56 protein-coding genes and 2 tRNA genes (1 of these 58 running past the window's edge) are annotated in these 53,768 nt (G+C 66.7%); 25 read left to right on the top strand and 33 right to left on the bottom strand.

Annotated features, from left to right (window positions below):
- The 5 genes in view from ACHZD8_RS15915 to ACHZD8_RS15895 are tightly spaced (at most 31 nt apart) and all read right to left on the bottom strand, a layout consistent with a single transcriptional unit that may run on beyond the window.
- Positions 1-2,027: the 5' portion of an alpha-galactosidase gene (locus tag ACHZD8_RS15915; RefSeq protein ID WP_394771401.1), read on the bottom strand. The gene continues 79 nt to the left of window position 1, outside the view; 2,027 of the gene's 2,106 nt are visible here — the first part of the coding sequence; the start codon lies at positions 2,025-2,027; the stop codon falls past the left edge of the window.
- Complete coding sequence (locus ACHZD8_RS15910; protein ID WP_394771400.1) at positions 2,024-4,045, bottom strand: beta-galactosidase; 2,022 nt, start codon at positions 4,043-4,045, stop codon at positions 2,024-2,026. The genes ACHZD8_RS15915 and ACHZD8_RS15910 overlap by 4 nt, the downstream gene beginning before the upstream one ends.
- A 2-nt stretch (positions 4,046-4,047) precedes the next feature.
- Complete coding sequence (locus ACHZD8_RS15905) at positions 4,048-4,971, bottom strand: carbohydrate ABC transporter permease (RefSeq protein WP_394771399.1); 924 nt, start codon at positions 4,969-4,971, stop codon at positions 4,048-4,050.
- Positions 4,972-5,925, bottom strand: coding sequence for a carbohydrate ABC transporter permease (locus ACHZD8_RS15900; RefSeq protein ID WP_394771398.1), 954 nt, complete (start codon positions 5,923-5,925; stop codon positions 4,972-4,974).
- Between the two features lie 31 nt (positions 5,926-5,956).
- Positions 5,957-7,261, bottom strand: coding sequence for an ABC transporter substrate-binding protein (locus ACHZD8_RS15895; RefSeq protein WP_394771397.1), 1,305 nt, complete (start codon positions 7,259-7,261; stop codon positions 5,957-5,959).
- A 273-nt stretch (positions 7,262-7,534) separates the two neighbouring features.
- Here ACHZD8_RS15895 and ACHZD8_RS15890 point away from each other — a divergent pair, with 273 nt between their 5' ends.
- The gene (locus ACHZD8_RS15890; protein WP_394771396.1) at positions 7,535-7,876 is read left to right on the top strand and encodes a Sec-independent protein translocase TatB; all 342 of its coding nucleotides are present in this window, start codon (positions 7,535-7,537) and stop codon (positions 7,874-7,876) included.
- Here the strand turns inward: ACHZD8_RS15890 and ACHZD8_RS15885 are convergent.
- The 3 genes from ACHZD8_RS15885 to ACHZD8_RS15875 form a co-directional block, all read right to left on the bottom strand.
- Positions 7,873-8,916, bottom strand: a complete 1,044-nt coding sequence (locus ACHZD8_RS15885; protein ID WP_394771395.1) for a LacI family DNA-binding transcriptional regulator — start codon at positions 8,914-8,916, stop codon at positions 7,873-7,875. The genes ACHZD8_RS15890 and ACHZD8_RS15885 overlap by 4 nt on opposite strands.
- Before the next feature lie 235 nt (positions 8,917-9,151).
- On the bottom strand, positions 9,152-9,760 hold the full coding sequence (locus tag ACHZD8_RS15880; protein ID WP_394771394.1) for an NADPH-dependent F420 reductase: 609 nt from the start codon (positions 9,758-9,760) through the stop codon (positions 9,152-9,154).
- The gene (locus tag ACHZD8_RS15875) at positions 9,757-10,857 is read right to left on the bottom strand and encodes an alkene reductase (RefSeq protein WP_394771393.1); all 1,101 of its coding nucleotides are present in this window, start codon (positions 10,855-10,857) and stop codon (positions 9,757-9,759) included. Before ACHZD8_RS15875 ends, ACHZD8_RS15880 begins: the two co-directional genes overlap by 4 nt.
- Before the next feature lie 150 nt (positions 10,858-11,007).
- Between ACHZD8_RS15875 and ACHZD8_RS15870 the strand changes: the two genes are divergently transcribed.
- On the top strand, positions 11,008-11,475 hold the full coding sequence (locus ACHZD8_RS15870) for a MarR family winged helix-turn-helix transcriptional regulator (protein ID WP_394771392.1): 468 nt from the start codon (positions 11,008-11,010) through the stop codon (positions 11,473-11,475).
- A gap of 318 nt (positions 11,476-11,793) precedes the next feature.
- Here the strand turns inward: ACHZD8_RS15870 and ACHZD8_RS15865 are convergent, their stop codons facing one another.
- Positions 11,794-12,549 (bottom strand): DNA alkylation repair protein, encoded by a 756-nt coding sequence (locus ACHZD8_RS15865; RefSeq protein WP_394771391.1) that lies wholly within the window; start codon positions 12,547-12,549, stop codon positions 11,794-11,796.
- Positions 12,550-12,594: 45 nt separating this feature from the next.
- On the bottom strand, positions 12,595-13,422 hold the full coding sequence (locus ACHZD8_RS15860) for a helix-turn-helix transcriptional regulator (RefSeq protein WP_394771390.1): 828 nt from the start codon (positions 13,420-13,422) through the stop codon (positions 12,595-12,597).
- Positions 13,423-13,507: 85 nt separating this feature from the next.
- Between ACHZD8_RS15860 and ACHZD8_RS15855 the strand changes: the two genes are divergently transcribed.
- Entirely contained in the window at positions 13,508-14,188 is a 681-nt protein-coding gene (locus ACHZD8_RS15855) for an SDR family NAD(P)-dependent oxidoreductase (protein WP_394771389.1), read from the top strand.
- 19 nt (positions 14,189-14,207) lie between these two features.
- Here ACHZD8_RS15855 and ACHZD8_RS15850 read toward each other — a convergent pair whose 3' ends face one another.
- Positions 14,208-14,849 (bottom strand): NAD(P)-dependent oxidoreductase, encoded by a 642-nt coding sequence (locus ACHZD8_RS15850; protein WP_394771388.1) that lies wholly within the window; start codon positions 14,847-14,849, stop codon positions 14,208-14,210.
- Positions 14,850-14,950: 101 nt separating this feature from the next.
- Between ACHZD8_RS15850 and ACHZD8_RS15845 the strand changes: the two genes are divergently transcribed.
- Positions 14,951-15,331, top strand: coding sequence for a winged helix-turn-helix transcriptional regulator (locus ACHZD8_RS15845; protein WP_394771387.1), 381 nt, complete (start codon positions 14,951-14,953; stop codon positions 15,329-15,331).
- On the opposite strand, the gene ACHZD8_RS15840 is transcribed toward ACHZD8_RS15845, so the two are convergent.
- Positions 15,328-16,143 (bottom strand): alpha/beta fold hydrolase, encoded by an 816-nt coding sequence (locus ACHZD8_RS15840; RefSeq protein WP_394771386.1) that lies wholly within the window; start codon positions 16,141-16,143, stop codon positions 15,328-15,330. The genes ACHZD8_RS15845 and ACHZD8_RS15840 overlap by 4 nt on opposite strands.
- 49 nt (positions 16,144-16,192) lie before the next feature.
- Here ACHZD8_RS15840 and ACHZD8_RS15835 point away from each other — a divergent pair, with 49 nt between their 5' ends.
- From ACHZD8_RS15835 to ACHZD8_RS15825, 3 genes are all read left to right on the top strand, one after another.
- Entirely contained in the window at positions 16,193-16,603 is a 411-nt protein-coding gene (locus ACHZD8_RS15835; protein ID WP_394771385.1) for a MarR family winged helix-turn-helix transcriptional regulator, read from the top strand.
- A 124-nt stretch (positions 16,604-16,727) separates the two neighbouring features.
- A complete protein-coding gene (locus ACHZD8_RS15830) occupies positions 16,728-17,297 on the top strand; it encodes a PadR family transcriptional regulator (protein WP_394771384.1) in 570 nt (189 codons plus the stop codon).
- A gap of 54 nt (positions 17,298-17,351) precedes the next feature.
- Positions 17,352-19,028 (top strand): ABC1 kinase family protein, encoded by a 1,677-nt coding sequence (locus ACHZD8_RS15825; protein WP_394771422.1) that lies wholly within the window; start codon positions 17,352-17,354, stop codon positions 19,026-19,028.
- A 15-nt stretch (positions 19,029-19,043) separates the two neighbouring features.
- Here ACHZD8_RS15825 and ACHZD8_RS15820 read toward each other — a convergent pair whose 3' ends face one another.
- The 3 genes from ACHZD8_RS15820 to ACHZD8_RS15810 all read right to left on the bottom strand — a co-directional run bounded on the left by ACHZD8_RS15820 (position 19,044) and on the right by ACHZD8_RS15810 (position 20,589).
- Positions 19,044-19,685 carry a winged helix-turn-helix transcriptional regulator gene (locus ACHZD8_RS15820; RefSeq protein WP_394771383.1) on the bottom strand — a complete coding sequence of 214 codons (642 nt, stop codon included), beginning with the start codon at positions 19,683-19,685 and terminating at the stop codon, positions 19,044-19,046.
- 18 nt (positions 19,686-19,703) lie between these two features.
- On the bottom strand, positions 19,704-20,138 hold the full coding sequence (locus tag ACHZD8_RS15815; RefSeq protein ID WP_394771421.1) for a VOC family protein: 435 nt from the start codon (positions 20,136-20,138) through the stop codon (positions 19,704-19,706).
- Positions 20,139-20,265: 127 nt separating this feature from the next.
- Positions 20,266-20,589, bottom strand: a complete 324-nt coding sequence (locus tag ACHZD8_RS15810; protein WP_394771382.1) for a VOC family protein — start codon at positions 20,587-20,589, stop codon at positions 20,266-20,268.
- Positions 20,590-20,915: 326 nt separating this feature from the next.
- Here ACHZD8_RS15810 and ACHZD8_RS15805 point away from each other — a divergent pair, with 326 nt between their 5' ends.
- Together ACHZD8_RS15805 and ACHZD8_RS15800 are read left to right on the top strand one after the other, a co-directional pair.
- On the top strand, positions 20,916-21,689 hold the full coding sequence (locus ACHZD8_RS15805; protein WP_394771381.1) for an SDR family oxidoreductase: 774 nt from the start codon (positions 20,916-20,918) through the stop codon (positions 21,687-21,689).
- Positions 21,689-22,336, top strand: a complete 648-nt coding sequence (locus ACHZD8_RS15800) for a TetR/AcrR family transcriptional regulator (RefSeq protein ID WP_394771380.1) — start codon at positions 21,689-21,691, stop codon at positions 22,334-22,336. Before ACHZD8_RS15805 ends, ACHZD8_RS15800 begins: the two co-directional genes overlap by 1 nt.
- A gap of 17 nt (positions 22,337-22,353) precedes the next feature.
- Here the strand turns inward: ACHZD8_RS15800 and ACHZD8_RS15795 are convergent, their stop codons facing one another.
- From ACHZD8_RS15795 to ACHZD8_RS15785, 3 genes are read right to left on the bottom strand one after another with little or no spacing between them, the layout of a single operon-like run.
- The gene (locus ACHZD8_RS15795) at positions 22,354-23,958 is read right to left on the bottom strand and encodes a long-chain fatty acid--CoA ligase (RefSeq protein WP_394771420.1); all 1,605 of its coding nucleotides are present in this window, start codon (positions 23,956-23,958) and stop codon (positions 22,354-22,356) included.
- Between the two features lie 28 nt (positions 23,959-23,986).
- Positions 23,987-25,210 (bottom strand): acyl-CoA dehydrogenase family protein, encoded by a 1,224-nt coding sequence (locus ACHZD8_RS15790; RefSeq protein ID WP_394771419.1) that lies wholly within the window; start codon positions 25,208-25,210, stop codon positions 23,987-23,989.
- On the bottom strand, positions 25,210-26,247 hold the full coding sequence (locus ACHZD8_RS15785) for a phosphotransferase family protein (protein ID WP_394771379.1): 1,038 nt from the start codon (positions 26,245-26,247) through the stop codon (positions 25,210-25,212). The genes ACHZD8_RS15790 and ACHZD8_RS15785 overlap by 1 nt, the downstream gene beginning before the upstream one ends.
- A gap of 79 nt (positions 26,248-26,326) precedes the next feature.
- Between ACHZD8_RS15785 and ACHZD8_RS15780 the strand changes: the two genes are divergently transcribed.
- Together ACHZD8_RS15780 and ACHZD8_RS15775 are read left to right on the top strand one after the other, a co-directional pair.
- A complete protein-coding gene (locus tag ACHZD8_RS15780) occupies positions 26,327-27,352 on the top strand; it encodes an NADP-dependent oxidoreductase (RefSeq protein ID WP_394771418.1) in 1,026 nt (341 codons plus the stop codon).
- 2 nt (positions 27,353-27,354) lie between these two features.
- On the top strand, positions 27,355-28,212 hold the full coding sequence (locus ACHZD8_RS15775; RefSeq protein WP_394771417.1) for a 3-hydroxyacyl-CoA dehydrogenase: 858 nt from the start codon (positions 27,355-27,357) through the stop codon (positions 28,210-28,212).
- Between the two features lie 39 nt (positions 28,213-28,251).
- Here the strand turns inward: ACHZD8_RS15775 and ACHZD8_RS15770 are convergent, their stop codons facing one another.
- Positions 28,252-29,538 (bottom strand): DJ-1/PfpI family protein, encoded by a 1,287-nt coding sequence (locus ACHZD8_RS15770; RefSeq protein ID WP_394771378.1) that lies wholly within the window; start codon positions 29,536-29,538, stop codon positions 28,252-28,254.
- A 113-nt stretch (positions 29,539-29,651) separates the two neighbouring features.
- Here ACHZD8_RS15770 and ACHZD8_RS15765 point away from each other — a divergent pair, with 113 nt between their 5' ends.
- Positions 29,652-30,611: a GlxA family transcriptional regulator gene (locus tag ACHZD8_RS15765; RefSeq protein WP_394771377.1), complete on the top strand. Its 960-nt coding sequence runs from the start codon at positions 29,652-29,654 to the stop codon at positions 30,609-30,611.
- A gap of 63 nt (positions 30,612-30,674) precedes the next feature.
- Here the strand turns inward: ACHZD8_RS15765 and ACHZD8_RS15760 are convergent, their stop codons facing one another.
- Positions 30,675-31,196 (bottom strand): MarR family winged helix-turn-helix transcriptional regulator, encoded by a 522-nt coding sequence (locus ACHZD8_RS15760; RefSeq protein WP_394771376.1) that lies wholly within the window; start codon positions 31,194-31,196, stop codon positions 30,675-30,677.
- 63 nt (positions 31,197-31,259) lie between these two features.
- Here ACHZD8_RS15760 and ACHZD8_RS15755 point away from each other — a divergent pair, with 63 nt between their 5' ends.
- Positions 31,260-31,625 carry a VOC family protein gene (locus ACHZD8_RS15755; RefSeq protein WP_394771375.1) on the top strand — a complete coding sequence of 122 codons (366 nt, stop codon included), beginning with the start codon at positions 31,260-31,262 and terminating at the stop codon, positions 31,623-31,625.
- Positions 31,626-31,686: 61 nt separating this feature from the next.
- Positions 31,687-32,280 carry a GNAT family N-acetyltransferase gene (locus ACHZD8_RS15750; RefSeq protein WP_394771374.1) on the top strand — a complete coding sequence of 198 codons (594 nt, stop codon included), beginning with the start codon at positions 31,687-31,689 and terminating at the stop codon, positions 32,278-32,280.
- 16 nt (positions 32,281-32,296) lie between these two features.
- Here ACHZD8_RS15750 and ACHZD8_RS15745 read toward each other — a convergent pair whose 3' ends face one another.
- On the bottom strand, positions 32,297-33,058 hold the full coding sequence (locus ACHZD8_RS15745; RefSeq protein WP_394771373.1) for an SDR family NAD(P)-dependent oxidoreductase: 762 nt from the start codon (positions 33,056-33,058) through the stop codon (positions 32,297-32,299).
- A gap of 94 nt (positions 33,059-33,152) precedes the next feature.
- On the opposite strand from ACHZD8_RS15745, the gene ACHZD8_RS15740 reads away from it, so the two are divergent.
- Positions 33,153-33,752, top strand: a complete 600-nt coding sequence (locus ACHZD8_RS15740; RefSeq protein ID WP_394771372.1) for a TetR/AcrR family transcriptional regulator — start codon at positions 33,153-33,155, stop codon at positions 33,750-33,752.
- An 84-nt stretch (positions 33,753-33,836) separates the two neighbouring features.
- Entirely contained in the window at positions 33,837-34,196 is a 360-nt protein-coding gene (locus tag ACHZD8_RS15735; RefSeq protein WP_394771371.1) for a DUF2200 domain-containing protein, read from the top strand.
- Between the two features lie 136 nt (positions 34,197-34,332).
- On the opposite strand, the gene ACHZD8_RS15730 is transcribed toward ACHZD8_RS15735, so the two are convergent.
- The 6 genes from ACHZD8_RS15730 to ACHZD8_RS15705 all read right to left on the bottom strand — a co-directional run bounded on the left by ACHZD8_RS15730 (position 34,333) and on the right by ACHZD8_RS15705 (position 38,676).
- On the bottom strand, positions 34,333-34,596 hold the full coding sequence (locus tag ACHZD8_RS15730; RefSeq protein WP_394771370.1) for a hypothetical protein: 264 nt from the start codon (positions 34,594-34,596) through the stop codon (positions 34,333-34,335).
- Positions 34,597-34,642: 46 nt separating this feature from the next.
- Positions 34,643-35,245: a DUF305 domain-containing protein gene (locus ACHZD8_RS15725; protein WP_394771369.1), complete on the bottom strand. Its 603-nt coding sequence runs from the start codon at positions 35,243-35,245 to the stop codon at positions 34,643-34,645.
- Between the two features lie 67 nt (positions 35,246-35,312).
- Positions 35,313-35,756: a DUF6153 family protein gene (locus ACHZD8_RS15720; protein WP_394771368.1), complete on the bottom strand. Its 444-nt coding sequence runs from the start codon at positions 35,754-35,756 to the stop codon at positions 35,313-35,315.
- Complete coding sequence (locus ACHZD8_RS15715) at positions 35,753-38,005, bottom strand: heavy metal translocating P-type ATPase (RefSeq protein ID WP_394771367.1); 2,253 nt, start codon at positions 38,003-38,005, stop codon at positions 35,753-35,755. Before ACHZD8_RS15715 ends, ACHZD8_RS15720 begins: the two co-directional genes overlap by 4 nt.
- A 2-nt stretch (positions 38,006-38,007) precedes the next feature.
- The gene (locus ACHZD8_RS15710; protein WP_394771366.1) at positions 38,008-38,331 is read right to left on the bottom strand and encodes a heavy-metal-associated domain-containing protein; all 324 of its coding nucleotides are present in this window, start codon (positions 38,329-38,331) and stop codon (positions 38,008-38,010) included.
- Between the two features lie 63 nt (positions 38,332-38,394).
- Positions 38,395-38,676, bottom strand: coding sequence for a metal-sensitive transcriptional regulator (locus ACHZD8_RS15705; protein WP_394771365.1), 282 nt, complete (start codon positions 38,674-38,676; stop codon positions 38,395-38,397).
- 637 nt (positions 38,677-39,313) lie between these two features.
- Here ACHZD8_RS15705 and ACHZD8_RS15700 point away from each other — a divergent pair.
- Genes ACHZD8_RS15700 through ACHZD8_RS15665 form a run of 8 tightly spaced genes read left to right on the top strand, consistent with a single transcriptional unit; the run spans position 39,314 to position 48,014 of the window.
- A complete protein-coding gene (locus ACHZD8_RS15700; protein WP_394771364.1) occupies positions 39,314-40,474 on the top strand; it encodes a mandelate racemase/muconate lactonizing enzyme family protein in 1,161 nt (386 codons plus the stop codon).
- Positions 40,474-41,433 (top strand): MBL fold metallo-hydrolase, encoded by a 960-nt coding sequence (locus ACHZD8_RS15695; protein WP_394771363.1) that lies wholly within the window; start codon positions 40,474-40,476, stop codon positions 41,431-41,433. Before ACHZD8_RS15700 ends, ACHZD8_RS15695 begins: the two co-directional genes overlap by 1 nt.
- On the top strand, positions 41,430-42,482 hold the full coding sequence (locus ACHZD8_RS15690) for a Gfo/Idh/MocA family protein (RefSeq protein WP_394771362.1): 1,053 nt from the start codon (positions 41,430-41,432) through the stop codon (positions 42,480-42,482). Before ACHZD8_RS15695 ends, ACHZD8_RS15690 begins: the two co-directional genes overlap by 4 nt.
- Positions 42,483-42,531: 49 nt before the next feature.
- Positions 42,532-43,731: a CaiB/BaiF CoA transferase family protein gene (locus ACHZD8_RS15685; RefSeq protein WP_394771361.1), complete on the top strand. Its 1,200-nt coding sequence runs from the start codon at positions 42,532-42,534 to the stop codon at positions 43,729-43,731.
- On the top strand, positions 43,728-44,516 hold the full coding sequence (locus ACHZD8_RS15680; protein ID WP_394771360.1) for an enoyl-CoA hydratase/isomerase family protein: 789 nt from the start codon (positions 43,728-43,730) through the stop codon (positions 44,514-44,516). The genes ACHZD8_RS15685 and ACHZD8_RS15680 overlap by 4 nt, the downstream gene beginning before the upstream one ends.
- A gap of 26 nt (positions 44,517-44,542) precedes the next feature.
- Positions 44,543-45,739 carry a fumarylacetoacetate hydrolase family protein gene (locus ACHZD8_RS15675; protein WP_394771359.1) on the top strand — a complete coding sequence of 399 codons (1,197 nt, stop codon included), beginning with the start codon at positions 44,543-44,545 and terminating at the stop codon, positions 45,737-45,739.
- A complete protein-coding gene (locus ACHZD8_RS15670; protein ID WP_394771358.1) occupies positions 45,736-47,250 on the top strand; it encodes an aldehyde dehydrogenase family protein in 1,515 nt (504 codons plus the stop codon). The genes ACHZD8_RS15675 and ACHZD8_RS15670 overlap by 4 nt, the downstream gene beginning before the upstream one ends.
- Positions 47,247-48,014 (top strand): FadR/GntR family transcriptional regulator, encoded by a 768-nt coding sequence (locus ACHZD8_RS15665; RefSeq protein ID WP_394771357.1) that lies wholly within the window; start codon positions 47,247-47,249, stop codon positions 48,012-48,014. The genes ACHZD8_RS15670 and ACHZD8_RS15665 overlap by 4 nt, the downstream gene beginning before the upstream one ends.
- Before the next feature lie 110 nt (positions 48,015-48,124).
- Here the strand turns inward: ACHZD8_RS15665 and ACHZD8_RS15660 are convergent.
- Positions 48,125-48,197, bottom strand: a tRNA-Arg gene (locus ACHZD8_RS15660).
- An 88-nt stretch (positions 48,198-48,285) separates the two neighbouring features.
- Positions 48,286-48,750, bottom strand: coding sequence for a hypothetical protein (locus ACHZD8_RS15655; RefSeq protein WP_394771356.1), 465 nt, complete (start codon positions 48,748-48,750; stop codon positions 48,286-48,288).
- 127 nt (positions 48,751-48,877) lie between these two features.
- Between ACHZD8_RS15655 and ACHZD8_RS15650 the strand changes: the two genes are divergently transcribed.
- Positions 48,878-49,294 (top strand): ACT domain-containing protein, encoded by a 417-nt coding sequence (locus tag ACHZD8_RS15650; RefSeq protein ID WP_394771355.1) that lies wholly within the window; start codon positions 48,878-48,880, stop codon positions 49,292-49,294.
- A gap of 99 nt (positions 49,295-49,393) precedes the next feature.
- On the opposite strand, the gene ACHZD8_RS15645 is transcribed toward ACHZD8_RS15650, so the two are convergent.
- From ACHZD8_RS15645 to ACHZD8_RS15630, 4 genes are all read right to left on the bottom strand, one after another.
- Positions 49,394-49,505: transfer RNA gene (locus tag ACHZD8_RS15645), tRNA-OTHER, on the bottom strand.
- Between the two features lie 103 nt (positions 49,506-49,608).
- Positions 49,609-50,514, bottom strand: a complete 906-nt coding sequence (locus ACHZD8_RS15640; RefSeq protein WP_394771354.1) for a nucleotidyl transferase AbiEii/AbiGii toxin family protein — start codon at positions 50,512-50,514, stop codon at positions 49,609-49,611.
- On the bottom strand, positions 50,511-51,395 hold the full coding sequence (locus ACHZD8_RS15635; RefSeq protein WP_394771353.1) for a type IV toxin-antitoxin system AbiEi family antitoxin domain-containing protein: 885 nt from the start codon (positions 51,393-51,395) through the stop codon (positions 50,511-50,513). The genes ACHZD8_RS15640 and ACHZD8_RS15635 overlap by 4 nt, the downstream gene beginning before the upstream one ends.
- Before the next feature lie 110 nt (positions 51,396-51,505).
- Positions 51,506-53,768 (bottom strand): ATP-dependent RecD-like DNA helicase (locus ACHZD8_RS15630; protein WP_394771352.1); only part of this gene is annotated, 2,263 nt, incomplete at its 5' end.

Below are 53,768 nucleotides of genomic sequence, written 5' to 3'. Positions count from 1 at the left end.
CGGCCGGAGGCGGTGATCCCCTCCGGAATCCAGCCCACGTTGATGATCGCCCCGTACGGCGAGGTCAGCGTGGGGAAGATCACGGTCACGTCGTAGTCCGCCTGCGGGTCGAGACCCGGGAAGCCCACCTGGCCGGGGATCTCGTCGAACGAGGTCGCGACACTCACGAAGGCGAAGAGCGCCTCCGTGCCGTCCGACGCCACGACGCCGCTGAGCGAGTGGGCCGGGTCCGCGAGGTCGGCGTGGACCGCCGTTCCCGAGTGGATGAGGGCTCGGTGGGTCTTGTAGAGGCCGACGGCCTGGCTCAGCTCCGAGAACTCCGACTCGTTCAGGCCGCGCACGTCCCATTCGATTCCGAAGTGCCCGAACATCGCCGTGACGGCGCGGAATGAGAGCGAATGGGTGCGGTGGGTCGTGTGGGCCGTCGTCGGCCCCACGTGCGTCCCCACGAGCTCCGGCGGCAGGATCGCCTCCGTCCAGCGCTGGATGGTCTGCCGCTCGAGCGCGTCGTTGCAGTCAGACGCCCAGACCCGGTCCGTGCGTTCGAGCACCCCCAGGTCGACCCGCGCTCCGCCCGAGGAGCAGCTCTCGATCTCCACGGCGGGATGCGCGAGCCTCAGCGCGTCCATGAGGCGGTAGGCGGCGAGCGTCTGTTCGTGGGTCGATGCCGCTCCGGAATGCCCCATCTCGGTGAGGTCCCGGTTCTGGTCCCACTTGAGGTAGGAGATCGCGTTCTCGGAGAGGAGCGCGTCGAGCCGGGAGAACACGTAGTCCCACGCGTCGGGGTTCACGAGGTCGATCACCTGCTGGTGCCGCCACTCCACCGGGGTGCGGCCGAGGCCGGGCCCGCTCAGCCAGTCCGGATGCGCCCGGATCACATCCGAGTCCTCGTTCACCATCTCCGGCTCGACCCAGAGCCCGAAGTCCATGCCCCGCGAGCGCACGTCGTCGATGAGCGCGGTCAGGCCGTTCGGCCAGACGTCCTCGTCCACGAACCAGTCGCCGAGCCCGGCCTTGTCGTTGCGGCGGTGCCTGAACCAGCCGTCGTCGAGCACGAAGCGTTCGACGCCGATCCTCTGCGCCGCGTCGGCGAGTTCGAGCAGGTTGTCGATGTCGTGGTGGAAGTACACCGCCTCCCAGGTGTTGAGCACGACCGGGCGCGGGGATGCCGGGTGGGTCGGCCTCGACCGCAGCCACCGGTGGAAGGTCTCTGTGATCCCGTCGAGCCCTCGCGCGGAGTGGGAGGCGTAGGTCCACGGCGTCGTGTGCGACTCGCCGGGCGCGAGCACGACCTCGCCCGGCGCGAAGAGCTCGGAGTTGCCGATCAGGGCGGGCCCGGACGGCGTCTTCTCCACGGTTGTCGCCCGGTTGCCGCTGAAGCCGAAGTGGGTGGCCCAGACCGCGCCGGACCGGTTGCCGAAGCCGGCGGTGCCGACGGCGGTGAAGAGCGAGGAGTCGTGCCCGGTTCGACCGTGGCGGTACTCGCGCAGCCAGGTGCCCTGCCGCAGCGACTGGCGCTGCGGATGCTGTTCCCGGCACCACCGGCCAGACAGGTCGAGGATCTCGGCTGCTCCGAGTCCGGTGGGCACCGAGTTGGTCAGCGACAGCAGCGAATAGCCCGTGTCGCCGAGGTTCCGCAGCGTGCTCCGCAGGCGCAGCATCCCCTCGTCGGTGAGATGGATCTCCACGACGAGTTCGATCGCGGCGGCGGAATCCGACATCGTGATCTCGTGTCCGTGCGCGCCGAGGGCCCGAGACCCGGTGGTCACGAGCGACGGGGAGAACGCCCGGCCATCCGGCCGGTGGCCCTCGACGGCCGGGCGGCCGCGCCATCCGCTCGAGGCCTGCGGCACGAGCTCCCGACGGTATGGGTTGCCCACCGACGAGGGGGGCACCGGATGGCTCGAGACGGCGAGGTGCACCGGCTCCCCCAGATCGGAACCCCAGTGCACCACCTCGGGCGTCGCACGGGACAGGTCGATGATGAACGCGGAGTCTCCTCCGCGCAGGGTGACGAGGTCGTTCATCGCGCGGACTCCCGCACGACGGCGACGGCCCCGGCGGCGAGGGTGAGCCGCCCGTCGGTGATGGTGTCGGTGAGCAGGTCGACGCCGTCGACGTGCACGACGGCGACGGAATCCGAGTGGTTGATGGCGAAGGTCCAGGTGCGGTCGCCGTCCGAGCGGCGCACGACCTCGACCTCCCCTGTCACGGCGTGGGCCGCCGAGACTCCCGCCTCGCCGGCGATGTCGGAGGCGAGCTGCAGAACTCCCGCCTCGGTGAGCGATGTTCCCACGTAGTAGGCCGAGCCGCTGCCGAGGCGGTTGCGGCTGATCGCCGGGGAGCCGGCCGTCGGTCCACTCGCGTACTCCGCAAGCACCTCCGCGCCGGTGGCGCGGCCGAGCTCGCTGAACCGCAGACCGGAGCCGTACCGGCTGAGCGGCACCTGCTCCTCCGCCCGAAGCGGGAAGAACTCCTCGATGCGGATGCCGACCAGGTCGACGAAGGCCCCGGGGTAGCCGCCGAGGCGGATGTGGTCGTCCTCGTCCACGATGCCCGAGAGGTAGGTCACCACGACAGTGCCGCCGGACTCCGCGAAGGCGTGCAGGTTGCGTGCGCCGTCATCCGTCATGAGGTACTGCATCGGCACGACCACCAGGCGATAGCCGGCGAGGCCGTCGGTGGAGCGGCGGAAGTCGGTGGTGACGCCCAGGCGGTAGAACGCGTCGTGCCAGAGGCGCGTCTCCGCCATCGCGGTGGTGTCGACGCTCGGATGGGCATCGAGCTCGCTCGCCCAGCGCGCGTCGGTGTCGTGGATGATCGCGACATCGGCGCCGGAGACTCGCGAGCCCACCACCTCGGAGATCTTCTTCAGCGCCGAGCCGAGCTCGACCACCTCGCGCCAGACCTTCGAGTCCGTGCCGGCGTGCGGCAGCATCGCCGAGTGGAACTTCTCCGAGCCGGCCCTCGCGGCGCGCCACTGGAAGAACAGGGCAGCGTCGGCCCCGCGGGCCACGTGCTGCAGCGAGTTGCGCAGCATCTCGCCTGGGGCCTTCGCGATGTTGCGGGGTTGCCAGTTCACGGCGGACGTGGAGTGCTCCATGAGCAGCCACGGCGCCCCGGACGCCAGGCTCCGGATGAAGTCGGCGGTCATCGCCAGCTCCTGGAAGTTGCGGGGGTCTTCGGCGACGAGGTAGTGATCGTTCGACACCACGTCGAGGTGGTCGGCCCACTTCCAGTAGTCGATGGGCTTGTCGAGTCCCATCATGAATCCCATGAAGTTGGTCGTGACCGGATGCGGTGAATGCTCCCGCAGGATGCGAGCCTCCGCGTCGTAGCACTCGAGGAGCTCGTCGGACGAGAACCGGGCGAAGTCCAGAACCTGGGTGGGGTTGATGAAGGTGCCGGACTGGCGGGGCGGGGTGATCTCGTCGAAGTGGTAGTAGTGCTGCGACCAGAACGCCGTGCCCCAGGCCTCGTTGAGAACGTCGACGGAGACGTACTTGCTCTCCAGCCAGCGCTGGAAGGCGGCACCGGAGACATCGCAGTAGCAGGGCTGGTTGTGGCAGCCGTACTCGTTGTGCACGTGCCACATGATCACAGCGGGGTGGTCGGCGTACCGCCGGGCGATCTCGGTGGTGAGGGCCGCGGCCGCCGCCCGGTATTCGGGGCTGGACGCGCAGAACGCCTGGCGCGACCCGTAACCGAGACGCACCCCCGAGGCGGTCACCGGCAGCGATTGGGGGTACTTGTGCGAAAACCACGGGGGCGGCGAGGCGCTCGCATTCGCCAGGTCAACCCGGATGCCGGACTCGTGCAGCAGATCCAGCACCGAATCGAGCCAACCGAACTCGTATCGGCCCTCTGACGGCTCCAGCAGTGCCCAGCTGAAGATCCCGATGCTCACCAGGTTCACCCCGGCCACCTTCATCAGGGCGACGTCTTCCTGCCACACCGACGGATCCCACTGCTCAGGGTTGTAGTCGCCACCGAATCCGAAAGCGGGAATGCCGTCGTCGGAAAGCCGTGACGAGATGGGGTGCATTGTCATCCTTTGCTGGCGCCGAGGGTGAGTCCGGCGACGAACTGGCGCTGAAGCGCGAGGTAAATGATCAGCGTGGGGATCACCGTGATGATCGCCCCGGCCGCGAGCAGGTTGTAGTTGGAGAGGAACTGGCCCTGCAGGTTGTTGAGGCCTGTGGTGACGGGCAGCATGCTGCCGCTCTGGATGAAGAGCAGCGGCCAGAAGAAGTCGTTGTAGATCCAGATCACCTCCAGGGTGCCGAGGGCGGCGAGCGCCGGCCGGGTCAGCGGCATGATGATGTTCCAGTACTGCCGCCAGACCCCGGCGCCGTCCACGAAGGCGGCCTCGGTGAGGTCCTGCGGTAGGGCCTTCATGTAGTTGGACAGCACGAAGGTGCAGAAACCGACCTGGAACGCCGTGTCCACCGCGATCACCGCCGTGTAGGTGTTCAAGAGGTTGCCCGACCCGCTGAGGCTGTACGGCAGGGTGAAGTGCTTGAACATCTCGAACAGCGGAGCGGCAAGCACCTGCGGTGGCAGCAGGTTGCCGGCGGTGAACATGATCAGCAGCGTGATGTTGAACTTCCACGAGAACCGGCTCACCGCGAACGCCATCATCGAGGCGAAGAACAGGGTGAGAATCACGCTGGGCAGCACGATGATCAACGAGTTCGTGAACAGCCGCGCGAATCCGCCCTGGTTCCAGGCGGTCACGAAGTTGTTGAAGTTGAACGCTCCGCCGAAGCTGAAGTAGCCGAACTTGTCAGTGTCCGCCTTCGAACGCAGGGCGGTGAAGACCGCCCAGCCCAGTGGGATCAGCCAGAGGATCGACATCAGGATCAGGAAGAGATGGAGGCCGTAACGCGGCCGCTGCATCGAGCCGACCTTCGCGGCGCGGACCGTGGGGGCGCCGGCGGCCGCCTTCGTTGGGGTGCTGAGCGAGGACATTCAGGCCTCCTTCTTGAAGGTGCGGCTGAGGTAGATGATGATCGGCACGAGCGAGACCACGAGCAGAATGGTGGCGAGAGCCGAGCCGACGCCGATCACCTGCCCCTCGCCGACCAGGTTCTGGATCACCAGGGCGCTGATGAGTTCGAGTCCGTTGGTACCGCGGTTGATGATGTAAACGATGTCGAATGCCCTCAGCGACTCGATGATCGTGATGACGACGATCACGATGTTGATCGGCCGCATCACGGGAAAGACCACCCGGAAGAAGGTCTGCACCGCGTTGGCTCCGTCGAGTGACGCCGCCTCCCGAAGAGACGGGTCAACACCCTTCAGGCCCGCCAGGTAGAGGATCATCACGTAGCCCGCGTGGCGCCAGGTCGCGGCGACCATGGCCGCCCAGATGTTGACGTGAGGATCCCCGAACCAGTCCACCGCCTGGGGGGTGCCCGAGGTGCCGAGCAGGAAGTTGAGCAGGCCGTTGTTCTGCGAGTAGAACAGCTGCCAGATCACGCCGATGAGCACCAGCGACAACATCACCGGGGCGAAGAAGATGCTCTGGTAGATGCGGGTTCCCCGGATGTTCTGGTCGAGCAGGATGGCCAGCAGCAGCCCGAGCGGGGTCGCGATCACCGCGAGGAAGACGAGCCAGAGGATGTTGTGCTGAAGGGCGGGCCAGAACGGCGGGTAGTCCCGGAAGACGTAGGCGTAATTGGCGAACCCGCCCGGGCGGATGTCGGAGAACGCGAGTCCGTTCCAGCGCACGAAGGAGAGGAACACCGACAGCACCGTCGGGATCCAGATCAGCACGAGCTGGATCAGGGTGGGCACCAGAACCATCGCCCCCAGGATGACCTTGTCGCGGCGTGAGAGCAGGCTGTAGCGCCGGCGGCGCCGGCCAGGGGTCGCGATGCCCCTGGCCGCCGTCGTCACGCCGAGGGTGGTGTCGGCCATGATTTTCTCTAGTTTCTATTGCGTGTTCTTGTTACTGGGCCGCGTACAGCGCCTTGGCCTGCGCCTCGAGGTTCGCCGTGTCGATCGTGCCGTCCTTCAGGAAGCCCTGGAGAGCCGGGATCATCACGTTGTTCGCCATCGCGGGCAGGGCGTCGCGGTCGAAGAACTGGCTGATCGACTTGGCGTTGGCGATGACATCGGCGAGCTTCTTGTTGAATTCGCTGTACCCGGAGGTGTCGGCCCCCTTCGCGGTCATCAGGTTTGACTTGTCCACCGAGAAGTACGCCTCCTGGCCGGCCGGGGTGCCCATGAACGCGAGGAAGTCGCGGGCGGCCTTGTTCTCGCCGCCCTTCTTCGAGAGCATGAGCCCGTCGATCGGCGCCTCGACGGCATCCATGCCCTCCGTGGCGATCTCGGGGAACGGGAAGAAGTCGACGTCAGCCAGCACGGCCGGGTCGGTGAACTGCTGGGTCACGAACGAGCCGAGCAGGTACATGCCGGCCTTGCCCGCGCCGAGCAGCTGCGCACCCTCCTGCCAGGTGAGCCCGAGGGCGTTCGTCGACTGGTATGGCAGCAGCTGCTTCCAGTTGTCGAACACGTCCTTGACCTTCTTCTGGTCCCAGGACTCCTTGTGTGCCGTGAGATCCATGTGGAACTTGTAGCCGTTGGTGCGCATGTTGATGTAGTCGAACGTGCCCATGGCCGGCCAGCCGTCCTTGTCCGCGAAGGCGATGGGAACCAGGCCGTCCGCCTGCATCTGCTTGGCGAGGGACACGAGGTCGTCGAACTTGGTTGGAACGGTGTAGCCCTTGGCCGCCCACACGCTCTTGCGATAGAAGAAGCCCCACGGGTAGTTGTAGTTGGGCACGAAGTACTTCTTGCCGTCGTCCCCGGTGGACGCCTTGGTCAGACCGGCGCTGAAGTTCTTTCCGATCTTGTCCCACACGTCATCGATCGGGGCGACGAGATCCTTGCCGGCGTAGTAGCGCATGCGGTAACCCGCGAACCACGTGAACGAGTCGTCTGGGCTGCCCTGCAGGTAGGTGTTGATGTTGTTCTGGAAGTCGTTGTGGGCCACGGTGTTGGTGGTGACCTTGTCACCCGACGACTTCTGGAAGGCCGCAACCACCGCCGCGTAGGCCCGCTTCGGAACGTCGTCGGATGATCCGGAACCGAAGGTGACGGTCTTCGAGCCGGTCGACGAGGTGGTGCCGCCCGGTGAGCACGCGGCAAGAACCGAAATCGCCGCTGCGCCTACCGCCCCGCTCAGGATCACCCGCCGGTTCACCTGGGTCTTCGCTATCGCACCAAAGGCGCTGAGTTTCTCAGTTGTCACGGTAATTACTCCCTTGTAATCGTTCCCACAGAGGACTGGCCGCGATCCCGGCCACTCCGGATGCAATGAAATCGGTACCTGGAGCGCTCGAGGACAAGACGAGCAATGCCGACCTCAGTAGCAAGGTACACGAGCACTGCGCGTTTGAATATACTCCAGTAGATTTTCCCCTCGATCACTCCTAGGGTGTGCTTAAAGTCGGTTTCGGCGGCCGTAGTTTCTGCCCACGCCGTACCGGAATGAGTTCACATCTGCCGAGGGCCAGGAAGCGATATGTTCGGTCTCACGTTCGAGAAGCTGCTGCTGATCGGGGTGATCGCGGTGATCCTGATCGGGCCGGCGAACCTGCCCCGCTACGCCTCCGGCCTGGCCACGATGGTGCGCGGCCTTCGTCGACTTCTCGACACCGCCAAGGAGCGAGTGCGCGACGAGATGGGCCCCGAGTTCGACGAGATGGATTGGAAGAGCCTCGACCCACGTCAGTACGACCCCCGGTCGATCATCCGCCAGGCCCTGCTCAACGACGACCCCGAGGAAGCAGCTCCTCGCACGCCGGTAGGCACCTCCCCGTCGGCTCCCCGAGCCGACGAAGAAGATGACGGGATGTACCGCTAGCCGGATGCCTCAGTGGCGGGCGCATCGCAGCCGCAGGACCGGCGCACGACCAGCTCGGCGCGGAACGTCTGGTGATTGGTGACTCCCGTCACTCCGTGGCTTAGCGCCTCGATCGCGGCCCTCGCCATGTCCGCGACCGGCTGCCGCATGGCGGTGAGCGGCGGCCAGCTGTACTCGGACTCCGCCGACCCGTCGAAGGAGATCACCGCGAGGTCCTCCGGCACCCGGACGCCGGCCTCGTGCACCGACCGGAGCAGGCCGACCGCCTGCATGTCGGAGAGGGAATAGACAGCCGTCGGCCGGTCCGGCAACGCCAGGAGCCGCCTGCCCGCCTCGTAGCCTCCGATGCGACCGAAGTCGGCTCGCACCATCGGCCCCTCTGGCAGGCCGGCCGCGGCCAGCGCGTCGGCCCAGCCGAGTTCGCGGTCCCTCGTGGTCGTGCCCCCGGTCAGTCCCGAGATGATGCCGATGTTGCGATGGCCGTGCGCGATGAGATGCTCGACGGCGAGGCGCGAGGCCTCCCGAAAATTCACGCCCACGCTGGAGAAGCCCTCCTCGGGCCCCGCACGATCGAGGAGCACCACCGGGATGTGCGCCTCTTTTGCGCTCTCGAGGTCCGGGTCGTCATCCGTGCTCGCCAGGAGCAGGCCGTCGACCTGCCGCGAGACCAGCTTCTGCACCAGCTGGTGTTCGAGAGTGGCCGAGAGGGCCGAGTTGGTGAGGATCACGGAGAGGTCGATGACCGCCGCCTCGCTCTCCACCGCACGCGCGTAGTCGGCGAAGAAGGGATTCGTGTTGTCGGAGACGACCAGCCCGATGATCCCGCTCACGCCGAGCTTCAGGGCGCGGGCCGCGGCGTTCGGGCGATAGCCCAGATCCCGGATGGCGTCCAGCACGCGCTCACGGGTTGCCGGCGCCACGTTGCGGGGACCCGCGTTCACCACGTAGCTCACCACCGCCGTGCTGACACCGGCGTGCAGCGCGACATCCCCGCGAGTGACCGGGCGCCTGCGCTCTGGTGTCGGCTTCACGGCGTGCATCCTTCGGTTGGGTCGCGTGCCTCTCAGAATAATGTCCTCTCCCCGCCACCGTGGAGGTTTCGACGATGCCGTGCGCCCGGAGCGGCCCGACCTCAACCTCACGTTTCTCCGGAGGTGTGCGGCTCAGCCGGCCGAAATTGGGCATTTCGGCGGCAATTCTGGCCGCAATGAGACAACCCTCCGGAGAAACGCGCGCTGACACGCGACTAGGCGGGCGGCCGACGGGCGGCACCGCTCACGAGACGACGCGGATGTTGAACAGCGGCGTCTTCTTCACTTGCATGAGGGACGCGAAGAAGAGGAAGTAGTGCTCAACGCCCCGGGCCGTCCGGATTCCACCCAGGTCGATTATGGACTCGGCCGACCAGCCGAGATCGAGAAGAAGGGACGCGGCCTGCGCCTTGGCTGCGTCGTCATCCCCGGAGACGAAGACGCTGCTCGCTTCGGGAAGCGACGTCGGTGACGTCATCACCGGCATGGCGGCCGTATTCATCGTCTTGACGATTCGGGCCTCGGGAAGCGCCTCCTGCAGCTTCTCGCCAAGGCTCGAGTTCGGGTAAATGAGGTCGAATGCCTCCGTGTTCGCATTGGCGACGTCGATCACCGTCTTGCTGCCGAAGGCTTCGGCTCCGATGGCGGTGAGCAACTCGAGCGAGCCGGCGCCCTGAGTGGCGTTGATGACCAGATCGGCCCGCTCGACCGCCTCCCGCGACGAGAAGACCGGCACGTCATTCGACACTCCCCGGCGGGTGCGTGAGCCGAGGATCACGACGTGTCCGGCGCCGGTGAGCGCCGCGGCGAGGGTGAATGCGACACGCCCGGTGCCGAGGATAGAGATGTTCATGGTCGTATTCCTTCTGTTGTTGTTGCTGTTGCCGTCGCTGATGCGAGGGTGGGGTAGTCGTTGAAGCCTTCCGCTCCGCCGCCGTAGAACGTCGCCCGGTCCGGTTCGTTGAACTCGGCTCCGACCCTGAGGCGCTCCACCACATCGGGATTCGCCAGCGCCCACCGTCCGAGGGGCGCCACGTCGGCCAGGCCGGCTTCGACGTCGTTCTGCACGACCCCGCGATCGCGACCGGCGCGAAGCACCAGGAGCGTGTTCGGCCAGGCCGCCCGCAGGTCTCGCAGAAGTCCCTCGTCACCGGTGTGCAGCAGGTGAACGTAGGCGAGGTCGAGCTTCGCCAACTCCGCGACCAGGTACCGGTACAGGTCATTGGTCTCGACACCCTCATCCAGCCCGCCCGCTCCCGAGCCCGGGGAGAGACGGATGCCGGTGCGATCGGCACCGATCTCCTGGGCGACCGCGGCGGCCACCTCGAGGGTGAAACGAGTGCGGTTCTCAATCGATCCGCCGTAGCGGTCGGTGCGCTCATTCGCGTTCGGGGAGAGGAACTGGTGCAGGATGTAGCCGTTGGCGGCGTGGATCTCGACACCGTCTGCGCCGGCGCGGATGGCTGCGGCGGCGGCCGTTCGGAAGTCGTCGATAGTTGCCACTACCTCGTCGGTGCCGAGCGCACGGGGGGCGGGTACCGGCTGCATCCCGGCCGCGGTGAACAGCTGCACTCCGGCCGCGATGGCGGACGGGCCAACCGACTGGCGGTGGTGCGGCGTGTTGTCTGGGTGCGACATCCGGCCCGCGTGCATGAGCTGCAGGAAGATGGCGGCGCCGGCTTCGTGCACTGCAGTGGTGATCGGGCGCCACGCCTCGACGTGGTCGTCGCGATAGATGCCCGGCGTGTTGAGGTAGCCCTGCCCGTCGTCGGAGGGCTGGACCCCTTCGGTGATGAGCAGGCCGAGCGAGGCTCGCTGGGTGTAATAGTCCACGGCGAGCGCGCTCGGCGTGCCGTCGGGGTGTGCTCGGCTGCGGGTCATCGGCGCCAAGGCGAGACGATGCTTGAGTCGAAGGCGTCCGAGAGTGAGGGGATCCCACAGGGTGGTCATGATTGCTCCTTTCGGCCATTTTGGGTGGCCAGCCACATAAACCTAACACAGTATGTGGCCGACCACCCAATTGGTGTACCGTGGGGTGAGCGTCGCCGACACGCACCGACAACCCGGCGGCCGCAACCAAAGAGAAGCGAGGAGCACGCCGTGGGCAGCCCACCAGATCTACTGCCGGGAACGACGGCGGATGCGAGCATGGCATCCGCCTATCCGATCAGCTTCGCGGTGTTCGCCCTCGCCCGCGCGCACAAGTCTGTCGCCGCGGGGCTGCTCTCCGAGCTTGGGCTCTACCCCAACCAGGAGATCCTGCTGATGCGCCTGTGGGAGCAGGACGGTCAATCCCAGAAGGACCTCGTCGACTCCCTCGGGCTCGATCACTCCACGGTGGTGAGGTCGGTGCAGAGGATGGAGTCGGCCGGGTTGCTCACGCGCAGCAAGAGCACCGAGGACGGTCGAGTGACCCTGGTGCACCTCTCCGACCGAGGACGGGAGCTGCGCGCGGGCGCCCTGGCCGCGTGGGCCGAGTTGGAGTCACGCTCCGCTCGAGCGCTCACGCCAGCTCAGCAAGCGGAGTTCATCGCCCTCGCCGGCACTATCGCTTCCCATCTGGGCTGACGTCTGGCGGTGCCGATGCGCGGGCCATCCGGCACTGGACACGGCCGACGCGCGTTGCCAGAGTGAAAATAAACGATCCGCTCTCGGAAAGGTACGGCCACGAACATGCTTCACACGGACATCCCCACCGCCGGTTCGATCCGCCAACTCGCCAGCGCGCGAGCGCCATTCAGTGTCTCGATCTACCCCTCCCCACATCTCCCGCGTCTCTCCGCGTTTCTCCGGAGGGGTGCGGCTTAACGGGCCGAAATCCCGAGTTTCGGCGGCGATTCGGGCCGAAATGAGCCGACACTCCGGAGAAACGCGCGCCAGGCGCGACTACGCGGGCGGATGCCGGGAATGCGGCGCCGACTTCAGGGCGAGATAGTGGGCGCGGTCGGCCGGAGTGAACTTCTCGATCGCGTAGCGCAGGGCTGTGCGCGGCATGGTCGCCGCGTGGGCGTCGAGGAAGTTGACCAGCCGCGCGCGGTCCATCTCACCGGCGGAGCGCAGCATCCATCCGGTCGCCTTGTGGATGAGGTCGTGCTTGTCGTCGAGCAGCAGCTCGGCGATCGCGAAGGCATCATCGAGATCGCCGGCGCGGATGAAGTACCAGGTGGCCACCATCGCGGTTCGACGCTCCCACAGCACGGGCGACCGGGCGAGCTCGTAGAGGATGTCGCGCCGCCGGTGCTCGAGGTACCCGCCCACGACGTACGGCGCCGCGCTGTCCACGAGGTCCCAATTGTTGATGCCGTCGTGACGCCTCAGGTAGAGCTCGAACAGCTCTCGACGACGCTCGGGGGAGGTGCGCTTCTTGCGTCCCTCCTCGGACATGATCGTGAGGGCGGCGGCGCGAGCCTCGTGGATCTCGCTGCGCAGTAGCAACTCGAGTTCGCCCACCGGCATCCCGAGACACTCCTTCGCCAGCGCGGTGAGCGGACCGCGGCGCACCCCGATGAAGGTGTCGCCCTCGCCGTATTCGCCGGGCGCGGTCTTGAAGAACCGGCTGAGTCCCGGCACGTCGTCTGGATTGGCGAGCGCGCTCAGCCTCTGGAGAACGGATGCCGCAGTCAGTCGCTCCGCGTCGGTCACGCGTCCACGTTACTGTGCCCACCCGCAGAGGCCCGTGGGCCGTACCTACGCGAACGCCCGGACCGCGCTGACCCGGAGCAGGTCGAGCTTCGCGGCATCCGCCGACCCCGGCACCACGGTGTAGACCACGATCTTCAGGTCGCTGCCCGGAGCCGAGAGCACATCGCAGTCGAACGTGATGGGCCCGACGACGGCGTTGTTCACGGTCTTGCGCGATTCCCGGTGCTCGCTGAACTCGGCGGTAGCCCACAGCCGCTCGAAGTCCTCCGAGGATGCCCGGAGCCGGGCGATGAGGGACGCGAGGGCGGCGTCGTCCGGGTAGCGCGACGATGCCACGTGCACGTCCGCGACCAGGTCGCGACGAAACTGGGCGAGATGCTCGGCGGTGTGCTCGACGACCGTTGGCGCGCCCATGAACTGGTGCCACAGAAGGTTCGTTCCGCGGTCGAGCTTAGCCGCCTCCCCGAACAGCGTGACCCAGAGGTCATTGACGAGCAGAGTGTCCCATCCCGCTGAGAAGACCGCCACGGGCACTTCGCCGAGCCTGTCGACGATGTGCTGCACCCCGGGCGTGACGTGCCGAGGGACCATCGTCTTGGTCGGCACCGCGACGCCCCCCATTCGGAAGAGGTGGTCTCGCTCCTCGTCGGTGAGCCGAAGTGCGCGGGCGAGCGCTCCCAGAACCTGGGCGGACGGATGCTTCGCACGCCCCTGCTCGAGTCGGACGATGTAGTCCACGCTCAGGCTCGAGAGCATGGCGAGCTCCTCGCGGCGGAGCCCCGGTGAGCGACGATCCCCTCCGGCGGGGAGTCCCGCCTCGACGGGCGAAACCCGGTCGCGCCACCCGCGGAGCAGCCATCCAAGATCTGACATGTTCCCATCCTGCTCCCGCAGCCTGATCGCAGGGTGGTATCGGGAGTGCCAGTCACCGGCACGGGCGAGGCCGCAGGCTCGATTCATGACAACAACACTGATCACCGGGGCCAACAAGGGCCTCGGACTCGAGACCGCCCGCCGACTCATCGAAGCCGGCCACACCGTCTACGCCGGCATGCGCGACACCTCTAAGGGAGCCGACGCTGCGGCCCTCGGCGCCAAGGTAGTGCAGCTCGATGTGACAGACGAGAAATCGGTGGCGGCGGCCCTCGCCGGGCTTCCCGCCGTCGACGTACTGATCAACAACGCCGGAATCGTCGGCTCGCACGCCGGAGCCGACGAGTTCGGCGCCGATGACCTGGCCGAGGTCTTCGACGCCAACGTCTATTCGATCGTGCGCATGACCAAGGCGGCGCTGCCGCTGCTCCGGGAGTCGATCAATCCGGTAATCGTGAACGTCGCGAGTGGACTCGGCTTCCCGCGTTTCGTGACCGACCCCAACCGCGTCGAGTCGACCATCAGCGGCCTGGGCTACATGACGTCGAAGGCCGCGGTGATCATGCTCACGCTGCAATATTCGAAAATGCTCCCCGGCATTCGCGTGAACACGATCGACCCCGGCTACACCGCCACCGATCTCAACGGCCACAACGGGCACCAGACCGTGACGGAGGGAACGGATGCGATCGTCGCCATGGCGACGATCGCAGCGGACGGTCCCACCGGCACCTTCAGCGATCGAGACGGAGTCATCGAGTTTTGAGGCCTCCGGCGATGGTCGGCTAGTAGGCGACTCCGAATTGCGCGCCGGAGTGGGCCGGGGTCTCGATCTCGTCGATGATGGCCGTGGCGAAGTCCGCGCCGGAGATGGCGGATGCCCCGCTCTCGTCGAAGATCGCGACCTCGCCGCCGGTGCGATAGGTGCCCGTCGCCTCGCCGGGTGCGTACGACCCGTACGTGGCGGCCGGGCTCACATAGAACCAGTCGAGCCCGTCTGGGGCGCGCTCGACGAGATCGTCGACGACCTCCGCCATGACCCGGGCCTCGGTCGCGAACTGCGGAGGCACCCCATCCGTGTATGCCGTGCGGGCCGCACCGGGGGCCAGCCGAAGGGCGCTGAATCCGCCCACGAATCCGACGCGCTTTCCCGCTGCCGCCGCCGCGGCGGCCAGCGAGGCGTAGAGGCTGCGCAGTTCGGCCTCGAGGCCCCCGCGCGGGGCGAGCGCGCCGATGACCACGTCGGCGCCCGACACCAGGCCGGGCAGTTCATCCTGGATCGAGCCGGTGAGATAGCGGACCCCGTCGATGGGCTCGGTGGGCGCGTTGCGGCTGAACGATGTCACCTCGTGGCCGCGCGAGACTGCCTCGCGGGCGATGTTCGAGCCGGTGTAGCCGGTTCCTCCGAGGACGGTGATTCGAGTCATTGTTTCCCTTTCAGAAGCGTGAGTGTGCGTCTTGAATAACTCTAGGAGAGTTGGTTACTGTTGGTAAGTAGGCACTTTCAGGTAACCGGATGGGCGGACCATTGCTGGACACAAGCGCACGCGAACTGGATCCCTATCAGGCCGGCTGCCCGACCCGGCGCATCCTCGACCTGATCGGCGGGCGCTGGACGGTGCTCATCGTGGGTGCGCTCGGAGAGGGGACCGCACGGTTCTCGGAACTGCTTCGGCGAGTGGACGGCATTTCGCAGAAGATGCTGACGCAGACCCTGCGGTCGATGGAACGGGACGGTCTCGTGACCCGTACGATCACCGCGGAAGTGCCGGTCAAGGTCGAGTACGCCCTCACCGAGGCGGGGCGCACTCTCACCGAGCCCCTCAAGGCACTCGAACTCTGGTCGATCGAGCACTTCACCGGCGTCGCGGCCTCGCGCTCCGAGTACGCGTCGCGGGCCGCCGGCTAGGCCGAGCGCCGCGGTTCTGCACTCCGAACCGTCGAGACGAACCCGTCGAGGATGGCCCAGAGCGCCTCCGGCCGCTCGAGCTGGGGCAGGTGCCCGGCTCGCGCGATCAGGGCGAAGTCCGAGCCCGGAATGGCGGTCGCCAGGGCGCGACCGTAGGCGGGCGTCACCACGGCGTCCCCCTCGCCCCAGACGACCGAGGTGGGCACGGTGATCGACTCGAGCCGGCTCGCGAGCGTCGGGTTGTACATGAAGGGATCGCCCGCAATGGCACGCATGGTTTCCTGGTTTGCGCGCTGCGCGGCGAGCTGCGCGGGGGTGAACGCAGAGGGGCCCCGGTAGCCCCGCTCCGGATCGAACCAGGCGACCTCGGCCAGGCCGCGGGCGTCGAGCGAGAACACGTCGGCGATGGTCTCGCCATCGACCTCGATTCCGGTGCCGTCGATGACGGCGATACCGGCGATGACGTCGGCGTAGCCCTCCTCGGCTCCGGCGATCGCGGCCATCTCCACCGCCATCCAGCCGCCCATCGATGACCCGATCACGAGCACGTCGCGCAGTCCCTCCGCGACGAGCGCGTCGAGATAGCCACGGGCGAGGGTGGGGACGGAGTCCGCCGCTTCCGGGCGGGCCGTTCCGTTCCAGCCGGGAAGAGTCGGGGCGAAGACCGGATGCGACGACGAGTACCTGGCGACGATGGGCGCGACGGTGAATGGGCCGCCCCCGCCATGAAGCACGAGTATCGGTCTGCCGACATCGGTTCCCACCCTGGTGAGGGTGGCGGCGGCGATTCGCGCTACTTCGGACTCGGTCATGGGCGCTCCAATCAACATGTTGATATCAATATGTTGATACACTAACACCATGACGGATGACCTCGAGCGGCTCGGACGCACAATCAAGCAAGTGCAGGATCGCGACCACCGCGCCCTCGACCTGGCGCTTCGTGACGCCGGCGTCTCGCTAGTTCAGTGGGACGCGCTGCGAGCCATCGACCGGATGCCGGACGCGTCGAGCCACGAACTGGCCCGGGCAACCTTCCAAAGCGATCAGTCGTTCGGAACCCTCGCCACCCGACTCGTGAACCGCGGGCTGGTCGAGAGGCGGCCGGGCCCGGGACGTCGCGTCGGGTTCGCACTCACCACCCAGGGCGGTGTCGCGCTCCGGGCGGGGCGCGACGTCGCGGCGACGGTGTGGACGCGGCTGTTCGGCGGCCTGAGCCAGGATCAACGTGCGGCGCTCCTCGGGCTGCTGCAGGCCGTCGGGGGCGACTGAGCCGTGACTGGGCACGGCTGGCCAGACCCGCAAGATCCACAATCCGGTCTGGCGAACTCCCAGAGTGGCGATATATCGTTAAGTGTCGTCGAGCCGCGGTGGCTCCGGCGCTGAGGAGGAGATCATGAGCAATTCATTCATGGGAGACGGGTTCCCGGGTCGCAAGGGCGGCGCCGGCGAGGGCTGGCCGGGCGGCGCGATCTGGGACGCGATGGAGCAGTTGCGCGGACAGTTCGACCGCAAGGTCGGCGCGAGGATGGCACGAGGCGACGTGCGTTCGGCGGTGCTCGCGCTCCTCGCCGAGAAGCCGATGCACGGCTACCAGATCATCCACGAGATCGAGGAACGCAGCGGCGGCGCGTGGAAGCCGAGCCCCGGATCGGTGTATCCGACCCTTCAGCTTCTTGCCGACGAGGGCCTCATCGTTGCCGAGGAGTCCAACGGCCGCAAGACGTACTCGCTCACCGACGAGGGCCGCGTGACCGCGGATGCCGCGGCCGGCACCTCGGCGCCCTGGGAGACGGAGAGCGCTCGGGAGAACGTGCGGGCGTCCGCGCTGCCCAAGGCCGGCATCGATCTCGCTCAGGCAGCGGCCCAGGTGGGCCGCTCCGGTAACCCCGAGCAGGTCAAGGAGGCTGTCGCCGTTCTCGATGAGGCGCGTCGTAAGCTTTACTCGATCCTCGCCCAGGACTGACCGAGTGCCACAGCACGTCGGCCTCAAGGAGACTAGTTGACCGACGTCGGGAACATGCGCGCCCGCTCCCGCAGGATCCTGCGGTTCGCCGCCCGCTACCTTGCGCAGACCTGGTGGTTCGAGTTGTTCCTGCCGCGGATCGGGCTCGCGCGGGTTGCGGCACGGGGCCGATCGGCGCGCCTGCAGCGGATCGCGCAGCACTTCCACGTGCTCGCCGTCGAGCTCGGCGGGCTCATGATCAAGGTCGGCCAGTTCATGTCGTCGCGGCTTGACGTGCTGCCGCCGGAGATCACCAAGGAGCTCGAGGGCCTGCAGGACGAGGTTCCCGCGGTGCCGTTCCCGGCGATCCGTGCCCTCGCCGAGGCGGAGCTGGGGGTGACCCTCGAGCGGGCTTTCTCGTACATCGATCCGACGCCACTGGCCGCGGCATCCCTCGGTCAGGTGCACCGCGCCCGGCTCTCGGAAATGGATGCCGCGGAGACGGGCCTGCTCGACGTCGTGGTGAAGATTCAGCGACCGGGCATCGGGATGATCGTCGATGTCGATCTCAGCGCCCTGCGCCGGGTCGCCGGCTGGCTCAGCCGCGTGCGTCTCGTCGCGGATCGGGTGGACGTGCCGGCCCTCGTGGAGGAGTTCGCGTTCACGAGCCTCGAGGAGATCGACTACCTGCACGAGGCGGCCGGCGCCGAGCGCTTCGATCAGAGCTTCGCCGCCGACCCCCGGGTCAGCGTTCCCGAGCTGGTCTGGGAGCGCACGACGCGGCGGGTGCTGACCCTGCAGGACGTGACCGCCATCAAGATCAACGATGTCGACGGGCTGAGGGCGGCCGGCATCGACCCGTCCCAGGTGGCCAACGACTTCGCGGCCGTCATGTTCGACCAGCTCTTCGTGCACGGCTACTTCCACGCCGACCCGCACCCCGGCAACATCTTCGTCACTCCCCTCGCCGGCGCGGTCGGTGGTCGGACCTGGAAATTCACTTTCGTCGACTTCGGGATGATGGGCGAGGTACCCGACGTTCTGCGCCAGGGCCTTCGAAAGCTTCTCATCGCCGCCGCGTCTCGCGACGGCAAGGGGATGGTGGACGGCATCCGGCAGGTGGGGGTGCTTCTGCCGACCGCCGACACCGCCGAGCTCGAGCGAGCGATGACCAAGCTGTTCGCCCGCTTCGGCGGAATGGGTTTCGCGGAGCTCCAGGAGGTCGACCCGAGGGAGTTCCGGGCCTTCGCCGTCGAGTTCGCCGACGTTGTGCGCTCGCTGCCCTTTCAACTTCCGGAGAACTTTCTCCTCATCGTGCGCGCGATGTCGCTGACCTCGGGGATGTGCAGCTCCCTCGACCCCGCCTTCAACATCTGGAATGCGGTCGAGCCGTACTCGGCCCAGCTGATCCGCACCGAGGGCGGAAACCTCGTGCAGGCGTTCGCGAGGCAGGCGGTGTCGGTCGCGGGCATCGTTGCGCGGCTGCCCCAACGGCTCGACAACCTCGCCACTCAGATCGACGAGGGCAGGGTCTCGGTGCAGTCGCCCCGGCTCGAGCGTCGCCTGGTCAGCATCGAGCGAACCGGGCGCCAGATCATCTCGGCGATCCTCTTCGGCGCCCTGCTGGTGGGCGGCATCCTGCTTCGGACCCAGGATGTCGTGTTCGGAACCGTGCTCATCGTCGTTTCTGCGCTCCCGCTGCTTCACGCCCTCTTCGCTGGCGTGATCTCGCGGCGCGGACCCCTGCCCTGACTCAGACGCCCTAAGTCAGGCGGCGAGGTGGAACGTGCTCGCGAACCGGTCGAGCAGGTCGCCGGGCCCGTGCAGCACCTCGACCACGCCGGTCGCGATCGCGCGGCGCGGGGTGAGCTCGCCGGAGATGAGCCGACGGATGTCCGCCCCGGCGGCGAAGGCGAGGTCGGCCGGGCCGTCCCCGCGCCGCACCTCGAGGGCGGATCCGTCCACCCGGATGAACAACTCCGCCGGCCCCAGGCGCGCCGCATAGGCGGTCGGCGGCAGACTCGCCGCCACCTGCTGCCGGAACGCGGTTCGGAGGTCCATGGTCATCGAGTCCGGGGTGATGACCTGCTCCTCGCGCGGATCGCCCAACGCCTTGAACCCCCAGGCCCCGAGCGCGAGCACGACCGGGTCGAGCTCGCGACCGTAGGCCGTCAGCTCGTAGACGATCACCCGCGAGTGCGGCGCGCGTCGGATCACGCCCGCCGCCTGCAACTCCTTCAGCCGCGCCGTCAGGATGTTGCTCGGGATGCGGGGCAGCCCGGCGGCGAGCTCGCCGTAGCGGCGCGGCCCCACGAGCAGGTCGCGAACGATGAGCATGGCCCAGCGCTCGCCCACGAGCTCAAGGGCGCGCGTGACGCCGCCGTACTGCCCGTAGTCGCGCGCGGCCATCTGACTTCCGTTCCGGCCTCAGGCCTGCTGGTTCGCGAAGGCCTCGGGACCCTGCTCGACGGCGACCGGATCCATCCAGCCGAACTCGAGGAAGTTGCCGTCGGGGTCGGTGAGCTGGCGCTGGTACATGAAGCCGTAGTCCGTGGCGGGCTGCGGCTCCGCGCCCCCGGCGGCAAGGCCGTCCGCGACGGCCTTGTCGACCGCCTCGCGGGTGTCGAGGAAGATAGCGGTCGCCACCGAGGGGTTCACGGCCGGGTCGCCGATCGGAAGGTCGGTGAAGGTCTGGAAGAACTCCCGAACCAGGATCATGAAGTAGCTGTGGCCGTCCTCGACGACGACGCAGGCCGCGTTGTGATCCGTGAACAGCGGGTTGATGGTGAATCCGAGCGCCGTGTAGAACGCCTTCGCGCGGTCCAGGTCGGTCACCGGCAGGTTGACGAACATTTGGGGCATCATGGTCTCCTCTCGTGGTCCGCTTTGGGACGAGACCTACACTTGCAAAAAACAAGTGAATCGTCAAGACCCCCGTCTCAACGCCGGGGTGCGGCCCACCTCTGAACGAAGTCTCGGCGCTCGACGCTCACGAGGGATCCGCCCGCTGCGTAAGCTCGTACACTCCCCCATCAGGGGCGCGGAAGTGTTGCCAGCTGGGTCCGGCATCCCCCAGCAACTCGACCCCGTGCCGCTTGAGCTCTTCGGTCGCCTCCTTCAGATCGTCGACAATGAATCCGACCACCGGGCCGGTCGTCAGGTGGTCCTTGCCGGCGAACCCCTCGCCGAAGACCTCTACCTGGCTGCCGTCCTTGAGGTCGAACGCCCAGAAGTCGGCTTCGGTGTGGCTACTCTCCAACCCGAGCACGTCCTGGAAGAACCGGGCCAGTTCCTCGGCCTTTCCCGTGCGCACCCCGCCCAACCGATACCGCGTATTTCCACTGGACCCTCCTCCTTGCCGCAGCGTTGCTGCCCACGCAGCCACTCACCATCAGGAATCCACGCTACCGAGTTGATGCCCTCCTTGCCGGTCGGCAGAAGGTCACAACCGGCCACCGGCCACGGCCCGGCGACTGAGGGTCGGTGAGCGAGTCGTGCGAATCGCGACTTGCGCTTCACCAACGACATAACAGCACCAAAGGGATCGTTGCCGCCGCAGGGGGTCGTAGAATCGGTCATACCAACCGGTCGGAACTGGGCAAATAGTTGCGACCAGGGCCTATGCCAAAGGGAGCACCAATGGGTCGATTCGACGGTCGAACAGCACTTGTCACGGGGGCCAGCCGCGGCATCGGTCTAGCGATCGCTCAACGATTGGTAGACGAGGGTGCGCGCGTCGTCATCACGGCCCGGGGGCAGGAGACGCTCGAGGCTGCGGTCGCCCAACTGAGCAGTTCGGCGCCGGCGGGCCCGGCTCGTGTAGGTCCAGCCGCGGTAATCGGCATCGCCGGCAGGGCCGACAGCGCTGAACATCGCGCCGAGGTCTTCCAGCGAATTGCCATCGAGTTCGGGCCACTCGACTACCTCGTCAACAACGCGGGGATCAATCCCGCCTACGGCAGCCTCGCCGAGATCGGCGAAGATGCAGCACGCAAGATCTTCGAGGTCAACGTGCTCGGAACTCTCGCGTGGAGTCGCGAGGCGGTCGTCGCGGGGCTCACGACAGCCATCGTCAATATCGCTTCTATCGCTGGCGTCACGGCGGCTCCCGGAATCGCGATGTACGGGGTCTCGAAGGCGGCGCTCATCAATCTGACTGCGCAGCATGCCTTCGAGCTCGCGCCGAACATCCGGGTCAATGCGGTCGCGCCTGCGGTCATCAAGACCGACTTCGCACGCGCACTCTACGAGGGCCGCGAACAGCAGGTCGCCGACGCGTATCCTCTCAAGCGCCTCGGCCTGCCGGCGGATGTCGCGGGACCGGTGTGCTTCCTGCTCTCCGATGACGCTGCCTGGATCACTGGGCAGACCATCATCATCGATGGGGGCGGCACCCTCTCCCCGAGGCTGTGATGGACGATGATTCGACCAGGGACGATGCTGTGACGATGGGCGGCCTCGAGGCAGAGCACAATCTGACGGCCGGAGAGGCGTCGATTCTCACGAAGCTCACGCAGGCGTCAGTGCAGCTCTTCGCTGATCGGGGCTATAGCCAGACCAGCGTGCAGCAGATTGTGGATGCCGCCGGCGTGACGAAGGGCGCTCTGTACCACTATTTCAAGTCGAAGGATGATCTCCTCTTCGGCATCTACGACCGGCTCCTGTCTCTCCAGCGCGCGAACCTCGACGAGATCGTCGGCCGTGGACTCTGCGCTGAAGCGACGGTTCGGCTCGTCTGCGAAGACGTCATCGTCACCTCGATCGATGGCCTTCACGAGGCGACGGTGTTCTTCCGCTCGCAGTACATGCTGAGCCCGGCGAGGCAGACAGAGGTCAAGCGGCGACGGCGCGAGTACAACGACGCGTTCGAGGCGATCCTCCTGCAGGGGCAGGCCGAGGGCGTTTTTCGTGACGACATCCCTCGCCAACTCTTGATCGCGAATTTCTTCTCGGATGCGCACTACCTGTCGCAGTGGTATTCGCCGGGCGGGCGGCTCTCGAAGGAGCAGGTCGCCGGCGAGCTCACGGACCTCTATCTGGCGGGACTGAAGACGACCTGACCGAAACCACGAGCCGATCAGACCGAGTACGTTGCCTGCAGTTCGCGTTTCAGCACTTTTCCGCTTGCACCGAGCGGCATCGAATCGAGAAAGACCACTCGGCGCGGATACTTGTATGCCGCCTCATGCTCGCGTGCGTAGGCGATGACCTCATCTTCGGTGAGCTCGCTTCCCGGTGACCGCACGATTGCCGCAACCACTTCCTGCCCATGCGAGGCATCGGCGACACCGAAGACTGCGACCTCAGCCACTCCGTCGAGGCGCGCGATCACGTTCTCGACCTCGGTCGGATACACGTTGTAGCCGTTGCGAACGATCATGTCCTTCTTACGATCGACGATGGTGATGCGGTCATCCTCACCCTTTGTTCCCAGGTCCCCCGTACGAAACCACCCGTCGACAATCGACTCGCGATTTGCCGCGTCGTTGTGCAGGTAGCCCTTGAATAGGGCGTGTCCGCGCACGACAACCTCGCCCAGCTCACCTCGCGGAACAAACTCAATGGCGCCTTCGAGTTCGGCGTTCGCGATCTCGACGTCGACGCCCCAGATTGGTCTGCCCACCGTGCCGGGGACCGGCATGTCCCTGGTGTGGTTGAAGGTCACGCTCGGGGATGTTTCGGTGAGGCCATAACCCTCGTGCACGGGAGCATGGAACACCTCCTGGAACTTCTCGAGCACCGCGAGTGGTATCGCCGCGCCGCCAGAGATGCAGAACCGCATTGTCGGGCGCGCATCAGTGCGCGTCGCGGCATCCAGGAGGGCGATGAACATCATCGGGACACCGGCGAATACCGTGCAATTGTTCTTGACCAGTTGCGCGAGCACATCATCTGGTTCGAATCTGGGGATGAGAAGGATGGCCGCACCACGACGGAAGCCGACGTTCATCACGCATGACTGGCCAAAAGTGTGGAATAAGGGTAGGCCGCCGAAAAGGATGTCGTCCTCACGCATGTCGAAGCTGTCGATCAGGGCAATGTTGACCTGCTCCACGAGCGCAAGATGGCTGCCGACCGCACCCTTCGGCCTACCTGTCGTGCCACTTGTGTAGAGAATGGTCGCGGCGTCCAAAGGATTGACCGATTCGTACCGCTCCAGCGACTGAGTATCCCGTGCCTCATCTTCAAGGCGCGGTACCGGTATCTGGTCGAGCATGCTGTCTGGAACAAGAACGGTCACCGCTGGGATCCCCGCCAGGGCAGCGCCCTTGCCGCCTTCAGCGAGCAACGGCGCCGCAATCACAAAGAGCTTCGCTTCGCTATCGCGCAGGATGTAGTGGATCTCCTCTGCCTTCAGTAGGGAATGGATCGGCACCGCTATCGCGCCAAGCGCGAGGATCGCGTAGTACACGCGCGGAAAGTCAGTGACATTGGGAACGAGCATGGCGACGCGATCGCCCCGGCCGACCCCGCGTGCGCGCAGTGCACCCGCGTAGGCCAATGCCTGGGCCCACAACTGCGAATAAGTCGTCACGGTGTCGCCCATGATGACCGCTGCGCGATCGGGAAAGCGGCGTGCGGGCTCCGCGAGGATCGCCGCGACCGACAGCGAGCCGAAGCCACGGGATGTGACCGGGTCGATCTCGGTCTCGGAGGTGAGGACGCTGTCGGGATCGTTCATCATTGAACTCCTTGTGTGGATGGGCTGTCTATCGCGCGAGCTCGGCGCGGCCGAGGGAACTGAGGTGGACTTCGTCTGGACCGTCTGCCAGTCGCAGCGCCCGCGCGCCGGCCGCGAATTCGGCTAACGGAAGATCACTCGACAGCCCCGCCGCGCCGAAGACCTGCATCATTCGATCGATAATCTTCTCAACCATGCGCGGGACCGCGATCTTGATGGCCTGGATCTCGGAGTGCGCAGCGCGGTTGCCGACGGTATCCATGAGCCACGCGGTCTTCAGCACGAGAAGCCGATTCGCTTCGATCTCGACCCGTGCTTCGGCAAACCACTCGCGGATGACGCCCTGCTCAGCAAGCGGTCGGCCGAAGGCGACGCGCGAGTTCGCCCGCTCGCGTCCGAGCTCGAGGGCTCGTTCAGCAGCCCCAATGAGGCGCATGCAATGGTGGATGCGACCGGGCCCGAGCCGTGCCTGCGCCATCGCGAACCCTTCACCCTCCGCCCCGAGCAGGTTTCCCACAGGCACTCGCACGCCCTCAAATCGAATCTCGGCGTGGCCACCATGGTCGCGGTCGTCATATCCGAAGACGGTCAGGGGCCGAACTATCGTGATGCCGGGAGTGTGCCGCGGCACCAGAATCATGCTCTGCTGGCGGTGCCTTTCGGCGGCAGGATCGGTCTTCCCCATGACGATGAACAGCTTCGCATCGGGGCTCATCGCTCCGGTCGACCACCACTTCGTGCCGCTGATCACGTATTCCGTGCCATCGGCGCTGCGGGTGATGGACGTCTGGATGTTCGTGGCATCCGACGACGCCGCGTCCGGCTCGGTCATGCAGAACGATGACCGGATGCTCGAATCCAGCAACGGTTGCAGCCACAGCTTCTTCTGGTCATCGGTCGCGTAAGCACTCAGCAGCTCCATGTTGCCCGTGTCGGGGGCGGAGCAATTGGTCGCCACCGGTGCGAGCTTCGGGCTGCGACCCAGCAACTCGCACAGCGGCGCGTACTGCAGGTTCGTGAGCCCGGCACCCTCGCCCCTGCCTGCAGCGCCACCGGGCAGGAACAGGTTCCACAAGCCACGAGCGCGGGCCTGCGCCTGAAGTTCGCCGACTATAGGTTGCTGCGACCAGATATCCGGATTGGCCAAGAGCTGCCCCTCAAGCACGCGCTCGGCCGGGTAGACGCAGTCATCCATGAACGACTTCAGTGTGGCGGTGAGCTCGACCGTCCTTGGGTCGGGTGCGAAGTCCATCACTGGCCATCCAGGTAGCGCAGCCCGGTGCGCGCGAGCGGCGTGACGAGCCGCCCGATCTGGTCGAAGCCGGCGCCGACGGTCTGACCAGCCTGGTACCGGTAGTGGATGCCTTCGAGAATCACCGCGAGCTTGAAGGCCGCCATTGCGATATACCACGGCAGTTCGGGCAAGGTCATCCCGACCGTGGCGGAGTACTCCTCGACCAACTCTTCGAAACTCGGGTAGCCATCTTCGGCCCAGACGGATGATGGCACAGCGCCCCGCGGCACGTCCGGGTAGTTGTTGATGTTCCAGTACAGGCCGAGCAGCCCGAGGTCGGTGAGCGAGTCGCCGAGCGTCGCCATCTCCCAATCGAGGATTGCCCTCAAGTGCGGCGTTCCTTCGACGTCATGCACGAGCGCGTTGTCGAGCCGATAGTCGCCGTGCAGGATCGACGAGCGCTGGGTCTGCGGGATGCCCCCGCGCAGCTTCAGCTGCAGCTCATCAAGTTCGCGCAAGCTGCGGCTGCGTGAACCGTCGTATTGCGTGCCCCAGCGCTCCACCTGTCGCGTGAGGAATCCGGCCGGACGCCCGAAGTCGCCGAGCCCTATTTCGGCGGGGACTATCGAGTGCAGGTGAGCGAGGGTGCGCACCAACTCCAAACTCAGCTCGCGGAGTTGCCCGGGTTCGTACCCGGCGTTGTCCCTGCGGGACGTGAACGTTCGACCTTCGACGCGCTGCATCAGATAGAAGGGCGCATCAACCCCGGCGTCCGGATCATCGACAAACAGCACCGCCCGCGGCACGGGAACCCCCGTTGCGCCGAGCGCCGAGATGACCCGGAACTCGCGCTGCATGTCGTGGGCGGTGGCCTGCACGTGCCCCAACGGCGGGCGGCGAAGCACGAGCGGCTGGGATGTCGCCTCGAGCGCATAGGTCAGGTTACTTCTGCCGCCGGCGATGAGGGTCGCGCCGAGTGGCTGATCGCCAAGGAGCTGGGGCTGGTTGCGCAGCATCCATTGCTCAAGCTCGCGAACGTCCAACCCTGGCAGCATTCAGCAATCATACCGACCATCCGGTATGTGTCGCGTGTAATGTTTGTGCTGCGAGATCGGCACGATCAAGGGAGATCACATGACAGAGCACGCCGCCGTGAGCAGGCAATGGAAGCTTGTGCGTCAGCCCGTCGGAACGCCGGTGCTCGAAGACTTCAGGTACGAGACCGTGACGCTGCCGCCGCTTGAGCCGGGCGAGGTTCGGGTCGCCAACGAGTTCCTGTCTGTGGACCCCTATATGCGCGGGCGCATGAATGACATGGAGTCGTACATCCCGCCGTTTGAACTGGACAAGGCGATGCTGGGTGGCGCTGTGGGTCGTGTCATCGAATCGCGTTCGCCTGACCTTGCCGAGGGCGACCTTGTCGAGCACATGAAGGGGTGGCGGGATGTCGCCCAAGGCACGTCGCGCGAGTTCTCCCTGCGGCGTGAACTCGAGGGGCTGCCCTCCTCCGTCTATCTCGGACCGCTGGGCGTTCCGGCACTGACCGCCTGGATCGGGCTTTTCGTCATCGCAGAAATGAAGCCCGGCGAGTCGGTCTTCGTGTCTGGTGCAGCGGGTGCCGTCGGCACGGCAGTCGGCCAACTCGCGCGACTTCATGGGTCGTCCCGCGTGGTCGGCAGCGCCGGGACCGCGGCGAAGGTCGATCTGCTGCAGGGCAAGTATGGCTACGACGCCGCCTTCAACTACAAGGACGGCAAGATCTCTCGTCAGCTCGGCGCCGCAGCGCCCGACGGCATTGACGTGTACTTCGATAACGTCGGCGGCGAGCATCTCGAGGCTGCGATCTACTCGATGAACAGGGGCGGGCGGGCGGCGATCTGCGGTTCGATTTCGAGCTACAACGCCGAGAGCATGCCGCAAGGACCACGGAACCTGTGGATGCTCACCACCAAGTCGCTCACGCTGAAGGGCTTCACGATTCCGAGCCTCATGGATCAGTACCTCGAGCCGTTCCTCCAGGAGATCGCGCCACTCGTCGCATCAGGCGAATTCGTCTGGGATGAGACCCTCGTCGAGGGAATCGACAACGCGTTTGAGGCATTCGACGGGCTCATGCGCGGGGCCAACACCGGCAAGATGCTCGTGCGGATTGGACAGTGAACATGGCAAAAATTGCGAAAGTGACCGTGCTCGGCACCGGCGTCCTCGGCTCCCAGATCGCATTCCAGGCCGCGTACTTCGGCTACGACGTTATCGCGTACGACATCAGCGACGAGGTTCTCGAGACGGCCAAACGCCGTTTCGCCGGGCTCGCAAAGGCCTACAAGGCCGACAAGATCATGGCGGCAAGCGATCTGCAGGCGGATGCAGCACTCGAGCACCTCACACTGACATCCAACCTGACTGAGGCCGTCGCTGACGCCGATCTCGTCATCGAAGCCGTTCCCGAAATCCTTGCGGTCAAGCGGGAAACGTACACGAGGCTGAGCCAGCTTGCCCCGGCGAAAACGATCTTCGCCACCAACTCCTCCACGCTGCTGCCGAGCGACATGAAGGCCTTCACGGGGCGTCCCGAGAAGTTCTTGGCCCTGCATTACGCCAACCAGGTGTGGCGTTACAACACCGCCGAGATCATGGGCACGACGGATACCGACCCGGCCGTTTACGCTGCCGTCGTCGAATTCGCGATCGGGAGTGGGCTCATCCCGATCGAGCTGAAGAAGGAGAAGGCCGGGTATGTTCTGAATTCCCTTCTGGTGCCGCTCCTGACCGCAGCAGCCGGACTCCTCCAGGGCGGATACGCGGATGTCGACACGATCGACAAGACCTGGCGCATCGCGACCGGCACGTTGTCTGGTCCGTTTCAGATTTATGACCTGATCGGGCTGAATACCGCCTACAACGTCGCGCTGGCCAGCAGTGACCCGCGCATGCAGTCGTGGGCGGTCTTCCTCAAAGAGACCTACATCGATAAGGGCAAGCTCGGCATGGCGAGCGGCGAGGGCTTCTACAAGTACTGAGTTGGCGCGAACACTCCCGAGAGGGCGGCATCAATTGACTCACTTCCAGGCGGCGTTCTTGCGGCGGCGCGCCCAACGGAGGATCGTGCTCGGCAGCATCCCGATGCCGACCGCGAGAGCGAGACTGACAAGCAACAGAATCGGGGTGCGTGCTTGTGCGGTCAGCGGCGCCACATCCAGTGTGACCCGCGCGATGGGGTACTCGATCATCTTGGAGACTGAGTGCACGACGGACGAGCTGGCGCTGTTCGATAGCTGTTCGAAGGCGGCATCGAAGCCCTGTTCAGTGCCCGGCTCCCCGAGTCGGCCCGCAACCACCGTGGCCGTCGCGTTCTTGAGCAATGAGGTCTTCACGACGAGGCCGTGCCTCGTCGTCACGAAGCCGGTGGCCGACAGCGCTGAGGTCGTGGCTCCCTGGGAGTAGCCATAGACCTCGAAGATCGCGGCTGCGTCTATCTCGTCCACACCATCACGCAGTTCAACCGCGAAGTTCGGTCGCCCCCACGGAAAGGCCGTGTTCCCCAGGAACGCGGTGTCCTCGAGTCCAAACCGTTTCACGGGCATCGCGGTCGGGGCGTTCAGCCTCCATCCCGGGTAGCGGATGGACTCGCCGACGCGCCGTGCCTCCGCCTCGCCGGCCATATCGGCGATGACCCTGAGCGCGCCGGGGATGCCGGACGTGACGCCACCGGTGGTGGTGACCCGTCCGTCTTGAACGTAGCGCTGCCCGGTGACCCACGAGACCTCGGGGTTGGAGATCTTGAGGGCGGCGATTCTGGACCAGTGGGATGTTGCCTGAAGCCCGTCAAGCACACCGGAAGCGGCGAGCAGTCGGGAACCAGCGCAGACGCCGAGGATGCGAGCGCCCGCGCGATATCGGCCGATGATGAACTCTCGCGCCGCGGCTTCCTCCGGCTCCGCCGGACCGTTCACGGCGGGTACCACCACCAGGTCGGGCGCGGGCGCGGCGCCCGAGTCGACCTCCGCGAAGGTGTGGGTCGGCATGATCGACATCCCCCCGTCGACGGCCGCCGCACCGGCGGATGCCGCAATCGTGTAGACGAAGAACCGGGGAGAGCTGGCCAGCACGTCATAGGGGGCGAGGACGTCGGCGGTGTCGGATCCTGATCGGCCCAGGACCACAGCGACGACGAACTGACCGTCGCTCGGCGCGCTTCTGGGCTCCGGCGACTCGGACCCGGCGTTCGCCGCGGATGCCGTCTCCCCGCCGGATTGTGACAGTCCGGCGACGACGATGGCGGCGAGGGTGGCGAGGGTAAGAACGACGGCCAGTGCGATACTGCCGATGCGACGGGCGATCTTCAACGTGATGGCTTCCTGGTCGGCTCGTGACGATGGGGCGATGTCTTCACGGTAGAGTTCGCTCGCCGACCCACCTAGGACGCACTGTTGACGATTTCGGCCACGAGGAAGAACCAGTGAGCGAACCACGCATTGTGATCGTCGGATTCCCGTCCGCCCAGATCCTCGATATCACCGGGCCGCTCGAGGTCTTCTCCACGGCGTCGCGCTTCCTGGCCATTCCCCGGTATGACACGCGGCTGGTGAGTACCCATGGTGGGCCGGTGTTGTCGACGAGCGGCCTGGAGTTCGCGACCACCCCGATCGACGAGGTGGTCGGTGAAATCGACACCCTCGTGGTGTCGGGCGGAAGAGACATGGACGACGCGGCGAGGGATTCGAAGCTGGTCGACAACATCCGGCGACTGGCTTCGCAATCCCGCCGGGTGACATCCGTCTGTTCGGGGGCGTTCCTGTTGGCGGCCGCGGGACTCCTGGACGGCCGCCGTGCGACCACCCACTGGGCCGAGTGCGACATGCTCGCGCGGGCCTACCCCGAGGTCTCCATCGAGCCCGATTCCATCTACGTGCAGGACGGCAACGTCTGGACCTCGGCCGGCGTCACCGCCGGAATCGACCTCGCACTGGCGCTCGTCGCCGACGATCACGGGCGCACGGCTGCCGCGACCGTCGCGCGGCGCCTCGTGGTCTACCTCCGTCGCTCGGGAGGCCAGGCGCAGTTCTCCGCACTGCTGGCCGCGCAGTCCGCAAACCACGAACCACTCCGCGACCTACTGGACTGGGTGCCCGACAACCTCACCGCCGATCTCTCCATCCCCGCGATGGCGTCTCGCGCCCACCTGTCGGATCGTCAGTTCAGCCGCGTGTTCAAGTCCGAGGTGGGCATCACGCCGGCCGAGCACGTGGAGGCGGTGCGCATGGAGGCGGCGTGCGGGCTTCTCGAGACGACGCTCATGGCGATGGAGGAGATCGCTCGCGCCTGCGGGTTCGGCACCCCCGAGACGATGAATCGAGCGTTCCGCCGACGTCTCAACACCACCCCGAGCGACCACCGGCGTCATTTCGGCGCCGCCTGATTGCGCCGACCGCGCCAGGCCCGCCGACCGGCAGATCGAACGCGGTGCGGTGGGCTTCACCGGTTACTGCAGATCGCTGGTGGCGCTCCCGAGCGACTCCATGCAATTCGTCAGGAGCTGTTCGAGCTGAACCTGCTGATTGGCGTCGAGACCGCTCCGCATTCGGTGTTCGACGGCCTTCACTGCGGCGCTCGCGATCGCGAGTTGTTGGCGACCGGGCGCGGTCAGCTCGGTGGGGAGGATGCGCCCCACTGGCGGGCGGTCGGGGCGGGTGACGAGTCCGTCGCGTTCCATGGCGTGCAGGAGGGTGTTCATGGATTGCCGGGTGACGAAGGTGCCGCGGGCCAGTTCGGAGTTTGACAGCCCCGGTCGTTGGGCCAGCAGTTCCAGGCACGCGTACTGGGTGATCGTCATGCCCAGCGGTCGCAAGACGGCGTCCATCGCGACGTGCAGAACGCTGGCGGCCTGCTTGAGCAGATAGCCCAGCGAGCTGTCGAGGTCGAGGCCGTCGCCCGAGCGGTTCGCGTGATCACGGCCGGTGTCGGTCGGCGGGGAATCGCGTCGGACTGTGTCGTCTTGACTCATGTCAGTAGTCTGACATAGTCTTTTCATGTCAGATATCTGACACAACCCAAGGAGAGCCTCCCCATGCCCGTCACCGGACCCGATTTCATTTCCCTGCAAGTGCGCGACCTGGCGCGATCCGCCGCCTTTTACGAGCGGTTCCTCGGGCTCACCCGGCGACCGGGACCTCCGCACGCGGTGGTCTTCGACACCAAACCGGTCGCGTTCGCGGTTCGCGACGTGGTCGCGGGCGTCGACCTGGACTCCATCCCGCAGCCCGGCCAGGGAATGGCGCTGTGGATGCACGCCACCGAGGTTCAGGCCATCCACGACGCCCTCGCCGAGGCCGGCATGCCGATCGTGCTCGCCCCGATGGATGGGCCGTTCGGGCGCACCTTCACCTTTGCCGACCCGGACGGATATCAGATCACCCTGCACGACCGGGCCTGATCGGCGGTTCTCCAGCGGGCGAGCCCTTGTTCAGGTCGGTGGGACCTAGCAGAATAAAGCCATGGCCGACGCCCATGTGATCAAGCCGCTGACCCCGGAGACCTTTTCGGCGTGGCTCGCCCTGGCGGAGAAGCACAACGGGGTGTGGGGCGGCTGCTACTGCTCGTACTTCCACGGCGACACCGCCGAGACGGTCAAGAGCGACTACGACGGGCCGACGTTCAAACGGCGGCTCGTGCAGGAGGGAGTCGCCCACGCGGCGCTCGTGTTCGAGGGCGACGCCGCCATCGCCTGGTGTGAATACGGCAGCCCGCAGGAACTCCCTCGCATCTACCACCGCAAGCAGTACGACGCCGGCGAGGAACATCCCGCACCGTGGCGCATCACCTGCTTCTTCGTCGACCGCGACCACCGGCGTTCCGGCGTGGCCTACGAGGCTCTCGAGGGTGCGCTGCAGCTGATCTCGTCGGCAGGCGGCGGCGAGGTGGTGTCGTTCCCCAACGAGCTCGAGCCCGGCAAGAGGACCTCATCCTCGTTCCTCCACAACGGAACCCGTGCGATGTTCGAGCAGGCCGGCTTCACATTCGAGCGTCACATCGGCAAGAGCAAGACCGTGATGCGGAAGACGATGGCCCCGGCCGGTGGTGGCGCATGACGCGGCACACCCGACGTCACTTCAGGACCTGCGCGTCCCCTCCGTCGACGAAGACCTCCGCCCCGGTCATGAAGCTGGCCTGGTCTGAGGCGAGAAAGAGCACGGCGTTCGCCACTTCGGCCGGTGTCCCCATGCGGCCGAGAGGTATCTTCGCCGCCATCCCGGCCAGAAGCGCCTGTTCGCGTACCGGGTCGCCGCCGGCGATCCCACGGATGCCGGGCGTGTCCGTGGGCCCGGGCGTGATCGTGTTGACCCGGATCCCTCGCGGCGCCAGTTCTGCCGCCCACACTCTGGTGAGCTGCCTCACGGCGGCCTTCGAGGCGGAGTAGACCCCGAATCCGATGTGGCCGCGACTCGCCGAGGTCGACCCGGTGATGACGATCGAGCCTCCGTCGGACATCAGGGGAAGGGCCTTTTGCACCGTGAACAGCGTGCCCCGCACGTTCGCCCCGAAGACCTTTTCGTACATCCCGACGGTGATGTCGTCGATGGCCACAACCCCCGAACCTCCGCCCGCATTGGCGAACAGGGTGTCAACGCGTCCCGCTTCATTCCGTACCGTCTCGAATACGCGGTCGAGGTCGTCGAGGTTCGAGACGTCCGCCTGGATGCCGGCGGCGCGATCGCCCAGGGACGTCACCGCGGCATCCAGTTGCGCCTGGCGACGCCCGACGATGAAGACGCGAGCTCCCTCCTCGATGAATCGCTTCGCCGTCGCCAGACCGATTCCGCTGCTCCCCCCGGTCACTACCGCCGTCTTGCCGTCGAGCTGGCCCATGGTTCTCCTGACTTCGTGGAGCGTGGCAGTTCACGTCCCGCGCCCCACCCTTGCTTAACTGGACCGATCGGTCAAGTTAAGTTAGATTGAGCACATGGGACGCCAACGAACTTTCAGCGAGATCGATGTCTTGACCGCCGTGGAGAAGTCTTTCTGGAGCAAGGGCTACGCCTCCACCAGCCTCGGCGACATCATGGTCGCGACCGGTCTGGGCAAGGGCAGCATCTACTCGGCCTTCGGTGACAAGTACGGAATCTTCCGACGGGTGTTCGATCGCTATTGCGAGACGGTGGAACTCTCGACGGCCACCGCCCTCGCCGGACCGGACGAGTCGGCTCTCCAGCGCCTGGTCGACATGCTCCTTCGCGCCGCCTCTCGCGCGGGAGGCGACGAGCCGCTGTTGGCCTGCTTTCTCGCGAAAACGACGGCCGAACTCGCGCAGACCGATGCGGAGGTGGCGGCGCGGTCCCGGCAGGCCTTCGACACGATAGGCCAGAGCATCATCGCTTGCGTCGAACAGGCCCAGCGCACCGGCGACATCGATCCCACCGCGGACAGCACTCGCCTGGGTCGTCACATTCTCGTGACCCTCCGCGGAATCGAAGCCCTCGTGGAGGCGGGCGTACCGAGCGATGTCGTCGTCGACGCCGCATCCGTGACCATCGATGTGCTCCGTTCGGGCGGATCGACGTAGGGTTGCGAGCTCCTGGTGGCAATGGCCCGTGGACTGTTCTGGGCCTCGTTGCCGGCGGCATCCCTCCCGCCTACTCTGGACGCTATGAGCAAGTTCTTCGACATGCCCGTCGCCAAGGTGTATCCGCTCTACGTGGCGAGGCTGGAGCGCAAGGGCCGCACTCGGGCCGAGCTCGACGAGGTGATCGAGTGGCTCACCGGCTTCGACGAGCCCACGGTGCAGCGGCTCGTTGCCGACGGCACGACATTCGATCAGTTCTTCGCCCGGGCCCACCTCAACCCGAACGTCGCGCTTATCACCGGAGTGATCTGCGGTGTGCGGGTAGAGCTGATCGAGGACCCGCTTCTGCAGAAGATCCGGTACCTCGACAAACTCGTGGACGAGCTCGCCCACGGCAAGACGATGGAGAAGGTACTGCGGGTGCCGAGCGCGGCGACGCGGTGACCCGCGGGCGGTGAACCTGCCGGCGCCACCAGCTCGATCGACACGCGCGGCAGCGTTTCAGCGTCGAAGGTCATCGTGACGAAGGCTGATTTGCCGGATCTGAGCGCCGCCCTGCCGGGCGCTCTCGTCAGGGGGCTCAGTGCTCATCCAGCGCTTTCGCGCTGAGCGCCAGACTTGCCGCGAGGAGTTGGTGTTGGCGGGCAGGGTCGGCGATGCAACCGGCGATGGGGAACGATCCGGTGCGGTTTTGGAAGTAGGTGCCGCCGGCTCGAAGGGCGGGGTCCGCGAAGATGTCAGCGAGTTGCGTGCCGACAGCCGCCGCTGTGCGAATTGACTGGGCGAAGAACGGCTTCATGATGGTGCGGATGATTGCGACACCGCTGACACCGGCAGCGGCCATGGCGGGGCGAACGCGAGACCGATCCTCGCGCCCACCCCGACCGGTCCTACCGGAGAGCGCTGAGCATGTCTGCCATTTCGACGATCTCGGCCGACTGGCCCGTGATGATCGCTCTGGCCAGCCCGATGGCGTCGGCGTTCTCGCCCTCGCTTATCTCGGTCTTGGCCATCGTGATCGCACCCTGATGGTGCGTCATCATCTGCGTGAGGAACAGCTTCGAAGCATCGGTGCCGCCTGCCGCCGCGAGGGCGGCCATGTCGTCGTCGGACATCATCCCGGAGTCCATGCCGGACATGCCGGACATCGAACCCATCGGACGGCCCCAGGCCTTCAACCATGCGGTCATCTCGGTGATCTCCGGAGCTTGGGCCGCCTTGATCCGCGTAGCGAGGTCGACGACCTTCTGGTCGATTCCGGCTTTGCCGAGGATCATGTCGGACATTTCGATTGCTTGCTCGTGATGCGGAATCATATCCATCGCCAATTCGACATCCGAGTCGTTGAAGGCTCCCCTGTTTTCGACGGGTGACGGTGAGGAGGATGTGCTGTGGTTCATCCCGCCCATCGTCGTCGTCGCGGAGCATGCGGACAGGGCGATGGCGGTGGCAAGCACACCGATGACGGCCAGGGTGGGGCGTAGGGGTGACATAGGTTTCTTCCAATCAGTTGTGGGTGCGTTCGGCGCGCGGAAGTGCCCGGAAGTTCGGCGCGCTGAATCACGTTCTGCTGATGGAGAGTGCGTTCAAATCGGGTGGGGGTGGAATCGCGGCGACGGCGACCGCGACGAGTGCACGCCACCGGGCCCGCAACGCGGTATGGAACATCGACCACTGACGGGAGGCCGAGATCGCAAGCACGAGGGCCGAGAAGAGCAATGCGAGCACGCAGGCCATGCTCGCCATGCTGTGACCCGGGTCGCACATTCCGGTGCATTCGCCGGACACCTCACGCTGGGTGGGGGACATCGTGCCGTGATCACTGTGGATGGTCATGTCCGAGGACATCGCCGAACCCGATTTGCTGTGCCCGTCGAAGGCAGACGAGATGGTGTGCATCGCCAGTAATCCAACGAGCACCCCGCCGACCAGAGCCAGGAGCAGGATGGTGCGGCCGAGTGCGCCCCGCTGCACCGCCAGCCTTCGAAGACCCGACAGGGTCATGGGCGCGCCAACCGGGGGGAGGCCGCGGGTGCGAACCTGCGCAGCCGCAGGCTGTTCGTGACGACGAACACCGAGGAGAACGCCATCGCCGCGCCGGCGAGCAGCGGATTGAGCAGGCCGAGCATCGCGATCGGGAGCGCCGCCACGTTGTAGGCGAACGCCCAGAACAGGTTTCCCTTGATGACGGAAAGGGTGCGGCGGGACAGCCGCACCGCATCGGCGACCACGAGCAAGTCGCCGCTGACGACGGTGATGTCGCTTGCCGCGATCGCCGCGTCGGTGCCGGTGCCCATGGCGATGCCGAGATCGGCGGCGGCGAGAGCTGCCGAATCGTTGACGCCGTCGCCGACCATGGCCACAACGTGCCCCTGCGCCTGCAGGGCGCGGATGACATCCAGCTTCCCCCGCGGTGTCACGGCAGCGTGCACGTCGTCAATGCCGACCTCGCGGGCGACCGCTTGCGCCGCGCCGCTGTTATCACCGGTCAGCAGCACCGGGCGGAGGCCCAGAGCTCGAAGGCGGCTGATGGCCAACGAACTTGATGGCTTGACGCTGTCGCGCACGGTGATCATGCCGCGAAGGGCGCCGTCCCAGGCGACGGCAACGACGGTCGAGCCGTTCGCCTCGTCATCCTCGACCAGCGAGACGTCGTCCGTACTGAGTGGGATGGACCAGGATTCGGAGAGCCAGCTCGCCGTGCCCGCCAGCACCAGATGCCCGTGGACGATCGCCTGCACCCCGTGACCGGGGTGGGAGGCGAACGACTCGACCTCCGCGAATTCGACCCCAGCGGCGTGAGCGTGCTCAACGATTGCGCGGCCGACGGGATGTTCCGATGGATGTTCGACCGCCGCGGACATCGCGAGAAGAGTCCCGGGGTCGGTATCGCCCACGGTCCGCGTCGAGGCGACCGTCATCGTCCCGGAGGTGACGGTGCCCGTCTTGTCGAGCACGATCGTGTCGACCACGCGGGTTTGTTCGAGCACCTGGGGGCCGCGGATGATGATGCCCAACTGTGACCCGCGGCCCGTACCCACAAGCAGGGCGGTCGGTGTCGCCAGGCCGAGTGCGCACGGGCACGCGATGATCAGGGTCGCGACCGCTGCCGTGAACGCCTGCTCGATCGTGCCGCCGACAACCAGCCATCCGACGAACGCGAGACCGGACAGGCCGATGACAACCGGCACGAACACGGCCGATACGCGATCGGCCAGTCGCTGGGCTTCGGCCTTGCCCGTCTGCGCGTCCTCGACCATCCGCGCTATTCGCGCCAACTCAGTGTCTGCGCCGATGCGCGTGACTTCGACGACCAGTCGCCCACCGACGTTGACCGTGGCCCCCACAACGCGATCTCCCGGGCCGACCTCCGCCGGCATGGATTCGCCCGTCAGCATGCTGAGGTCGACCGCGGACATCCCGTCGGTCACGAGACCATCGGTGGCGATCTTCTCGCCGGGGCGAACGACGAACGTGTCGCCGACGACGAGGGATGCCGCGGCCACTCGTGACTCGATGCCGTCGCGGATGATCGTGGTGTCTTTGGCTCCGAGTTCGAGCAGGGCCCGAAGGGCAGCTCCCGACTGCTTCTTGGCGCGGGCCTCGATGTACCGCCCGCCCAGGATGAAGACGGTGACAGCGGAGGCGACCTCGAGGTAGATCTCACTCGCACCCGAGCTCGCCGACGACAGCAGCATGAAGGTCATGTGCATGCCGGGCATGCCCGCCGTGCCGAAGAAGAGCGCGTAGAGCGACCACCCGAACGCGGCCACAACCCCGACGCTGATGAGAGTGTCCATGGTCGTCGCTCCATGGCGCAGGTTCACGGCTGCCGCTCGGTGGAACGGCCAGGCCCCCCACACGACCACGGGGGCGGCCAGCGTGAGCGCCAACCATTGCCAGTTCGTGAACTGCAACGCCGGGACCATCGACAGCAGCACGACCGGCGTTGCGAGCGATGCGGAGACGATCAGGCGGCGGCGGAGTTCGGCGGTTTCCCGATCGATCGGCGGCGCACCGCCATCCGCTTTCTCCACCAGCGGTGCCGGTTCGGCCGCCGTGTAGCCGGCGGCCTCGACGGCGGCGATGAGTGTTGAAACACCCACGCCGTCAGCTGTGACGCGGGCCTTCTCGGTGGCGTAGTTGACCGTCGCGGTGACTCCGTCGATGCGGTTGAGCTTGCGCTCGATCCGTGTCGCGCAGGAGGCGCACGTCATCCCCCTGATGTCGAGATCCACCTCGGTCATGCTCATGGCTAGACGGCGACCAAGACGTAGCCGGCCTCGGCCACGGCGTCGCGAACCTGATCGACCGGCACCGGGTGACTGCTGACGACCATGATGCGGGATGCCCCGCCCGCGTGCAGCTCTACGCTGACGCTGTCGACTCCCGTCAGGGCGGAAACCTCTTCGGTCACGCTGGCGACACAGTGGCTACAGGTCATCCCCTCGACGAGGTAGTGCTCCCGGATCATCTGGGCGCCGCGCTCCACGTGGATGGCATGCTGTGAAGCCGCATGTGAGTCCGTTGCGCACGCACACGCATGGTTCTTGTCGGTCAGGCCGAGATCATTGTCCATTGGGCTGGTGTTACACATAGTGGTTGCTCCTGAACCTGGTCGATGGGTGGTTGATGTGTGCCCTCAGGACCGCACGAGGCGGGCTATCGCGGCGGATGCTTCGCGGATCTTGTCGTCGGCCACGGCGCCGCCTTCGCGAGCGGCCTCGGCCACACAGTGGGCAAGGTGATCGCCCAGCAGCGCCAACGCCACATTCTCCAGTGCCTTCGTCGCTGCGGACACCTGGGTGAGAATGTCGATGCAGTAGGTGTCCTCCTCGACCATGCGGTGGATGCCGCGGACCTGGCCTTCGGCGCGGCGGAGCCGCTTCAACAGGTCCTCCTTGTCGTGTGCGTACCCGACCATGACGGCCCCTTTCATCGATACCCCTATGGGGTATCCAACCTATGAGTCGGGAAGTGTGTTGTCAAACCCGGAGTCCCCGTGAACGGGCGTCGCCGCCACGGCCCTTCTGCCTGGGCTCACGATGCGCCCGGAGGGATTTGAACCACCGACCTGTTGATCCGTGGTCGAAGGTCGTCTCCCCGGAACTATGCGGAAGTCGCCAGAATCCCCGCAAAACACCGGGACTGCGCGCGACTGCGATGCCGCGAGCTGACGACGATGTTCTCCACGTCTGGTGCGATGTGGGCACGCTCTCCAACGCGTACCTCGCCGCGGCAGGGAGGTCTTGCGTCAGTTCAGTCATCGCCGCCCACCTTCGTTGACACGACGAACTCGCTCCGGTCCCGGCGAGCGCAGCCCCACGCCGCATCCACCGCGAGATCAGACTCTTGATCGGTGGTCTCCTGGAACAGATTGCCGAACTGGGCTGCGCCGAGCCGAGTTCGGTCAATGCCGGTGCGCGACAGAGCCTTCGTCTCTGCATCGAGATCTCCTGGGTTGTCGACTGTGTTTCGGTCAGCCTATCCGCTGGAGAACATGTGATGTATGCTGTTTATGGCGTCCAGGCGCCGCTCCACCGCGACCCATCAAGGACGATATGAAGATCACGGGCTACCACCGTCTGCGTACCTACCGTGACTGGGGGCGCCCGGTCGGCGACGTCAACGGAACCATCGACTCCGGGGTGACGGAGGTGCCGATGGTCATCCTCGAAACCGATGAGGGCATCAGTGGTGTCGGCATCGGCTCCGATCACGGCATCGACGACCTCTTCCCCGCCCTCGAGGGTGAGGACCCGCGCGGCGTGTCCGCTCTCTACGACCGGATGCTCGCGCACGTGTTCAAGGCGGGCCACGGTGGTGCGACCTTCGGCGGCATCGGCACACTCGACGCCGCTCTCTGGGACCTGAAGGCGAAGGCGGCCGGCGAACCTCTCTGGCGCCTGCTCGGAGCGCGGGACCGATTCGTTCCCGGGTACGCGTCGGGGCTCGACATCGCGCTGGACGACGAGACACTCGCCTCCTTCTACCGCTCGATGGCCGAACGCGGATTCACCGCCGGCAAGCTGAAGGGCGGCCGCGACATCGACGCCGACATCCGCCGCCTCGGAATCATCGCCGCCGAACTCGGTCCCAACAGCGCCCGGCCCGCGCTCATGCTCGACGCCAACGAATCCTGGAACCTCAAGCAGGCCGTTCGTTACGTCTCGAGGATCGAGGAGACGCTCGACCTCACCTGGATCGAGGAGCCGCTGCGCCGGTGGGATGCCGCGGGCCATGCCCGGCTCTCGTCGAGCATCAAAGCCGCAGTGGCCACCGGCGAGAACCTCACCGGGCTCGAGCAGTACTCCGCTCTGTTCGACCAGGGAGCCGTCGACGTCGTGCAGGCGGGTGCGGTCTGGGGGGTCACCCACTTCCTGCGGGTCGCGTACGCGGCACATTCGCGCAACCTCCCGGTCAGTCCCGTCGGGCTGACGGCGAATCCTTCGGTCGCCCATGCCGCGGCATCCGTGCCCAACCACCTCTCGGCCGAAGTGCAGGATCTCGGAACGCCTTTCGGGATCTCCGTCGACGAGCACTACGCGGACGGCGGCATCGTGCTCGGGGACGAGCCCGGTGCCGGGCTCACGATCGACGAGCCGGCCATCCTGGCTGACCAGCGCCTCGCGCCGTGGATCACCGCCGACGGACCGCACGTGCGATCACCGCGCGCCGGGCTGCGCCTGCTCGCCGATGAGCCGACCATGGCGCCGCGCTGATGCAACTTCGACCCGGTCTCTGGCGCATCGAGGCGCCCCTCGGTGATCGATTCATCGCCATGTACCTGCTCGCGGGTTCCCAGCGTGCGCTGCTGTTCGACACCGGAATCACCGCGAGCGTCGAAGAGACCCTCCTGCCCTACCTCGAACGGATCGGGTTCGGACTAGACCGCCTCACCTGGGTGATCAGTTCGCACTGCGATTTCGACCACGTCGGCGGCAACGCGGCCCTGCTTGGGGCGGCCCCGCACGTCCAACTGCTCGCCGGTGCGCTGGACGTCCCCCTCGCCGAAGACCTCCAGGTGCTCATCGACGAGCGATACGGGGAGTTCCGCACAAGCGACGGCTTCGACGATCCGCCGGAGACCACCGCCTACATCCGCCAGGTCGCGTCGGTCGCCCCGGTGGCCGGGTCACTCGCCGGGGGCGAGACGTTCGACCTCGGGGACCGCATCATCCGGGTGCTCCACACTCCCGGTCACAGCGACGGCCACCTCTCCCTGTGGGACGAGACCAATTCCGCGCTCATCATCGCCGATGCCGCGCTCGGCGCCAGCGTGCTGACGGCGGACGGCCACCCGGCGTTTCCGCCGACCTATCGCGACACCGATCCGTATCTCGACACCGTGCGGCAGTTCAGGGGGCTCGCCCCCGGCCTGCTGCTGACCGCGCACTACCCCGTCTACGAGGGAGCGGCCGTGTCTCGATTCCTCGAGGAGACCGAGGCCTACACCGAGACGCTGGATGCCGCGCTGAATGCCGAGCTCGACCTCGCGGCCGTGCCGTTGACGAGTCTCGACCTCATCCACCGGATCGCCCCGCGAGTCGGCCAGTGGAGTGCCGGAGCCAGCGAGTACCTCATCTTTCCCGTCACCGGCAATCTCGAGCGCATGGTCGAACGCGGCAGCGTCACCGTGGGCACCGACGCCGGCGGCATCCGAACGTGGGCCCGCGCATGAGTCGCGTGCGAGTCGGGGCCATCGGCGCCGGCTGGTGGGCGACGAGCAACCACTTTCCCCTTCTTGCCGATCGCGACGACGTCGAGCTCGTCGGCGTCTGCGGACTCGGTCCGCAGCTCGGCGACGTGCGTGACAGATTCGGCTTCGGGCTCGCCACTGAGAGCATCGACGAGCTGCTCGATTCCGGCCTCGATGCGGTGCTCGTCACCACGCCCCACGACCTGCACTTCGATGTCGCGACTCGGGCGCTCGAACGTGGTCTGCACGTGCTGTGCGAGAAGCCGATGACCCTGCGTGCCGACCAGGCCTGGAGCCTCGTCGAAGCGACCAAGCGCGCCGGCACCCACCTTCTCGTCCCCTACGGCTGGAACTACAAGCCGTTCACGATCGAAGCCAAGCGGATGCTCGACGAAGGCCTCGTGGGGGACATCCAGTTCGCCGTCTGCACCATGGCCTCGCCGACGCGCGGGCTGTTCGGCGGGGACCCGACCCACATGCTCGAGCGCTGGAGTTCCGAGACGAAGCCGGAGCTCAGCACCTGGGCCGATCCGCGTCACGGCGGAGGCTACGCGCACGGCCAGGTGACCCACTCGTCCGCCCTCTTCTTCTGGCTCACCGGACTTCGAGCGGCGACCGTCGCCGGCCGGGTCGTCAACGCCGGTTCGGCCGTCGATCTGTTCGACGCGGCGGTCGTGCGCTTCGACGGCGGAGCGCTCGGTGCCCTCTCCGGCGCTGCAACCCTGGCGGACGGTGACAAATACCAGATCGACATCCGCATCTTCGGCAGCGAGGGGGTGCTGATGATCGACACCGAGCGTGAGCGGGTCTCGTTGAGCCGGTACGACGGGCAGCGCGTCGACGTCGCGATCGCTCCCGGCGAGGGCGACTACGAATGCCTCGTGCCCCCGGTGCGGTTCATCGAACTCATCACCGGCGCGAGCACCCAGAACAACAGCACCGCTGAGATCGCGGCTCGCTCGGTCGAACTTATCGAGGGGCTCCTCCGCTCGTCTGCTGCCGACGGCACGGAGGTGCGCGTTCATGACTGATGGGCGACACGCGACCGATGAACGAACCACCATCGATGAGGAGTCACGGATGAACCAACCACGGGGCGTGCTCACGGGCTACCGCGTCATCGACTGCACCATCGCGATGGCCGGTCCGTTCGCTGCGCAACGGCTCGGCGACCTCGGGGCCGACGTCATCAAGGTCGAGCCGACCGCCGGGGAATGGCAGCGCTTCGCCTCAGCGGGGGGCGCGAACGGAAACCGGATCAACGTGTCGTTCCTGTCCCTCAACCGCAACAAGCGCTCACTCGCGGTCGACCTGAAGTCCGAGGGCGGCAAGAGGGTGCTCTGTTCGCTGGTCGCGACATCCGACGTCTTCCTGCAGAATTACCGACCGGGCGTCGCGGCGCGCCTCGGGCTCGACTACGAATCACTGAAGGCGATCAACCCGGCGATCATCTATGTCTCGATCTCCGGCTACGGCGAGGACGGTCCCTACATCGACCGTCCCGGCCAGGACCTCCTCGTGCAGGCCATGTCGGGCGCAATGCTCTCGGCCGGTCGCAAGGGCGAACCGCCGAGCCCCGCCGGCCAGTACCTCGCCGACGCCGTCACCGCGTCGACCGCGTTCGAGGGGGTGCTCGCCGCTCTGCTGCATCGCGAGCGCACCGGGGAGGGCCAACTGGTGACGGTCAACATGCTGGATGCCCTGACCACCCTGCAGATGCAGGAGCTCTCGGTGTTCACGGTCGGCGGCATTCCGCAGGAGCGCGGCGAACAGCCCAACGCCCACGTCTACATCCGGGCTCCGTATGGCATCTTCGCGACCAGCGACGGCTACCTCGCCCTCGGCTTCGCCGACCTCGAAACTCTCGGCACCGTCATCGGGGAGCCCAGCTTCGCCGGCATGGTGCCGGAGGTCGACGGCTGGACGCGTCGCGACGAACTGTACGAGAAGACGGAAGCACGACTGCGAACAGACACCACGGCGAACTGGCTCGAGAAGCTGCTCGCCGTCGGCATCTGGGTCGGCCCGGTGTACAGCTACCAGGATCTCGTCGACGATCCCCAGATCGCCCACAACGGGACCTTCGTCGAATACGACCATCCGACCGAGGGTCTCATCAAGACGCCGGGCTTCCCGTACAAGTTCTCGGTGACGCCGCCGCGAATCGACCGGGGCGCTCCCCTGGTCGGACAACACAGCCGCGAGGTGCTCGCCGAGCTCGGACTCGGCACCGACGAGATCGACTCCCTCGTGGAGTCGGGCGCGGTCGCCGCCCAATGAACACCTTCGCCCCGGGGACAGACCAGATCACCGTCCAAGTCGACGGCGCGGTCGCCCTGGTCACGATCAACCGCCCCGAGAAGCTCAACTCCGTCACTCCCGCGATGTCCGCCGCTCTGGAGGCCTTCGCGGCCTGGGCGAACGAGGCCGACGAAGTGCGGGCGATCGTGCTCACGGGCGCGGGCGAGCGCGCGTTCTGCACCGGCAGCGACATCCGCACCCTCGACTCGTACGCGACGCCCTGGGACTTTCGCAATCGCCGCGATTACTGCGACGCGCTGCGTGAGCTGCGCAAACCGGTCATCGCGGCGATCAACGGATACGCGCTCGGTGGCGGGCTCGAAACCGCCCTCACCTGCGACATCCGAATCGCATCGACAAACGCGTCCTTCGCGGCCCCGGAGATCAAGCTCGGCTGGATCGGCGGTGGCGGGATGACCGCGCTTCTGGCCAATTCGATCGGGGCGAGCAACACCGCGCTCATGACGATGACCGGCGAACCGATCGACTCCGCTCGGGCCCTGTCCTGGGGCCTGGTGAGTGAGGTAGTCGCTCCCGAAGCCCTCCTCCCCCGGGCGTTCGAACTTGCCGCGACCATTGCGAGCCGACCGCCCATCGCCGCCGAGACCGCGAAGGCAAACCTCGCCGCGGCCTTCAACCTTCCCCTCGCGCAGGCCGTCGCGTATGAACGCGAACTGCAGGGGATCACCTTCGCCACCGCCGATGCCGACGAGGGTCGGGCCGCCTTCGCCGAAAAACGACCGGGCATCTTCACTCGCCGCTGATGCCACTCGCCGCTACAAGGAGCACTATGACCGAATGGACCGGAGGGGCTCGAGCAGCCCTCCCGCAGGACGCCGAATCCGCGACGCTGGTCGGACGGGTGTGGGATGCCGCGGCGCGCGGCCCGATCGTCGTGGCCGTTCGCGGCGACGACGCCTTCGACCTCAGCGCGACCTTCGCCACCATGCGCGACGTGGCGGAGAGCGAGCACCCGGCATCCGCCGTCGCCGACGCCGCCGGACCCCGCGTCGCGAGCATCGACGAGCTCCTCGCCAATACCGCCGCCGACGCTCGCGACCCCGGCGCGTCGTGGCTGCTCTCGCCCATCGACCTCCAGGTGGTCAAGGCGGCCGGTGTCACGTTCCCGGCTTCCATGCTCGAGCGCATCATTGAGGAGAAGGCCCGCGGGCGGGCCGACGCGGCCGAGGACATCCGGGCGACCGTGCTCGCCGCGCTCGGAGGCGAACTGAAGGATCTCGTTCCGGGTTCGCCGGAGGCGACACGGCTCAAGGAGGTGCTCGTCGCCGAGGGGCTCTGGAGCCAGTACCTCGAGGTGGGGATCGGACCGGACGCCGAGATCTTCACGAAGGCGCCCGTGCTCGCCACCGTCGGAACGGGGATCGACGTGGGCATCCGCTCCGATTCGGAGTGGAACAACCCCGAACCCGAGGTCGTGCTCGTCATCGACTCGACCGGTCGCATCGTCGGGGCGACCCTCGGCAACGACGTCAACCTGCGCGACATCGAGGGCCGCTCCGCCCTGCTGCTCGGGCAGGCCAAGGACAACAACGGATCCGCCGCGGTCGGTCCGTTCATCCGCCTCTTCGATCGCGGTTTCGACCTCGACCGGCTCCGTCGCGAGACGGTCACCCTCCGGGTCGACGGAGCCGACGGGTTCAGGATGGAGGCACAGTCCCACATGGCCCAGATCTCGCGGGATCCCGCCGACCTCGCCGCGCAGGCGCTCAACGAGCGGCACCAGTACCCGGACGGCCTCGTGCTCTACCTCGGCACGATGTTCGCGCCGACAGACGACCGCGGCCTCGCCGGGCAGGGATTCACCCATCACGTGGATGACGTCGTGCGGATCTCCTCCCCGGCCCTCGGAATGCTGGTCAACCGGGTGAAGCGCACCGAGACACTCGAGCCGTGGAGCTACGGTGTGCACGCGCTGATGACCAGCCTCGCCGAGCGCGGCTTGCTGACAACGAAGGAGCTCGCATGACGATAACGACGACGGACCCGGCATCGGGGATCACCACGGACACCGGGATCGAGGAGACGACAGACGACCAGGTCGCCCGCATCACCGCGGCCGCCGCCGCAGCCTTCGAACACCTTCGCGGCACCAGCCGCGTCTGGCGGGCCGGACTACTGCGTGCCCTCGCCGACGGGCTCGAAGCCGACCGTACCTCGCTCGTGGCGACGGCAGCCGCCGAGACCGGACTCGCCGCGACTCCGCGATTGGATGGCGAGCTGACGCGATCCGCGTTCCAGCTGCGCCTCTTCGCCGAGGCGATCGAAGAGGGCGGGTACCTCGAGGCCGTGATCGACCATGCCGGCGACACCCCGATGGGACCAGGGCCGGACATCCGTCGGATGCTCGTTCCGATCGGGCCCGTCGCGGTCTTCGGTGCGAGCAACTTTCCCTTCGCGTTCTCTGTGGCCGGCGGGGACACCGCGTCGGCACTCGCCGCCGGCAATCCCGTCGTCGCCAAGGCACACTCGTCCCACCCGCTGACGTCGAAGGCGTCCTTCGACTCGCTGAACGGGGCGGGGGCAGCGTACGGCGCTCCGGCCGGAACGATCGGGATCGTCTACGGGCAGCGCGCGGGAGCGCGGGTGGTCGCGGATCCCCTCATCGCGGCGGTCGGCTTCACCGGTTCACTGGGGACGGGCAGGATCCTTCTCGACATCATCGGCGAACGCGAGCGGCCCATCCCCTTCTACGGCGAGCTCAGCAGCCTCAACCCGTTGATCGTGACATCCGCCGCCCTCGCGGCGCGGGGAGCAGCCATCGCCGACGGTCTCTTCGCGTCGTTCACCGGCTCGGCCGGGCAACTCTGCACCAAGCCGGGCATCGCGTTCCTGCCCCGCGCGGCCACGGAGATCCTGGACGCCATGGTGACCCGGGCGAGCGCTGCCGCCCCGCAGCCGCTGCTCAACGAGCGGATTCACCAGGCGTTCGGCGAGATCCGCGAGCGACTGATCGAGGAGGGCAGGGCCGAGTCCCTGGTCGCGCCCCACTCCGGCGACGACGGGTTCTCCATGAGCCCCGCGGTGCTCGCCGTCGACGCGGCTGACCTGACCGAAGCGGTGACCGAAGAGGCATTCGGACCGCTCCTCGTGATAGCCCGCTATGACGACCTCGACGAAGTGAAGGCGGCGCTGAAGGCCATCCCTCACTCGCTGACCGCGACGATCCACGCCGAAGAACACGAGTGGGAGGCCCTCGGCCCGGTTCTCTCGGAGCTCGAGGACATGGTGGGTCGGCTGGTGTTCAACGGCTACCCGACCGGTGTCCGGGTCTCCTGGGGCCAGCACCACGGCGGTCCGTGGCCGGCGACGAACACCCTGCACACCTCGGTCGGCGTCACGGCGATCCGCCGTTTCCTCCGTCCGCTCGCCTGGCAGGGTGCTCCCGAAACCCGCCTTCCCGAGGAGCTTCGAGACGACTTCACCGGCATACCGAGGCGGGTCGACGGTGTTCTGCGGCTCGCTACACTGTTGAAATGAGTGAGCTCTCCGCCCCGGCGGGCCCGGCGGAACCCACCATTTTCGGATCCTCGCCGCAGCGCGCACCGGCCGCTCGGCTCGGTGTCGCCGTCGTGCACGACCTCGTGAACGCCATCGTCACCGGGGAAGTCCAGCCCGGCCAGTCGCTCCCGCCCGAGGGAGTGCTCGCCCAGCATTTCGGCGTGAGCCGCACCGTCATCCGCGAATCGGTCAAGCGCGTCGAGGAGAAGGGCCTCGTCACCATCGCCCAGGGCCGGGGCACCGAAGTCCTCCCCTCCTACAGTTGGAATCTGCTGGATCCGGTGGTGCTCTCCGCCCTCGTCGACAACGACGACACCATCGGGGTGCTCGATGAGCTCGCGGTCGTGCGCGGCGCTCTCGAAGGGTCGATGGCGGCTGCCGCGGCCGCGGAACACACCGATGAAGAACTCGCGACGCTGCGAGAGCGTCTCGAGCACATGAACGAGACGAAGAACGGCCGGGGATTCGACCAGGCCGATGTCGACTTCCACCTCACGGTGATGGCGATGTCGAAGAACCTCCTCGCGCAGAACATCACCAAGATTCTCTACACGCGAGCGAGGGAGAGTGCGCGCTTCGTCGGGGCGACGAGCGATGAGGCGATCCAATTGACACTCGACGAGCACGCCCGCGTGCTGCGCGCGATCGAACGCGGTGACATCGTCGCGGCCGAGAACGCGATGCGCGAGCACATCAGTGTCGCCTGGCAGCGTCGCCGCCTTCCCACCCACCGCAAAGGCTGACCGGCCAGAGTGCCTCCAGGGCGGCCGACACCAGCTCAGCGCGTGGGGCGCCGCGGGGCCGAGGTGCAACTGCTCGGGTCACAACGCGGTTTTGACCACAACTTTTTATGTGCGCCCGGAGGGATTTGAACCCCCGACCTATTGATCCGTAGTCAATTGCTCTATCCGCTGAGCTACGGGCGCATTGCCGGGCTTAACCCGGCCTGTCGACTATACCAGCGATCAGGACCGGCGCGAATCCGAGGCGGAGCGGGCCGGCGGCGCGGCGGCGTCAGGAGGTGCGGCGGCGATCACTGGGCGCCCGGTGGGATGCGACGTTCAGCACCGTGGCGACCACAAAAAGCACGCCGATCGCGTACCAGAGCGGTGGCCAGATCCGTGCGAGGGGCCACCAGTAGGACATCGAGATCCCGAGATAGAGCAGCATGTACGGCACGAAGATCGACCAGCGGATCGGGTCGCGCCACTGCACCTCTGCCAGGTATTCCACGGTGAAGCCGAAGACCGCCCAAAAGAAGAAGAACACACCACCGAGCCAGAGCCACCACTCCTTGCCCTCCAGCAAAAGAATGCTGCTCACCAGCACGGCCGGGACACTCATCACATAGATGACCCAACCCTGGCGCACCGCCGTATCGAATCGCCATCGCCGAACCGCGAAGTGCACCACCAGCGCACCCTCGAAGAGGAAGGCGGTCATCACGAAGAGGGCTTCGAACAAGTCCAATGCCGGCATGAGCCAATCCAATGTCGGATCACGCTCGACGGTAAGTGCCCAAGGTCCCCACCCCCAAAACGTCCGGGTACGTTCCCAATCCCGAGGGATGCTCCGCAAGCGCTTCAAATGGGGGCAGAATGGACCGGTGACTGTCGAATCGGACCTTTCCAACCTGCTGGCCAAGCTCAGCCCCGAGCGCGTGCCGGGGTCATTCGTCTTCGCGTCGGTGGGCTTCAGCGAGTCTCTCCAAGGCATCGAGCCGCTCGCGAGCGTGGTCGAGTCCGAGGGGCTTTCCGTCGTTCTGCGCCGTGAGGATGCCGACCGACTCGGGCTGCACTACAGCTTCGTGGCGGCCTGGATCACACTGCACGCCTATTCGGCGCTCGAGACTGTCGGTCTCACCGGCGCGGTCGCCGCCACGCTGACCAAGGCCGGGATCAGCTGCAACATGATCGCCGGATACCACCATGACCACATCCTCGTGCCCGAGAACCGGCTCGTCGACGCCCTGACTGAGCTTAAGGAGCTCTCGGAGTCGCACGGATTCTTGATGCACCCCTAGAGGCACCGCGAGAGCGCCCAGCATCCGTCGCGGCTCGTCGGTCGACCAGTGCGCAAAATAGCCCCGAAATCACGAGGATTTCGGGGCTATTTAGAGGTGCGGAGCCGGTGGGATTTGAACCCACGGTACCCTTACGGGTACTCCACCTTAGCAGCGTCGGCGACGTGTGCTGTGGGTGCAGAAAACGTGGTCACGTGCGGCCGAAACACCCTGGATTCGGGGCTGCCAGCAGGCGCTGGGACCCCCACGGGACCCTCGGCACCATTCTCGAAGTCGACAAGCACGAGTGTGGGGCTTGGCAGCGGCACCGGTGCTCAGCTCCAGGCCAGCGAATCCGGGGACCAGATCTTGCGAGGGACCTCGCCGCGCAGGACCGGGTCGATGAAGGCCCTCATGAGGTCACTCGCGAGGTCGACCGACCGGTGCTCGGCACAGTAGGGCACGTCCTTCGCCTCCTTGGCGTACAGACGACCCCAGGTCGGCGGGATCGTCAGCTCGGTGAACGGGATGAGCGATCGCACGCGTGCCTCCGCGTCGATGGCGTGCCCCAGCGAGTCGGCGCTCACGCCCTGCGTCGTGGCGATGACGACGAGATCGACAAGATCCTTCTCGCGGCTCGACGGCCGCCCGCTGTAGTCGGCCATCGTCGCGCAGACCTTGTCGGCGATCTGGTTGACGATCGGATAGAGGCGGTAATCGTTGCTCGGGAGCCGAGGCAGATCGAGACGGTTGGCTGGCGGAGTCACGGTGACTTCGTCCGTGATGATCGCTCCGACCACGAGGTCGACATGCAGTGGCTCCTTCTTGTCGGCGCCGATGTAGACGTCGAAGTCGACGCCGTAACCCTCGGTGTAGGTCTGCTGGTCGCCGCCGACGGCGGACTGGTGCTTCGTATAGACGAATCGGAAGAAGTCGCCGAGGTCGATGCGTGCGAGGCGGATCAGCTCGTCGAGGGCACCGTCCAGCGTGTTGTTGGCGCGGAAGAGGTCGACGTCGGTGGTGCGTCGGCCGGATGGGACTCGGGCGAGGACTCCGGTGCCGCCCTTGAGGAGCCATTCCGAGTCGTCGCGCTCGGAGAAGATGCGGCTGAGGAAGCGCCGGAAGTACTCCTGGCGAATCCGGTCCTGGGTAGACATGGTCCTGTCGGCGGCGAAGGCGTTTCGGGCAGCATCGCGGATGGCGGCCTCGACCGCGGCCGCACTCCTATACGGCTCGGTCATGTCTCAGCCTCCCCCGTCGCGGTCCTTGTGCGCTCCAGTGCTGCGGCAGACCGGGCGAGCTGCGTCCAGTCGATCGCCTTCGTCTGTGCAGAGAGAGTCGCTTTCACATCTTGAAGCGCGGTCGCGCCGATCAGAGCAGCGAGCTCTTCCGTTGGCATTTGCTTCAGATAGTTCCGTGCGACGAGCGCGCCCATGCCGTCCAGCGACGCGATCTGCTTGGCGATCGCCTCGCGGTCGATTCCGGCAATCACAAGCAGCTGATCGAGTAGGGCTACGCCATCACCCTTACGGTGGCCGTTGCGTTCCGCCAGCGGGGCCAGGCGACGGCCAAGCAGTTCGAGATCGAGCTCGGACTTCCGGCTAGCGTCACGCAGTGCATCGGCGACGATCGACAGGTCCGTTCGGTCCTCGACGAGGTCGGCGATCGTGCGTTCCGCCGTCGTCACGGGCAGTCCGTCGCGGATCGTGACGTCCTCCTCGGGCAGGTCGCGTCGACGGTAGTGGAGATCGGCACGCTGAGTTTGACGACGGACCGGGGTGGTCAGCTCGGTGCGGTTCGAACGAAGGTCGCCAATATCGTGCAGCCACGCGGCGGTCTGCCCGGAGATCACGACACCGCGATGCCCATCGTCGAGGCGCTCGCTTGCCAGGCGCGCGGGATCGCTACTGAGCCACGCCGCGCGCACGTCGAGGTAGGCGCCACTAGGTGCACCAGCATCCTTGTAGACGCCGTGCGCCAGCCGGACAAGATCGCCACACTCGGTGAGGCGCGAGAGGTCGAGTCGGCTCACTCCGCGCGTGGCGGCCTGGGCCGAAGTGAACATGCCCCATTGCGAGGCGGACACTTCGGCCAGTTCGCGGAGTGCGTCCCGGGCTTTCATGCTTGAATTGTATCACTCAGGACGATACTAACCAAGATGAAGATGCGCCAAGAGTCCGAGTGGGCCTGTGTACGGTCCATGCCGTCATCCGATCGGGACGCCCACCATCATCACAGACTCAATTCGTGATCCGGCCCACTCCGACCGCTTGCGTCGCGCCCGAAGCTGGTCACATCGGGCCGGCGCAGGACACGCTGGCGTCGTCGCTCGGTGGCGACCTTGATGAGTCGGGCGGCCTGGTCGATTGGCAGACGCTCGATCGCAGCGAGGGATCGGCGGGCGGCCGCTGCCTTCATTCCGTACAGCGTGGTCTGCGCACCGGTGCTGGCCCGGGCGAGGTGCTCGGCGGCCTGGATCTGCTGCCGAAGTCTCGCCTTCGTGGCATTGACGAGCCGCACGGGTCCATCCGCCGCGAGCCCGGTCACGGCCTCGCGTGCGGCTGAGGTCGCAGAGTCAAGACCCCGGTCGGCGCGGTCGCGCTCAAACGCGGCGACGAATTGATCTCGAGCGTCGTCCACGTCGCGGGCGACGATGTGGAGGCGGTTGGCGTCGCGGCCACGGGTCATACCGACATAGACGCCGGAAGCATCGAGTGCGTCAGAGAGGACGGTATGCGATTCGTCCACGGTCACGCCCTGCACCCCGTTGGCGGTGGAGGCGTAAGCCAGATGCGCGTAGTCCGTGACGTACTCGCCGGGGAGTCGGACAGTGCGCTGCCGCTTCCGGCCGGTGGCGTTCTCCTTCGCCCATACTGACCCGTCGGTCTCGACGGCCTGCACAGTCCAGGTCTGCCGGTTTGCCACCTGCACCGTGCTGTCGTTCTTCCGGGTCTGGATCAGATCTCCCGCGCCGATGGCGAGCCCGTCGCTGCCAGTGGTGGTGCGTGTATCGTCGGCCGCGCCCTTCTGAACCCGCTCATCGCGGATTCGCTCGTTCAGCTCCCGCGCCTCGTCGTTCGTTGCCACCGCGATTGCGTCCCCATCCCGGGCGGCATGAGCGATGCTCTCCTGCGCAACCTCCATGCTCTCGTGCAGAATCACCAGGCCGAGCGCGTGCAGCCGGTCGAAGAGCAGCGCCGGGTGCTCGCCGGCGCGCATCCGCACGGTGAGTTCCGCGTACCCAGGATCGGTGAAGCGATGCACGGTCGTCATGTCGAACACCCTGGGTGAGAGTTGCGCCGCAATCTCGAGCACTCCGCCGCGGCCGACGGCGGCCAGTTGCGCCCGGTCCCCGACCAGAGCCACCGTGGCGCCGGCCTCGCCCGCGACAGTAAGGAGCGCGACGGCGGTGTCTTGGTCGAGCATGCCGGCCTCGTCCACCACAATTCGTTCGCCGCGAAAGAGCCGCGCGCCGGCGCCGGGTCCGCTGTAGGTCGCGCCCGTGCCGGGATCGGTGTCTCCGGGGGAGAGTCGAGTCCAGACTCCGTCGCGGTTCCACCGCCACCCGTGCTCATAGACGAGCTTCGCCACGCTCTCGGTGACGACATCGAGTTCCTGGTGGGCGACGTCGGCAGCCTTCTTTGTCGGCGTCACTATGCGGACCAACCGCCCCGCAGCGGCGGCGGCTTCGATCGCCACCCCGAGCATGGTGGTCTTGCCGGCCCCGGCGGCAGCTTCGATGACCACGAACGGGTCAGCGGAAGCGACTGCGGCGGCCGCTTGCGCCTGCTCGGGGTCCAGCCCGCGCCGCCGCGCCATGCTCGCCACGCCGGGCACGGCGCGCGGGATGGCGCTCGCGCTCGTGGCCAGCAAGTCGCGCAGGCGCGTCTCTACCGCAACGACATGCACCGAGGTCAGGTGCGCCACATGCTCGGGGCACGCACTGTGCAGCGGGAGCACTGACAGGCAATCCTCTGCGGCCAGCCTGGTCGCCATGGCAATGATCTCGCGCAACGCCGCAGGTTCCGCGCGCACCCCGGCCTCGGTGACGATCTGCGTGACGTGTTCCTGGATGTTGTGCACCGTCCACGTCGATGCGCCAGCCGCGCACCGGTCGAGCGCTCGGCTCGCTACCTGTTGCACGCTCAGCTCATCCAGCGACGATGCCGGGGTCACCGCAAACCGCTTTGGGTCCGGGGTGTAGCCGGCTTCATCCAATTCGATCCGCCAGGAGGACTCGTGGCCCAGCTTCGATGGCTTCTTCTGCGGGCGCTCGTGATCCCACGCCATCGCAGTAAGCCGGGACGTGACGGTCGGGCCAGGCTCCTGCCCGGGATGCCCTGCCCGCCAATCCGCCTCGAACGTGGCGAGGTTGCGTGCAACCTGCTCACCCCGCTTACTCATCATCGCGTTGAACTTCTTCAACTCCGCGACTTCCCCGGTCACCGGATCGAGGGTCAGCCCGTGCTGGTCGAGGACGTTGGCGAGCTGCGGG

The sequence above is a fragment of the Lacisediminihabitans sp. genome, from assembly GCF_043726815.1.
Classification (GTDB): Bacteria; Actinomycetota; Actinomycetes; order Actinomycetales; family Microbacteriaceae; genus Lacisediminihabitans.
This window is presented reverse-complemented; position numbering and strand designations above follow the sequence as displayed.

What these genes read in the sequence shown, in the direction of transcription:
- ACHZD8_RS15910 (WP_394771400.1), bottom strand. Translation starts at nt 4,045, where the DNA reads ATGCACCCCATCTCGTCACGGCTTTCCGACGACGGCATTCCCGCTTTC.
- ACHZD8_RS15905 (WP_394771399.1), bottom strand. Translation starts at nt 4,971, where the DNA reads ATGTCCTCGCTCAGCACCCCAACGAAGGCGGCCGCCGGCGCCCCCACG.
- ACHZD8_RS15900 (WP_394771398.1), bottom strand. Translation starts at nt 5,925, where the DNA reads ATGGCCGACACCACCCTCGGCGTGACGACGGCGGCCAGGGGCATCGCG.
- ACHZD8_RS15890 (WP_394771396.1), top strand. Translation starts at nt 7,535, where the DNA reads ATGTTCGGTCTCACGTTCGAGAAGCTGCTGCTGATCGGGGTGATCGCG.
- ACHZD8_RS15885 (WP_394771395.1), bottom strand. Translation starts at nt 8,916, where the DNA reads ATGCACGCCGTGAAGCCGACACCAGAGCGCAGGCGCCCGGTCACTCGC.
- ACHZD8_RS15880 (WP_394771394.1), bottom strand. Translation starts at nt 9,760, where the DNA reads ATGAACATCTCTATCCTCGGCACCGGGCGTGTCGCATTCACCCTCGCC.
- ACHZD8_RS15875 (WP_394771393.1), bottom strand. Translation starts at nt 10,857, where the DNA reads ATGACCACCCTGTGGGATCCCCTCACTCTCGGACGCCTTCGACTCAAG.
- ACHZD8_RS15860 (WP_394771390.1), bottom strand. Translation starts at nt 13,422, where the DNA reads ATGTCAGATCTTGGATGGCTGCTCCGCGGGTGGCGCGACCGGGTTTCG.
- ACHZD8_RS15855 (WP_394771389.1), top strand. Translation starts at nt 13,508, where the DNA reads ATGACAACAACACTGATCACCGGGGCCAACAAGGGCCTCGGACTCGAG.
- ACHZD8_RS15850 (WP_394771388.1), bottom strand. Translation starts at nt 14,849, where the DNA reads ATGACTCGAATCACCGTCCTCGGAGGAACCGGCTACACCGGCTCGAAC.
- ACHZD8_RS15840 (WP_394771386.1), bottom strand. Translation starts at nt 16,143, where the DNA reads ATGACCGAGTCCGAAGTAGCGCGAATCGCCGCCGCCACCCTCACCAGG.
- ACHZD8_RS15835 (WP_394771385.1), top strand. Translation starts at nt 16,193, where the DNA reads ATGACGGATGACCTCGAGCGGCTCGGACGCACAATCAAGCAAGTGCAG.
- ACHZD8_RS15830 (WP_394771384.1), top strand. Translation starts at nt 16,728, where the DNA reads ATGAGCAATTCATTCATGGGAGACGGGTTCCCGGGTCGCAAGGGCGGC.
- ACHZD8_RS15825 (WP_394771422.1), top strand. Translation starts at nt 17,352, where the DNA reads ATGCGCGCCCGCTCCCGCAGGATCCTGCGGTTCGCCGCCCGCTACCTT.
- ACHZD8_RS15820 (WP_394771383.1), bottom strand. Translation starts at nt 19,685, where the DNA reads ATGGCCGCGCGCGACTACGGGCAGTACGGCGGCGTCACGCGCGCCCTT.
- ACHZD8_RS15815 (WP_394771421.1), bottom strand. Translation starts at nt 20,138, where the DNA reads ATGCCCCAAATGTTCGTCAACCTGCCGGTGACCGACCTGGACCGCGCG.
- ACHZD8_RS15805 (WP_394771381.1), top strand. Translation starts at nt 20,916, where the DNA reads ATGGGTCGATTCGACGGTCGAACAGCACTTGTCACGGGGGCCAGCCGC.
- ACHZD8_RS15800 (WP_394771380.1), top strand. Translation starts at nt 21,689, where the DNA reads ATGGACGATGATTCGACCAGGGACGATGCTGTGACGATGGGCGGCCTC.
- ACHZD8_RS15795 (WP_394771420.1), bottom strand. Translation starts at nt 23,958, where the DNA reads ATGAACGATCCCGACAGCGTCCTCACCTCCGAGACCGAGATCGACCCG.
- ACHZD8_RS15790 (WP_394771419.1), bottom strand. Translation starts at nt 25,210, where the DNA reads ATGGACTTCGCACCCGACCCAAGGACGGTCGAGCTCACCGCCACACTG.
- ACHZD8_RS15785 (WP_394771379.1), bottom strand. Translation starts at nt 26,247, where the DNA reads ATGCTGCCAGGGTTGGACGTTCGCGAGCTTGAGCAATGGATGCTGCGC.
- ACHZD8_RS15780 (WP_394771418.1), top strand. Translation starts at nt 26,327, where the DNA reads ATGACAGAGCACGCCGCCGTGAGCAGGCAATGGAAGCTTGTGCGTCAG.
- ACHZD8_RS15775 (WP_394771417.1), top strand. Translation starts at nt 27,355, where the DNA reads ATGGCAAAAATTGCGAAAGTGACCGTGCTCGGCACCGGCGTCCTCGGC.
- ACHZD8_RS15760 (WP_394771376.1), bottom strand. Translation starts at nt 31,196, where the DNA reads ATGAGTCAAGACGACACAGTCCGACGCGATTCCCCGCCGACCGACACC.
- ACHZD8_RS15755 (WP_394771375.1), top strand. Translation starts at nt 31,260, where the DNA reads ATGCCCGTCACCGGACCCGATTTCATTTCCCTGCAAGTGCGCGACCTG.
- ACHZD8_RS15750 (WP_394771374.1), top strand. Translation starts at nt 31,687, where the DNA reads ATGGCCGACGCCCATGTGATCAAGCCGCTGACCCCGGAGACCTTTTCG.
- ACHZD8_RS15745 (WP_394771373.1), bottom strand. Translation starts at nt 33,058, where the DNA reads ATGGGCCAGCTCGACGGCAAGACGGCGGTAGTGACCGGGGGGAGCAGC.
- ACHZD8_RS15740 (WP_394771372.1), top strand. Translation starts at nt 33,153, where the DNA reads ATGGGACGCCAACGAACTTTCAGCGAGATCGATGTCTTGACCGCCGTG.
- ACHZD8_RS15735 (WP_394771371.1), top strand. Translation starts at nt 33,837, where the DNA reads ATGAGCAAGTTCTTCGACATGCCCGTCGCCAAGGTGTATCCGCTCTAC.
- ACHZD8_RS15730 (WP_394771370.1), bottom strand. Translation starts at nt 34,596, where the DNA reads ATGGCCGCTGCCGGTGTCAGCGGTGTCGCAATCATCCGCACCATCATG.
- ACHZD8_RS15725 (WP_394771369.1), bottom strand. Translation starts at nt 35,245, where the DNA reads ATGTCACCCCTACGCCCCACCCTGGCCGTCATCGGTGTGCTTGCCACC.
- ACHZD8_RS15720 (WP_394771368.1), bottom strand. Translation starts at nt 35,756, where the DNA reads ATGACCCTGTCGGGTCTTCGAAGGCTGGCGGTGCAGCGGGGCGCACTC.
- ACHZD8_RS15715 (WP_394771367.1), bottom strand. Translation starts at nt 38,005, where the DNA reads ATGAGCATGACCGAGGTGGATCTCGACATCAGGGGGATGACGTGCGCC.
- ACHZD8_RS15710 (WP_394771366.1), bottom strand. Translation starts at nt 38,331, where the DNA reads ATGGACAATGATCTCGGCCTGACCGACAAGAACCATGCGTGTGCGTGC.
- ACHZD8_RS15705 (WP_394771365.1), bottom strand. Translation starts at nt 38,676, where the DNA reads ATGGTCGGGTACGCACACGACAAGGAGGACCTGTTGAAGCGGCTCCGC.
- ACHZD8_RS15700 (WP_394771364.1), top strand. Translation starts at nt 39,314, where the DNA reads ATGAAGATCACGGGCTACCACCGTCTGCGTACCTACCGTGACTGGGGG.
- ACHZD8_RS15695 (WP_394771363.1), top strand. Translation starts at nt 40,474, where the DNA reads ATGCAACTTCGACCCGGTCTCTGGCGCATCGAGGCGCCCCTCGGTGAT.
- ACHZD8_RS15690 (WP_394771362.1), top strand. Translation starts at nt 41,430, where the DNA reads ATGAGTCGCGTGCGAGTCGGGGCCATCGGCGCCGGCTGGTGGGCGACG.
- ACHZD8_RS15685 (WP_394771361.1), top strand. Translation starts at nt 42,532, where the DNA reads ATGAACCAACCACGGGGCGTGCTCACGGGCTACCGCGTCATCGACTGC.
- ACHZD8_RS15680 (WP_394771360.1), top strand. Translation starts at nt 43,728, where the DNA reads ATGAACACCTTCGCCCCGGGGACAGACCAGATCACCGTCCAAGTCGAC.
- ACHZD8_RS15675 (WP_394771359.1), top strand. Translation starts at nt 44,543, where the DNA reads ATGACCGAATGGACCGGAGGGGCTCGAGCAGCCCTCCCGCAGGACGCC.
- ACHZD8_RS15670 (WP_394771358.1), top strand. Translation starts at nt 45,736, where the DNA reads ATGACGATAACGACGACGGACCCGGCATCGGGGATCACCACGGACACC.
- ACHZD8_RS15665 (WP_394771357.1), top strand. Translation starts at nt 47,247, where the DNA reads ATGAGTGAGCTCTCCGCCCCGGCGGGCCCGGCGGAACCCACCATTTTC.
- ACHZD8_RS15655 (WP_394771356.1), bottom strand. Translation starts at nt 48,750, where the DNA reads ATGCCGGCATTGGACTTGTTCGAAGCCCTCTTCGTGATGACCGCCTTC.
- ACHZD8_RS15640 (WP_394771354.1), bottom strand. Translation starts at nt 50,514, where the DNA reads ATGACCGAGCCGTATAGGAGTGCGGCCGCGGTCGAGGCCGCCATCCGC.
- ACHZD8_RS15635 (WP_394771353.1), bottom strand. Translation starts at nt 51,395, where the DNA reads ATGAAAGCCCGGGACGCACTCCGCGAACTGGCCGAAGTGTCCGCCTCG.